The sequence below is a fragment of the Bradyrhizobium sp. USDA 4538 genome (assembly GCF_024171045.1).
Classification (GTDB): Bacteria; Pseudomonadota; Alphaproteobacteria; order Rhizobiales; family Xanthobacteraceae; genus Bradyrhizobium; species Bradyrhizobium australafricanum.
The window spans coordinates 4,631,741-4,688,866 of sequence record NZ_JALJZE010000001.1 but is presented as its reverse complement, the minus strand read 5'-3'; the positions used below and the strand labels follow the sequence as shown (position 1 = coordinate 4,688,866).

General features: G+C 65.2%; 50 protein-coding genes and 1 riboswitch (2 of these 51 only partly in view). Of the genes, 17 read left to right on the top strand and 33 right to left on the bottom strand.

Annotated elements, in window-relative coordinates; translation table 11 throughout:
- Positions 1-6, top strand: the final stretch of a protein-coding gene (locus J2R78_RS21120; RefSeq protein WP_063790104.1) for an A24 family peptidase. The gene continues 432 nt to the left of window position 1, outside the view; only the last 6 of its 438 coding nucleotides appear in the window; the start codon falls outside the window, past its left edge; its stop codon occupies positions 4-6.
- A gap of 20 nt (positions 7-26) precedes the next feature.
- On the opposite strand, the gene J2R78_RS21115 is transcribed toward J2R78_RS21120, so the two are convergent.
- From J2R78_RS21115 to J2R78_RS21070, 10 genes are read right to left on the bottom strand one after another with little or no spacing between them, the layout of a single operon-like run.
- Positions 27-671 carry a hypothetical protein gene (locus J2R78_RS21115; RefSeq protein ID WP_253636016.1) on the bottom strand — a complete coding sequence of 215 codons (645 nt, stop codon included), beginning with the start codon at positions 669-671 and terminating at the stop codon, positions 27-29.
- On the bottom strand, positions 671-1,234 hold the full coding sequence (gspM, locus tag J2R78_RS21110) for a type II secretion system protein GspM (protein WP_229160386.1): 564 nt from the start codon (positions 1,232-1,234) through the stop codon (positions 671-673). Before gspM ends, J2R78_RS21115 begins: the two co-directional genes overlap by 1 nt.
- On the bottom strand, positions 1,231-2,304 hold the full coding sequence (locus J2R78_RS21105) for a PilN domain-containing protein (protein ID WP_092080420.1): 1,074 nt from the start codon (positions 2,302-2,304) through the stop codon (positions 1,231-1,233). Before J2R78_RS21105 ends, gspM begins: the two co-directional genes overlap by 4 nt.
- On the bottom strand, positions 2,304-3,218 hold the full coding sequence (locus tag J2R78_RS21100; RefSeq protein ID WP_253606586.1) for a general secretion pathway protein GspK: 915 nt from the start codon (positions 3,216-3,218) through the stop codon (positions 2,304-2,306). The genes J2R78_RS21105 and J2R78_RS21100 overlap by 1 nt, the downstream gene beginning before the upstream one ends.
- Complete coding sequence (locus J2R78_RS21095; RefSeq protein WP_253606584.1) at positions 3,218-3,925, bottom strand: type II secretion system protein J; 708 nt, start codon at positions 3,923-3,925, stop codon at positions 3,218-3,220. The genes J2R78_RS21100 and J2R78_RS21095 overlap by 1 nt, the downstream gene beginning before the upstream one ends.
- Positions 3,922-4,341 carry a prepilin-type N-terminal cleavage/methylation domain-containing protein gene (locus tag J2R78_RS21090; protein ID WP_229160390.1) on the bottom strand — a complete coding sequence of 140 codons (420 nt, stop codon included), beginning with the start codon at positions 4,339-4,341 and terminating at the stop codon, positions 3,922-3,924. The genes J2R78_RS21095 and J2R78_RS21090 overlap by 4 nt, the downstream gene beginning before the upstream one ends.
- Positions 4,307-4,771 (bottom strand): type II secretion system protein, encoded by a 465-nt coding sequence (locus tag J2R78_RS21085; RefSeq protein WP_253606583.1) that lies wholly within the window; start codon positions 4,769-4,771, stop codon positions 4,307-4,309. Before J2R78_RS21085 ends, J2R78_RS21090 begins: the two co-directional genes overlap by 35 nt.
- A gap of 15 nt (positions 4,772-4,786) precedes the next feature.
- On the bottom strand, positions 4,787-5,302 hold the full coding sequence (gene gspG, locus J2R78_RS21080) for a type II secretion system major pseudopilin GspG (RefSeq protein WP_050386312.1): 516 nt from the start codon (positions 5,300-5,302) through the stop codon (positions 4,787-4,789).
- A 17-nt stretch (positions 5,303-5,319) separates the two neighbouring features.
- Positions 5,320-6,531, bottom strand: coding sequence for a type II secretion system F family protein (locus tag J2R78_RS21075; RefSeq protein WP_253606581.1), 1,212 nt, complete (start codon positions 6,529-6,531; stop codon positions 5,320-5,322).
- Positions 6,532-6,535: 4 nt separating this feature from the next.
- Positions 6,536-8,212, bottom strand: coding sequence for a GspE/PulE family protein (locus J2R78_RS21070; RefSeq protein WP_253606579.1), 1,677 nt, complete (start codon positions 8,210-8,212; stop codon positions 6,536-6,538).
- A 336-nt stretch (positions 8,213-8,548) separates the two neighbouring features.
- Between J2R78_RS21070 and gspD the strand changes: the two genes are divergently transcribed.
- Positions 8,549-10,936, top strand: coding sequence for a type II secretion system secretin GspD (gspD, locus tag J2R78_RS21065; protein WP_253606577.1), 2,388 nt, complete (start codon positions 8,549-8,551; stop codon positions 10,934-10,936).
- Positions 10,937-11,012: 76 nt separating this feature from the next.
- A complete protein-coding gene (locus J2R78_RS21060) occupies positions 11,013-11,486 on the top strand; it encodes a tetratricopeptide repeat protein (RefSeq protein WP_057017771.1) in 474 nt (157 codons plus the stop codon).
- Positions 11,487-11,493: 7 nt separating this feature from the next.
- On the opposite strand, the gene J2R78_RS21055 is transcribed toward J2R78_RS21060, so the two are convergent.
- The 6 genes from J2R78_RS21055 to J2R78_RS21030 all read right to left on the bottom strand — a co-directional run bounded on the left by J2R78_RS21055 (position 11,494) and on the right by J2R78_RS21030 (position 20,779).
- Positions 11,494-12,993 (bottom strand): PepSY domain-containing protein, encoded by a 1,500-nt coding sequence (locus tag J2R78_RS21055; protein WP_253606576.1) that lies wholly within the window; start codon positions 12,991-12,993, stop codon positions 11,494-11,496.
- 2 nt (positions 12,994-12,995) lie between these two features.
- A complete protein-coding gene (locus tag J2R78_RS21050) occupies positions 12,996-15,272 on the bottom strand; it encodes a TonB-dependent siderophore receptor (RefSeq protein ID WP_253606574.1) in 2,277 nt (758 codons plus the stop codon).
- 106 nt (positions 15,273-15,378) lie between these two features.
- A riboswitch (cobalamin riboswitch) is annotated at positions 15,379-15,574 on the bottom strand.
- Positions 15,575-15,802: 228 nt separating this feature from the next.
- Positions 15,803-16,732 carry a GTP-binding protein gene (locus J2R78_RS21045; RefSeq protein WP_253606572.1) on the bottom strand — a complete coding sequence of 310 codons (930 nt, stop codon included), beginning with the start codon at positions 16,730-16,732 and terminating at the stop codon, positions 15,803-15,805.
- Position 16,733: 1 nt separating this feature from the next.
- Positions 16,734-18,224 carry an amidohydrolase family protein gene (locus J2R78_RS21040; protein WP_253606570.1) on the bottom strand — a complete coding sequence of 497 codons (1,491 nt, stop codon included), beginning with the start codon at positions 18,222-18,224 and terminating at the stop codon, positions 16,734-16,736.
- 153 nt (positions 18,225-18,377) lie between these two features.
- A complete protein-coding gene (locus J2R78_RS21035) occupies positions 18,378-18,770 on the bottom strand; it encodes a hypothetical protein (RefSeq protein WP_225646584.1) in 393 nt (130 codons plus the stop codon).
- Between the two features lie 152 nt (positions 18,771-18,922).
- The gene (locus tag J2R78_RS21030; protein WP_253606568.1) at positions 18,923-20,779 is read right to left on the bottom strand and encodes an ABC transporter ATP-binding protein/permease; all 1,857 of its coding nucleotides are present in this window, start codon (positions 20,777-20,779) and stop codon (positions 18,923-18,925) included.
- 194 nt (positions 20,780-20,973) lie between these two features.
- Between J2R78_RS21030 and rpmE the strand changes: the two genes are divergently transcribed.
- Entirely contained in the window at positions 20,974-21,201 is a 228-nt protein-coding gene (rpmE, locus tag J2R78_RS21025) for a 50S ribosomal protein L31 (RefSeq protein ID WP_016845230.1), read from the top strand.
- A gap of 264 nt (positions 21,202-21,465) precedes the next feature.
- Here rpmE and J2R78_RS21020 read toward each other — a convergent pair whose 3' ends face one another.
- Complete coding sequence (locus tag J2R78_RS21020) at positions 21,466-22,905, bottom strand: DUF1254 domain-containing protein (protein WP_253606566.1); 1,440 nt, start codon at positions 22,903-22,905, stop codon at positions 21,466-21,468.
- A 410-nt stretch (positions 22,906-23,315) separates the two neighbouring features.
- Here J2R78_RS21020 and J2R78_RS21015 point away from each other — a divergent pair, with 410 nt between their 5' ends.
- Positions 23,316-24,344 (top strand): hypothetical protein, encoded by a 1,029-nt coding sequence (locus J2R78_RS21015; RefSeq protein WP_253606564.1) that lies wholly within the window; start codon positions 23,316-23,318, stop codon positions 24,342-24,344.
- A 109-nt stretch (positions 24,345-24,453) separates the two neighbouring features.
- On the opposite strand, the gene J2R78_RS21010 is transcribed toward J2R78_RS21015, so the two are convergent.
- Positions 24,454-25,893 carry an IS1182 family transposase gene (locus J2R78_RS21010; protein ID WP_253606562.1) on the bottom strand — a complete coding sequence of 480 codons (1,440 nt, stop codon included), beginning with the start codon at positions 25,891-25,893 and terminating at the stop codon, positions 24,454-24,456.
- 233 nt (positions 25,894-26,126) lie between these two features.
- Here J2R78_RS21010 and J2R78_RS21005 point away from each other — a divergent pair, with 233 nt between their 5' ends.
- Entirely contained in the window at positions 26,127-26,867 is a 741-nt protein-coding gene (locus tag J2R78_RS21005) for a phosphotransferase enzyme family protein (RefSeq protein WP_253606561.1), read from the top strand.
- Positions 26,868-27,929: 1,062 nt separating this feature from the next.
- Positions 27,930-30,518, top strand: a complete 2,589-nt coding sequence (locus tag J2R78_RS21000) for an MASE1 domain-containing protein (protein ID WP_253606559.1) — start codon at positions 27,930-27,932, stop codon at positions 30,516-30,518.
- Positions 30,519-30,597: 79 nt separating this feature from the next.
- Here J2R78_RS21000 and J2R78_RS20995 read toward each other — a convergent pair whose 3' ends face one another.
- Together J2R78_RS20995 and J2R78_RS20990 are read right to left on the bottom strand one after the other, a co-directional pair.
- Positions 30,598-31,215: a LysE family translocator gene (locus J2R78_RS20995; RefSeq protein ID WP_253606557.1), complete on the bottom strand. Its 618-nt coding sequence runs from the start codon at positions 31,213-31,215 to the stop codon at positions 30,598-30,600.
- Positions 31,216-31,229: 14 nt separating this feature from the next.
- Positions 31,230-31,856 (bottom strand): FMN-binding negative transcriptional regulator, encoded by a 627-nt coding sequence (locus J2R78_RS20990; protein WP_253606555.1) that lies wholly within the window; start codon positions 31,854-31,856, stop codon positions 31,230-31,232.
- A 108-nt stretch (positions 31,857-31,964) separates the two neighbouring features.
- Here J2R78_RS20990 and J2R78_RS20985 point away from each other — a divergent pair, with 108 nt between their 5' ends.
- On the top strand, positions 31,965-33,479 hold the full coding sequence (locus J2R78_RS20985; RefSeq protein WP_253606553.1) for a PLP-dependent aminotransferase family protein: 1,515 nt from the start codon (positions 31,965-31,967) through the stop codon (positions 33,477-33,479).
- Positions 33,480-33,495: 16 nt separating this feature from the next.
- On the opposite strand, the gene J2R78_RS20980 is transcribed toward J2R78_RS20985, so the two are convergent.
- Both J2R78_RS20980 and J2R78_RS20975 read right to left on the bottom strand, forming a co-directional pair.
- Entirely contained in the window at positions 33,496-34,008 is a 513-nt protein-coding gene (locus tag J2R78_RS20980; protein WP_028340279.1) for a DUF1465 family protein, read from the bottom strand.
- Between the two features lie 574 nt (positions 34,009-34,582).
- Positions 34,583-34,774, bottom strand: coding sequence for a DUF1192 domain-containing protein (locus tag J2R78_RS20975; protein WP_016845225.1), 192 nt, complete (start codon positions 34,772-34,774; stop codon positions 34,583-34,585).
- A gap of 273 nt (positions 34,775-35,047) precedes the next feature.
- Between J2R78_RS20975 and metG the strand changes: the two genes are divergently transcribed.
- The 3 genes from metG (at position 35,048) to J2R78_RS20960 (ending at position 40,792) form a co-directional block, all read left to right on the top strand.
- Entirely contained in the window at positions 35,048-36,727 is a 1,680-nt protein-coding gene (gene metG / locus J2R78_RS20970) for a methionine--tRNA ligase (RefSeq protein ID WP_253606551.1), read from the top strand.
- A gap of 69 nt (positions 36,728-36,796) precedes the next feature.
- Entirely contained in the window at positions 36,797-37,795 is a 999-nt protein-coding gene (locus J2R78_RS20965) for an NAD(P)H-quinone oxidoreductase (protein ID WP_057017706.1), read from the top strand.
- Positions 37,796-37,915: 120 nt separating this feature from the next.
- Complete coding sequence (locus tag J2R78_RS20960) at positions 37,916-40,792, top strand: EAL domain-containing protein (protein ID WP_076827342.1); 2,877 nt, start codon at positions 37,916-37,918, stop codon at positions 40,790-40,792.
- A gap of 113 nt (positions 40,793-40,905) precedes the next feature.
- On the opposite strand, the gene J2R78_RS20955 is transcribed toward J2R78_RS20960, so the two are convergent.
- The gene (locus tag J2R78_RS20955) at positions 40,906-41,184 is read right to left on the bottom strand and encodes a hypothetical protein (protein ID WP_057017704.1); all 279 of its coding nucleotides are present in this window, start codon (positions 41,182-41,184) and stop codon (positions 40,906-40,908) included.
- A gap of 115 nt (positions 41,185-41,299) precedes the next feature.
- On the opposite strand from J2R78_RS20955, the gene J2R78_RS20950 reads away from it, so the two are divergent.
- Entirely contained in the window at positions 41,300-42,793 is a 1,494-nt protein-coding gene (locus J2R78_RS20950; RefSeq protein ID WP_253606550.1) for a sensor domain-containing diguanylate cyclase, read from the top strand.
- 87 nt (positions 42,794-42,880) lie between these two features.
- Here J2R78_RS20950 and J2R78_RS20945 read toward each other — a convergent pair whose 3' ends face one another.
- The 5 genes from J2R78_RS20945 to J2R78_RS20925 all read right to left on the bottom strand — a co-directional run bounded on the left by J2R78_RS20945 (position 42,881) and on the right by J2R78_RS20925 (position 48,822).
- On the bottom strand, positions 42,881-44,170 hold the full coding sequence (locus J2R78_RS20945) for an IS4 family transposase (protein WP_225642830.1): 1,290 nt from the start codon (positions 44,168-44,170) through the stop codon (positions 42,881-42,883).
- 426 nt (positions 44,171-44,596) lie between these two features.
- A complete protein-coding gene (locus J2R78_RS20940) occupies positions 44,597-46,618 on the bottom strand; it encodes a DEAD/DEAH box helicase (RefSeq protein WP_253606548.1) in 2,022 nt (673 codons plus the stop codon).
- A gap of 341 nt (positions 46,619-46,959) precedes the next feature.
- Positions 46,960-47,307 carry a hypothetical protein gene (locus J2R78_RS20935; RefSeq protein WP_253606546.1) on the bottom strand — a complete coding sequence of 116 codons (348 nt, stop codon included), beginning with the start codon at positions 47,305-47,307 and terminating at the stop codon, positions 46,960-46,962.
- A gap of 178 nt (positions 47,308-47,485) precedes the next feature.
- On the bottom strand, positions 47,486-48,172 hold the full coding sequence (locus J2R78_RS20930) for a haloacid dehalogenase type II (protein ID WP_253606544.1): 687 nt from the start codon (positions 48,170-48,172) through the stop codon (positions 47,486-47,488).
- A gap of 35 nt (positions 48,173-48,207) precedes the next feature.
- Complete coding sequence (locus J2R78_RS20925) at positions 48,208-48,822, bottom strand: ABATE domain-containing protein (protein WP_253609876.1); 615 nt, start codon at positions 48,820-48,822, stop codon at positions 48,208-48,210.
- A gap of 179 nt (positions 48,823-49,001) precedes the next feature.
- Here J2R78_RS20925 and J2R78_RS20920 point away from each other — a divergent pair, with 179 nt between their 5' ends.
- The 4 genes from J2R78_RS20920 to J2R78_RS20905 all read left to right on the top strand — a co-directional run bounded on the left by J2R78_RS20920 (position 49,002) and on the right by J2R78_RS20905 (position 52,154).
- Positions 49,002-49,697: an alpha/beta fold hydrolase gene (locus J2R78_RS20920; RefSeq protein ID WP_253606542.1), complete on the top strand. Its 696-nt coding sequence runs from the start codon at positions 49,002-49,004 to the stop codon at positions 49,695-49,697.
- 33 nt (positions 49,698-49,730) lie between these two features.
- Positions 49,731-50,330 carry a TMEM175 family protein gene (locus J2R78_RS20915; RefSeq protein WP_057017697.1) on the top strand — a complete coding sequence of 200 codons (600 nt, stop codon included), beginning with the start codon at positions 49,731-49,733 and terminating at the stop codon, positions 50,328-50,330.
- A 40-nt stretch (positions 50,331-50,370) separates the two neighbouring features.
- The gene (locus J2R78_RS20910; protein WP_253606540.1) at positions 50,371-51,225 is read left to right on the top strand and encodes an alpha/beta fold hydrolase; all 855 of its coding nucleotides are present in this window, start codon (positions 50,371-50,373) and stop codon (positions 51,223-51,225) included.
- Between the two features lie 158 nt (positions 51,226-51,383).
- Entirely contained in the window at positions 51,384-52,154 is a 771-nt protein-coding gene (locus tag J2R78_RS20905; protein WP_253606539.1) for an SDR family oxidoreductase, read from the top strand.
- Between the two features lie 31 nt (positions 52,155-52,185).
- Here the strand turns inward: J2R78_RS20905 and J2R78_RS20900 are convergent, their stop codons facing one another.
- The 3 genes from J2R78_RS20900 to J2R78_RS20890 all read right to left on the bottom strand — a co-directional run bounded on the left by J2R78_RS20900 (position 52,186) and on the right by J2R78_RS20890 (position 54,451).
- Complete coding sequence (locus tag J2R78_RS20900) at positions 52,186-52,689, bottom strand: SRPBCC family protein (protein ID WP_253606537.1); 504 nt, start codon at positions 52,687-52,689, stop codon at positions 52,186-52,188.
- Positions 52,686-53,012: a helix-turn-helix transcriptional regulator gene (locus J2R78_RS20895; protein ID WP_092080338.1), complete on the bottom strand. Its 327-nt coding sequence runs from the start codon at positions 53,010-53,012 to the stop codon at positions 52,686-52,688. The genes J2R78_RS20900 and J2R78_RS20895 overlap by 4 nt, the downstream gene beginning before the upstream one ends.
- Positions 53,013-53,149: 137 nt before the next feature.
- Positions 53,150-54,451: a sorbosone dehydrogenase family protein gene (locus J2R78_RS20890; RefSeq protein WP_253606535.1), complete on the bottom strand. Its 1,302-nt coding sequence runs from the start codon at positions 54,449-54,451 to the stop codon at positions 53,150-53,152.
- Between the two features lie 460 nt (positions 54,452-54,911).
- On the opposite strand from J2R78_RS20890, the gene J2R78_RS20885 reads away from it, so the two are divergent.
- Positions 54,912-55,199 (top strand): hypothetical protein, encoded by a 288-nt coding sequence (locus J2R78_RS20885; RefSeq protein WP_075969423.1) that lies wholly within the window; start codon positions 54,912-54,914, stop codon positions 55,197-55,199.
- A gap of 110 nt (positions 55,200-55,309) precedes the next feature.
- Here J2R78_RS20885 and J2R78_RS20880 read toward each other — a convergent pair whose 3' ends face one another.
- Together J2R78_RS20880 and glf are read right to left on the bottom strand one after the other, a co-directional pair.
- Positions 55,310-56,578 (bottom strand): serine hydrolase, encoded by a 1,269-nt coding sequence (locus J2R78_RS20880; protein ID WP_253606533.1) that lies wholly within the window; start codon positions 56,576-56,578, stop codon positions 55,310-55,312.
- A 67-nt stretch (positions 56,579-56,645) separates the two neighbouring features.
- A protein-coding gene (glf, locus tag J2R78_RS20875; protein WP_253606531.1) for a UDP-galactopyranose mutase crosses the window boundary here: on the bottom strand, positions 56,646-57,126 show its 3' portion. It continues 728 nt past the right edge of the window; the window shows 481 of its 1,209 coding nt (coding positions 729-1,209); the start codon falls outside the window, past its right edge; it ends in the stop codon at positions 56,646-56,648.

The following is a 57,126-nucleotide window of genomic DNA, read 5'->3' as shown; positions in this document are numbered from 1 at the left end:
AACTAGCATCTCGGTCCGACGCGCGGTCACATCTGGCGCCGCGCTGCCAAGGGCTTCCTTTCCGTGCTGACCGGAACCAGGCGGACATCGCCGCTCTCGTCGCCGCCGGGCTGGGGCAATGTGAGCACGGCCCCCTGATCGTCCTTCTGCATCGTGACTTCGCGGCCGTTGATGGACCGCAGCTTCCATCCCTGGAAGTCATCGCCGATCTTCAGCCGCAGCGCCGTCTTGGTCGACTGATCGAGAAAGATCCCGAAGCTTTCGTCATCTCCCGCAATCGTGCCGACCAGCGACAGCGGCGGTGGCTCGATCGCGACCTTGCGCGGCGGCGGCGGCGCCGGCTTGCTGACCTCCGGTTCCGCAACGACGGCAGGCGGCGGTCGCCGCGACGGCGAGAACACCGGCCGGTCGCGCGTGTTGGACAGTGTCTTGAGCGGGATGCCCCACAACGGATTGGCGCTGAGCGGCCGGGGTGTCGGTGCCGGCGACGGGGCCACCCGGACCGATGTCACCGGTTCGGACGGCGGCGGTGAACTCAGCACCGGTCCACCGAGGCGTGTATCGTCGAGCATCCCGGCGTCCAATGCATCGCCGGACGGGGCAGGCACCGCAGCCGGCGCCGAATAGGCCGACACTGCCAACAGCACGATGGTCGCTGCGAAGCGTCGCATCATTTGGCTCCTCGCCATTGTCCGGAGACGCCGAGCAGCACGCGCAGCTTGCCGGGATCGGCGCCCTTGGCGGCCTCGTCGGCGACGGGTTGCACGACCAGTTGGTCGATGAACAAAAACGGCATGCCGGCTTCCAGATCGTAGAGCACCTGCTGTAATTGCGCCTGCTCGATCTCGCTGCTCGCGACCATGCTGATGAAGCCGGCCTTGGCCGGCGCGTTGGGAACATCGAGCTGCGTCGACAGCACGTTGCCGCCGGCCTTGATCACCGCGCCCGACACCCGTTGCAGCAAGGTGGCGCCGGCCACCGTGACGGTCGCCCCCTCGAGATAGGCCGAGCCGGTCGGCATCGCCGGCTGACCTGGCGCGGTATTCGCCTTGGATCGCCCCTCCAGTTGCTCCAGCAATCCGGCCGCTGCCGCAACATCGCTGCGCAGGCCGATGATGTCCGAGAGCGACGAGATGACGACAAAGAGCAGCAGCACGAACAGGCCGAGATAGCTCGCGGTCGCGACCATTGGCGAGGTGCTGACAGCGGTCAGCGATCGGGATGCTGCGCTCATGAGCCGGATCCAAAATAGGCAGTGATGTTGGCCTCGACGTGGAACCGCTCGGCCGATTCATTCGCCGCGCGCGTCGTCGGCGCGAAGAACGTCGCGCGGGTGAATTGCGGCGACTGTTCCAGCAGCCGGATCAGGGACGGCGCATCCTGGGTCAGCCCCACCACCTGCACCTTGTTGCCCTCGATGCGAAGTTCCGTCACATAGGTCGTGTCGGGCAGCACGCGCGAGACCGCTTCCAGGACCATGACGCTCGACGGCGTCGTCTGCTTGCGCTTGGCCAGCAGGCCGAGCCCGGACGAGTCGCCATTGGCATCGAGACGCAGCGCGGCGCGGCGCTGCGCGATCCGGTGTTGCAGGTCGTCCTGCTCGGATTGCAGCCACCCGCCGAGATAGATGTTCAGCAGCAGCGAGACCGCGGCCGCGGCCGCCGTCGAGGCCAGGCTGACGCGCAACAGGCGCGGAACCGAGGGCCCGGCAAGGCCGCGCAGCGACCTGTCGAGCAGCGTCACCTGCTGCGCGGCGCCGTCGCCGCCAACCGCCGGCGCGAACACCGCGATGGAGGCGGCGCCGAGCATCCTCGCCATCCGGATCAACGGATCGACCTTCGTCGCCGCGGTCGCGCCGAACGCGACTTCAATGCGGTCATTGGCGATCGGCTGCGGCGAACTCCAGCCAAAGACAGCATCGGCGGCGCTCCATGGTGTCAGCCGGTCGACCTGCGCGCGGATCATGCCGTCGAGGAAGTCGCTTGCCTGGCTCGGGAAATCGAGCACGCGGCTGACGATTTGATCCGATCGCAAACGCACCTCGATGCGGCTGCCGTCGAACGCGGTCTTCCACTCCGCCGGCAGCGGAGGCTGCGGCGCATCGTGATCGAGCCGGAACGAAACCGGCATCGAAGGCGAGCCATCCTTCGAGACCGCGAGGCGGGCGGTGAACGTGCCGTCGCCATTCTCGTCGAGCTCGATGCTGCGCCGGCGCATGAACCTGCCGGCGACGCCGTCGACGGTGGTCGCGACCGCGCCGATCCATTGCTCGAACCATTGCCGTGCTTCGGCAAGCATTGCCATCATCCTCTCTTGCGCAGCAGAACCGGGTTTCGCGGCTCGACGTCGTTTTGCCAGGACAAGACCCGATAAGGCTCGACCTTGTCGCCGAGTGCGATCACCGCCTCGGACGTGGTACGGTGACCGTTGCGGAAGCGGATCGAGATTGCGATCCGGTAGCACGGGCTCTGCGCCGTCGATGCCGCGCTCTGCTGGCTTGGGGCCTGCGTTCCGGCAGCGATTCCGTTCGGCGAAGCCGGGCGCGCCCCGAAGCCGTCCTGGTCCTTCCCCGACGCCTTATCGACGGCGAGAGCGACTTCCGGCGCGGCGATGGTCGGATCAACATCCGGACCGCCGTTGAACACCGTCACGAACGGCAACACGCGATCGACAAACGCTTCGGGGATGCCGGCGACCAGCGCCAGCTCGTTGATATGGGTGAACAGCCCCTGCCGCGGCGAATAGCCAAGCGCGTTGTAGCGCGCCGCCTCCACATTCTCGCTGCCCGGCGCGGGCCGGGTTCGCCAGCCGACGATCCGGTCGGCATATTCGGCGGCGGCGTCCTTGCGGGCGCCGAGCACGACGAACAGGCCGATCAGCATCTCCTTCGACGCGTAGTTCAGATCAAGGCGGCCGGCCTCCGACGTGAAGGTGATGCCGACGCTGGCATCGTCCAGCCCGAAATGAAACGCCCCGTACTGTGGTCTCGTCTTCTCGTCCGTCAGCGTCAGCTGATAGGCGGTGAGCTCGAGCCCGGCCGACACCAGCGCCTCGGTCTGCAACGACAGGTCGCTGGCCGCCAGCGCGCGCGCCGACGCGGCCAGATAGGCCGAGAAAATGATCGCCAGCGACGACAGCGCCAGCAGGATCCAGAGCACCGCAACGATGACGAAGCCGCGATTGGCCGGCGATCGGCCGACATTGCCGGACGCGCCCATCACGTCTTCCCCTGATCGGTGGCACTTCCGGAGCTCTGCTTGTCGCCGCAATTGCCGTCCGGCTTGGTGCAGTCGCTCGGAATCTGGACATGGACCGGCGCGATGGTCGAAACCGACAGGACGCGCTGGCTCGCCGCGTCGCGCACGGTCAGCCGGATCATCGCCGGCAGTCTGTCCGCGTCCTTCCACGCGCTCTTCCAGGCCCGGTCAGCACCGGCATAGGCGAACGACAGCCGATAGGGCGCGCGCAGCAGCACCACCGGGCTGCCGAGATGGACCTGCTCCGACAGCGACACCCCGTCAGCCAGCGGCGTGAACCGCGTCTGCGTGCGAACCGTGACGAACTCGCCGCGATCGCGCGTCTCGCCAAGGCGCACCACGTCGAGCCCCGGCCCGGCATTCGGCCCCACCGACGTGCGCACGAACATCACGGACAACTCCGATCCGTCGAACAGCGGCTTGTGGCTGTCGCGGTTGGCGGCAACGAACTCCGCGGCGGCAAGATCGGCGCCGATCCGCTCCAGCGCGATCCCGATCAATTCGCTGCGCTGGATCCGGTCGAGGCCCCTGTTCCAGCTCGGCAGCCACTGCGCCGTGATGCTGGCGAGCGCCGACAGCAACAGCCCCATCAGCGCCAGCGCGACGATGGTCTCGATCAGCGTGAAGCCGCGCTCGCCCGTTCGCTGGTCTGCCCATGCCCGGGTCATTCCGACGCCCTCGGCATCAGGCGCACGGTGCGAATGTCGGACAGCGCACCGCCCGGAGATTTGACGCGAATCCGCACCAGCTCCGGAGCCCAGGGCACATTGCCCTCGGGCACCTTCCAGTCGCCACCGAGCGGACTGACATCAATCGTCCAGCGGTAGCCCTCCGCCTGCCCCGTCGAGGTGCCCGACTGCAATTCCGCGCGGGGCGGGATGCCGACCGTCATCAAGGTGCGCACCGCCTGCATCAGCGCCACGTGCTGCTCCAGCGCTCGCACGCCGCGCGTCTTGACGCCCATGACGGCGCCGATCGCAACGATCGAGACAGCCACCAGCGCCAGCGCCACCAGCACCTCGATGATGGTGAACCCCGCATCAGCGCGGTCAGTTGGCGGCGACGTCGCGAGCAACGATTTCAACCCTTCCGGTAAGCCAGTTGACGCGGACCTCATATCCCGCATCGAGCCGCGTCAGCGCGATGGAGCCGCCGCAGGACCCGCCATCGGCGAAGAAGCGGATGGTCGACAGTGCGGCGCGGCGCTGACAGCTCTGCGGCAGCACGGCATCGAACCGCACGTCTTCGGGGATCCGCACCGTCATGCGCGATGCGCCGGAGTGGATCACCCGGCTCGGCGCATCGACCAGCGTCGCAACACTGGTGCTGCGCTCGATGGCGGCATTCCGATCGGCCTTCAGCAGCGTCGCGGTCTGCAATGCATAGGCCTGCAGGCGCGATCGCGAGGTCTGGTGCGGAATGAACGGAAGCAGCACGGCCGCCAGCAGCGCGATGATGGCGAGCACGCACACCATCTCGAGCAGGGTGAAACCGCGCTGCGTCGCGTCACTCATGCTTGCCATGCATCCTTACTGGTCGTTGTTGGCGGCGGTGGTCTTCTCGAGCGAGATATCGGCCGAGGTGCCGCTGCCGCCCTCCTGACCATCGGAGCCGTAGGAGACGATGTCATACGGTCCGTGCTCGCCGGGCGAGCGATAGAGATAAGGATGGTTCCAGGGATCGTTCGGCACGTTGCCGCCCTTCAGATACGGGCCGTTCCAGGCCGCGACCCCCGGCGTGCGCCGCACCAGGGCGGCAAGCCCCTCAGCCGTCGACGGGAAGCGCCCGGCGTCGAGGTAGAACAGGTCGAGCGCGCTGGAGAAGCTCTGCAACTGAATGCGCGCGGTCTTGACCTTGGATTCGCTGAGATAGTTGAGCACGCGCGGGCCGATCAGCCCCATGATCAGGCCGATGATCGCGATCACCACCAGCATCTCGACCAGCGTGAAGCCCTCCTGCCCCGAACGCCTCTGGCTTTGCGACGGCGTGCGAGCGCGTTCCGCTCGCGTGGCGAATGCCTTTATGATGATGTTGCGCGATATCATGGCCGATGACCCCTGCTCTAACCGACTAGCTGTGTGACCGAGAGCAGCGCCGTCATGACCGACACGATCAATCCGCCGACGACGGTGCTGATCGTGATGATCGCTAGCGGACCGACGATGCCGACGACCCGGTCCAGGCTGCGCTGCAATTTTGCTTCGTAGAATTCCGCGACCCGCCCGGCCAGCACCGGCAGCTGCCCGGTCTCTTCACCGAGCCGCAGCATGCGGACCGCCATCGGCGGCAGACTGTCCGCCACGGCGAGTGCTTCCGACAATTTGCCGCCATGGCGGACGCGGTCGGCGGCGGCGGTCCAGTTCGCCTCGCTTCCGGTCACTGACATGATGTCGACCAGGATGCGCAACGCGGCGGTGAGGTTGACACCGCTGCCGAGCAGGACGCCGAGATTGCGGCAGAACAGGCTGGCGCGATAGAACTGGAAAGCGCTGCTGATGCCCGGCACCCGCGAGATGGCGTTGACCAGCGCGGCGCGGACGCGCGCCTGCCGCAGCAGCCACCATGCGAGCGCAATCGTTGCCGCGCTGATCAGGCTTGCCGCGGTGGCATTGGCGCGCAGGAAATCCGATACCGCAATGAAGCTGGCGAGCGCCGTGTCCGACTTGCCGCCGAAATCGCCGAGCACGGTCGAGAATTGCGGCAGCACGAACAGCAGGAAGAACAGCATCACGCCGGACGCCGCGACCAGCACGAAGGCCGGATATTGCATGGCGTCGGTCAGCTTGCGCCGCATCTGCTCGGAACGCGCGCGCTCGGTGCCCAGCATCTCCAGCACGGAATCGAGCGTGCCGGAGATCTCTCCCACCCGGACCAGGGCGATGTACATCGGCTGGAACAGGGTTGGATGATCGGCGACCGCGTCGGCAAAGCTCTCGCCGGTGAGCAGGGCGGCGCGAATTTTCGCCACCACCGGACGCATCCGGCCCACGTCCGCGTCGCCCGACAGCAACTCCAAGGCATCGTCGAGACGCGCACCGGCCTTGAGCAGCAGTGCGAGATCACGCGTGAACGTAGTGACCTCGGCCGCGCTCGGCCCGCCGAACAGGCTGCGGCCACCGGTGCCGCCGGATGCGCGCTTGTCCTCGGTGGTTTCGATCGGCAGCAGCTTGAGATATTCGATCCGCCGCGCCACCTCGGCCGCCGTCGGGGCGGAGATCGTGCCGTTCACGATCTCGCCGGCCTGGGTCAGAGCGCGATAGCGATAATTCGGCACGGCGTCACCGCACCGTTGCGACGCGGAGGATCTCGGCGGGCGAGGTCAATCCGGCGCGGCATTTCGCGACCCCGTCGTCGAGCATCGTGGTCATGCCCGAGCGGATCGCCATCGTATCGATCTTCAGCCCGTCGGTTCGCTCCCCGATCAGTTCGCGCAGTTCATTGGACAGTTCGAGCAGTTCGAACACGCCGAGGCGGCCTCGATAGCCGGTCCCGCCGCAGCGCTCGCAGCCGCATGGCTCCTGAATGATCTCGTCGGCCTTGAAGCCGAGCGCGGCGAGCCGGGGGTCCTCGGCGAAATCGGCTGTTGCAAGCGGCCGCGCCGTCTTGCAGCGCTCGCAGAGTTGCCGGACCAGACGCTGCGCGATCACGCCGCGCAGCACCGAACGCAACAGATAGCCTTCGACCTCGAGGTCGAGCAGACGCGGCACCGCGGCAGCCGCGGTCTCGGTGTGCAGCGTCGTCAGCACCAGATGCCCGGTCAGCGCCGCATGCACCGCGACATGCGCGGTCTCGGAATCGCGGATTTCGCCGACCATGATCACATCCGGGTCCTGGCGAACGAAGGACCGCAGGGCGGTGGCGAAGGTCAGGCCGATCGCGGGCTTGATCTGGGACTGGTTGACCCCGGGAAGCTCGTATTCGACCGGATCCTCGATGGTCAGGATCTTGCGGCTGGGCTCATTGAGGATCGACAGGATCGTCGCCAGCGTCGTGGTCTTGCCGCTGCCGGTCGGCCCCGTGATCACGACCATGCCGTGCGGCAGCTTCAAGAGCCGCCGCAGCTTGGCTTCGTCAGGCTCGGAGAATCCGAGCTTTTCGACCACCAACAAGCCGCGATCCTTGGGCAGGATGCGGATGACACAGGATTCGCCGTGCTGCGTCGGCATGATCGCGACGCGGATATCGATGTCGGTGCGACCGGCCCGCAGCCGCGCCGCGCCGTCCTGCGGCAGGCGGCGCTCGGCGATATTGAGGTTGGCGATGATCTTGATGCGGGAGACCACCGCCTGGGGCAGCACGCCCGACAGCGCGGCGACCGGCCGGAGCAGACCATCGATCCGTAAGCGCACCATGAGCCCGCCGGAAAACGGCTCGATATGGATGTCGCTGGCGCGAAGCTCGACCGCCTTCTCAATGAGATCGTTGACTGCGCGCACCACCGGCGCGCCGCTGGCGAGATCGCGCAGGCTCTCGATGTCGTCTTCGCGGGGCAGCGCCGCGGCGCTATCGGCGGCCTCGGCCTCTTCAGTGCTGGACGAGTTGTTCAGCGCGATGGCGACGTCTTCCGACGAAGCCACCTTCACATGGATGCCGGCGCCAAGCACGATCTGTGCCGCCCGCAGCGTCGCCTGATCGGTCGGGTCGACGACGGCGAGCACCGTGGTCCCGTCGACCGCGCGGCACGGATAGACCATGGTCTCGCGCAGGAAGCGCGGCGAGAACGACCCGACCAGCGGTTCGGCCGACGTCATCTCCTGAAGCGTCAGCCGGCCGAGCGCAAAGAAGCGCGCGGCTTCGTCGGCGAAGTCGGTCGGCGAGAGGCTGGTAACCTCCCACAGCTTCAACTGCCTGACGTCGGCGCCCTGCCCGGTCCGCTCAGCCGGTCCATCGCTCGGCGCCAGGTGATTGTTCTGACGCAGATAATCCACGAACCGAACGGACAGGTCGTTGGCCATTCTCGATATCCCGCCACACTATCCCGGATCAGTTCGTGCCAAGTGCCACTGCGTGCCGTCGCGTTCGGCTCCCGGCAATTGTGCGGTTATCGATCCGAAGTGTGACAGCTGTGCGAAGTCACATCATTCGTCCCGCTCAAGAAACTTTGAGGGTGGCATCGCGGACACAAGCAGCGCGCCGGCAGCACGATTTCGGTGCGATGCGATGGGCAGGTCGCGAACGACAATCATGTAACCAATTTATTTCTGTCATGTTCGATCGCTAAGAGTCCCTCCGGGGTAGGACCGATCGTCGCAAGCAATCGAAATTTCAGTTAGTCAAAGCGAAGGGCCTTCATGCAACGCGTAGGCACAGTGGGCCGCTGCCCGACGATCCGTGGCGGCCTCGCAGCCATTTTTGCCTTGACGTCACTGGGGTTGTTGGCGTCCTGCAATTCCGCGACGGTCGGCGAGAGCGTGGACGCATCCCAACTCGACGTCACCGACAAGGTGCGCTCGCTGGATCTGGCGCAGCGCCAGCCGCAACCGGTGAACGCACAGGCGGCGACGGGCGGCAGCCAGAGCGGCAGCGTCCGCGCGGCGATGTATGACGGAAGCGAAGTGACGGCCGTCGCGGACGCGCGGCCGCAACCGGCGTCGAACGGCAACGGCTTCGATCTGAATTTCGAGAGCACGCCGGTGGCGACCGTCGCCAAGGTGGTGCTCGGCGACATCCTGCATGTCGGCTACACCATCGACCCGCGGGTGCAGGGCACGGTCAGCCTGGTCTCGGTCCGCCCGGTGCCGAAGTCCGACATGGTGTTCGTGCTTGAAAACGCACTCCGCCTGAGCGGCGTTGTGCTGCTCAAGGATACGGCAGGCTATCGCCTGACGCCGCTCGGCGACGCCGTCGGCGGCGGCCGCGTCGATGCCGCGGCGGCCAATCCGGAACCCGGATTCGGCATCTCGGTGGTCCCCCTGCAATATGTGTCGGCGCAGACCCTCATGAAGCTGACCGACAGTTTTGCCACCAGGGCCGGCGCGATCCGCGCCGACACGACGCGCAACCTGCTGCTGATCCAGGGCACCGGCGCCGAGCGCCGCACCGCGGTCGATACCGTGCTCAGCTTCGACGTCGACTGGATGCGCGGCCAATCCGTCGGCATCTTCCCGATCTCGAGCGGCTCGCCCGCGCCTGTTATTGCCGAGCTGGAGAAGATCGTCGATTCCGGCGAGAACGGCCTCAGCCAGAATGTCATCAAGTTCATGCCGATCGCGCGCCTGAACGCGATTTTGGTGGTGACCAAGAAGCCCGACATGCTGCACACGGCCGCGACCTGGATCAAGCGCCTCGACCGCAACGACACGGCGCGCACCTCGGTCCATGTCTACCGCGTCAAATACGGCGATGCGCGCCAGATTGCGCGGGTCCTGACCGACATGTTCCTTGGCGGATCGTCCGGCAACCTGCTCGACAGTGCCGACAGCCAGCTCGCGCCCGGCTCCGGCACCTCGTCGACCTCAAGCGTCGCCGACCGTCTGTCGCTCAACAACAACAACGGCGCGAATTCAGGCATGAGCGGCTTCGCATCCCGCGGCACGTCGGGGACGGGCGCAACCGGCCAGGGCCTTGGCCAGGGATTTGGCGCCGGCGGGCAAGCGAACAATCCCAACAATCCGGGCCAGGGCAACAATGCCGCGCTGGACGCCGGACGCGGTGCCGGCGGCGGCAACGGGCAGCCCGTCATGCAGGACGTCCGGATCACGCCCGATGTCGTGAACAACAATCTCCTGATCTATGCCGACCAGGCCAACTACCGCATCATCGAGTCGACCCTGCTGCAGATCGATGAGCCGCAGCTCCAGGTCGCGATCGACGCGACGATCGCCGAGGTCACGCTCAACAACACCTTGTCCTATGGCGTACAGACCTATCTCACCAGCCAGAACCTCGGCCTGAAGCCGAACACCGGCTCGATCCTCGGAACCCAGGCCACTTCCGCGCCCGCGACCACCACGGACGCAACCACCGGTGCGGTCTCGGTCGCGGGATCGCTCACCAATGCCTTCATCAACCAGAGCTTCCCGGGCTTCAACTTCCTGATCGGAAATGCAACGCAGCCGAGCCTGATCCTGGATGCGCTGCACGCCGTCACCAGCGTCAAGGTGCTGTCCAATCCCTCACTGGTCGTGATCAACAACCAGGTCGCGACCCTGCAGGTCGGCGACGTCGTCCCGGTCTCGACCGGCAGCGCGACGGTGCTGACCACGAGCAACACGGTGGTCAACACCATCGACTATCGCAACACCGGCATCATCCTGAAGGTCTCGCCACGCGTCAGCGTGAACGGCACCGTGCGGCTCGACGTCGAGCAGGAGATCAGCAATGTTCCCCAAAGCAGCGGCAGCACGGTCAACCTGACGCCGACCGTTTCGGAACGACGGGTCAAGAGCCAGATCTCGGTGGCCAACGGTCAGACCGTGCTGCTGGCGGGCCTGATCAGCGAGCAGCAGAGCGGCGCCCGCAATGCGCTTCCGGTGCTCGACCAGATTCCGGGCCTCGGTGACGCCTTCGGACATCAGAGCAACGGCACCCAGCGTACCGAGCTGATCATCTTCATCCGCCCGCAGATCATCCGCAATGGTTCCGACGCCCAGACCGTGGCCGAGGAGCTTCGATCGAAATTGCGCGGCAGCATCGCCACGACATCGACCAATGCACCGATCACCACCAGCTATCACTGAGCCGGACAGCAGGATGCGCCGCGTTCTCGCACAACGGACAGGCCTCTCGGTCTCGCTTGCGATCGTGCTTTGGGCGATGACCGCCTCTGTCGCGAGCGCCGACAGCGTGGCGCGCGGATCGGCCGCCTTCCATCGCGGCGACTATGTCCGGGCGGCTCGGGAGCTCGCGCCGGCCGCCGAGCGCGGCAATGCGCGCGCCCTCGGCATGCTCGGCTTCTTGTATGAGCACGGCTTCGGCGTGCCGCAGGCCTACGCAGCCGCCGCCGACTGCTACTATCGCGGCGCCGTGCAGGGCGACCCGTTCGCGCAGGCCCAGCTCGGCCTGATGTACGACAAGGGTCACGGCGTTCCGACGGATTTCGTGCTGGCCTACAAATGGCTCAATCTGGCCGCGGCCCGCTCGAACGGGCGGCAGCGCGATGCCTATCTCCGGTTCCGCGATGCGGTCGCATCCAAGCTTTCGACCTATGAGATCATTGCCGGACAGCGGTTCGCACTGGAATGGGCACCCGATCGGCCGGCGCCGGACGTGCACCTGACCGCCAAGTAATCGCGGCTTACGGGGGTGTGCGCACGAGGCTCGCCGACACGCGCCTGCCTCGTACCTTCCGCCGCCGCAACCGGCGCCAGCCGATCACGATCCCGCTGATCGAGATAATCGTACCAGCCGCCGACAGCAGCCACACCACGACGTCGCGCGCCGGCCAGATGCGCAGCAGCAGCGGGAAATCGAGGCTGTGCAGCGCGTTGAACAGCCAGCGGTAGGACCGGCGGCTGTCGTCGCTGCGGTCGAGGATCTCGCCGGTGACGGGGGAGATGTGCAGCCAGGTGTGGGCGGGATCGTCGAAGCCGATCCGCAATACGGGAAGCTCGCGCGTCTGGTGCAGCGTGTACCAGTAGGCGTCGGGTTCATCGAGCTGCCGCGCTGATGTCATCGCAGCGCCGGGCATTGCGTGTCTGGCGGCAGCGATGATCTCGTCGCGCGAGAGGGTCATCCGCGCACCGGTCACAGGATCGGCGATGCTGCGGCCGCCGTTACCGTCGTCGAGCAACATTAACCGGTGTCCGCCGATCCAGACGAAGCGGGCCTCCACCGCCGGCATCGATGGCGACGACTGGAAGCCGGCGACGATGTCGGGCGTCTCATGGCCGCTGTAGCCGATTGTAATCTCGCGGGTGATGCCGCGTGCCGAGAACGCGCCGCCGGGATTGAGCGACAGCCAGCCGCTGAACATCCAGGTCAAGACGCAGATGCCGCCGATCAGGCCGGCGATGTGATGCCAGGCCATCCAGCCGCGATAGGGCGAGACGGCGCCATCAGCGTAGCGGCGCATCAGCCGCAGGCGGAGGACGCCGATCCAGAAGCCGGTGATCGCGACGACAAGACAGACACCCGAGATCCACAGCACCACATCCCGCCACAGCGGGCCGTCCTTGCGCAACACGGTCGGATAGATCCAGTGCGGGATCGAGCCGAGCCAATTCCAGATCCGCTCGCAACGCGTGGTGTCGAGCGCGATCTCGCCGCTGCGCGAGGAAACGTAGAATTCGGTGCCATCGGCGTCCCCGAGGTCGATCAGATGGAGCGGCCGCAACGGATCGAAGCGCGCGGTCACCGACCATTGGTCGCGCGTGATCGTTTCGATCAAGCGAGGCCGCACGGCATGCGGATGATGAGCGGCAATGGCCAGCGCCTGGTCCGGCGTGATCCGGTCGATCACGCTGCCGTCGGTCGCCGAAATCGTGATCGCCCCTGCCTTCCAGCCGGTCACCCGATAGACGGGCGTGTCGTCCATCATCGAAAGCCGCAAATCACGCGGATAACGCTCGACACCTGCGATCGCCATCGCGCGATCGGGTGCGAGCTGCACCTTGCTCCAGGGAATGACAGGAAGCGCGGCGAGGCGCTCGCTGTCGGTAAGGCGCGGAAAGGCCACGTACATCATGACAAGGCCGGAGATGAACCACATCGCGAACAGGAGACACGTCGCAATGCCGATCCAGCGATGGACGATATAGAGCCACCGCCGCCCGCGCCGGATCAGAGCGTTGCGCATGGTCAGAACTTCACGCTGACGGACAATTCGACGGTACGCGGCATGCCGAGCAGCCACTGCCCGGTGCCGTTCGAGGTCACCGCGTAGGCCTTGTCGAACAGATTGTAGAGGCGGAACGCGACCGTGGTGCGGTCATCCGGCTTCCACCTGACGCCGCCATTGACCACGTTGTAGCCTGGCCGCAGCTGGGTGTTGGCAAGATCGGAGTACATCGCACCGACGATCTGCACGCCGCCATAGGCCGACCAGTTGGGCGCGAAGTCCCAGGTCAGCCAGACGTTCGAGACCTGCTGCGGCACGTTGACCGGGACATTGCCGTTGAAGCTGACGATCTTGCCGCCGGCCACCTGGCTGTTGTTGTCGTATCTGGCGCGCAGCAGTGCAAGATTGGCGTCGACGCGCCAGCCGTCGCTCAGTGCGAGCCCGATCGATCCTTCGACCCCGCGGGATGATTGCTGGCCGATCTGCAATGCCAGGCCGCCGGTGGGATTGCCGGGATCGGGAATCGTGAGCCCGGTCTTGACGATCTCGTAGGCAGCCAGCGTCCACTCGCCGCGGCCGCCCCAGAACGACTGCTTGACCCCGATCTCGGTCTGCTTGCCGGTCGCAAGCTGGAACGTCTTCTGCGTGGTCGACAGTGAGATCAGATTACTGACCGGATCGACGCCGACCGCGTACTGGCCATAGAACGCGAGGTTCTTGATCGGCTCGTAAACGAGCCCCGCGCGCCAGCTGGTGCCCGATAGCGCCGTCTCGAAACTGTTCGCCGGCGTCTTGTAGTCGGTGCGATCCACCTCGGGACGGTCATACCTGACACCGGTCACCAGCGACAACTGATCGGTCAGCAAGAGACGATCCTCGGCGAACAGCGCGTATTGATTGACGATCGCATTGAAGCCCGGCGTGGTCGCCGTCGTCGTCGCGAAGAACGATCCCGGATCGAACACGTAAGGATTGACCGACGACGCGCCGCCATAGGGCGAGTTGTTGGTGTGGGTGAAGTCGATCCGGTTGACGTCGAAGCCAGCGACGACCTGGTTCGCAAGGCCGAACACGTGACCGCTGAAGGTCGCATCCATCCGGTTGCCGAGCTGCTTCTGGTCGTGGAAGATCTCGATGTAGCTCGCGCGATCGATCAGCCGGGTCTTCGGATTCCAGGTATAGTTTTCGATGTCGCGCCAGTGCCGCTCGCTGGTCAGGTAATACAGCGTGTTGTTGACCTTGATGCCGTCGGCGACGTCCCACTCGGTCTTGAACTGGGTCCAGCTGTCCTGATAGCGGATCGCGCTGTCCAATGCGTTGTAGTTCTTGAAGCGCAGCGCATCCTGGATCGAACCGTTGATCAGCGGCGTGCCGAAATAGCGCGACGGGCTGCGGTCGCCGTAGTCCTCCGACAGCGTGAAGGCCAGATTGTCCGACGCCTGCACCCGCACGGCAGCGGAGACCACCGCGTTCGAGGTCTTGTCGCGATCGACCCAGCCGTCCGACATGTTGCCGGTGGCGTTGATGCGGTACGACACATTGGGATTGATCGGACCGGTGCTGTCCACCGAGAGCCGCCGGGTCATGTTGCTGTCGAGCGAAACTTCGGCCTCGTTGTAGGGCGTATTGAGCGGTTTCTTCGGGATCACGTTGATGACGCCGCCGATCGCGCCTTCGCCGTACAGCACCGAGGCCGGGCCGCGCAGCACTTCGATGCGCTGCGTCGACCAGGTGTCGTAGGGGAACGTCAGCGTGCCGGAGCCGATATAGAAGCGCGTGCCGTCATACAGCGTCATCACCGAGTTGCTGCCGGCAAAGCCGCGGGTGCTGAACGACAGGCCGCCATTGCCGGGTGCCGGCGTTGCGATGAAGCCAGCCGCGTCCTGGGTGACGGCATCGAGCACATTATGCTGGCCGCGTTCAGCGATGGTCTGCGCCGTGATGATCTCGACGCTGGCCGGCGTCTGCAGCGGCGTCAGATTGAGACGACTGCCGGTGCCGCCCTGCGTGGTGGCATTGAGCGTCGGCGATGCCGATCCCGGTACGCCCGACGCTGCGACGCGCGGCGCGTTGCCGGTTGTTGCGATCGTCGCGGGCCTCGGCCGCGCCGCGGCGGCCACGGCACGGCTTCGCGCCGCGGGCTTCGGCCTTGCCACAGCGGAAGGCGCGACCTCAATCGGATCGAGCCTGGTTGGTGGAGGCGTTTGTGCCGAGCCTTCGGCCGGCAACAGCAGCGATGACAGGGAGCAGAGAAGACCGAGGCGCCATTTGCGCGCAACGGGAGAGGACGGAGACATGAAAAGGACTCGCGGTAACGTGGCACGTCACCGCGAACGCGGACTGGCGCATTGCCCAAAAGGCAGTGCTCCGATCCCACCAGGACGCCCCCGCCCGATGTGCTCGCGTGTGACCACGACTGACGGCAGGTCTCCTGGCTCACGGGTCATCGCCTGTCGACGCCTTCCCGGGCCGATGGCCCAGTGGCAATTTGACGAAAGGCTCGCCGTTTACAGTTGCGGGGACAGCTGCGGCATTGGGGTTACCCTCGCACCGCATTCCCTTTTGATCCCCGAAGGGAACCGTCGGCAAAAACGATAGGTGCTGGCTGCAGGGCTGTCAATTCGATGCGATTGTCGCACACATGCTTTGCGAGATGCTGCTGCGGCGATGACACAGCGACGTCGAGGGCTGACGCCGAAAGGCAACCCGTCATCCTGAGGAGCGCGGCACGCGCGTCTCGAAGGATGCACGGCCCGGCTGGTGGCCGATTCATCCTTCGAGACGCTGCTTCGCGGCTCCTCAAGATGACGGGAAACGTAGGTTCGCGTCACTGAGCCTCGACACATCCCTGCATCACCTCATCAATCTCCGCGCGCGACAGCGCACCCATCTCGGCGATGAACACGATGCGCGTGCGCGGCACGCCGGGCGACGGCACGCCGCCCGCAGCCAGGGTCGCGCGGCCGCCGGCGAGTTGAAGCACGGTCAGCCGCCCGGGCTGCTCCACCGTCTCGAACAATCCCTTCGCCCGCGCCAGCTTCGGCGCCAGTCTGCCGATCGCCTGCTGCAAGCGCGGCAGCACGACGGGCCGCTCCGAGGTCCAGCTCAGCGTCTCGAAGCGATCGGACGCCGGCCGTCGCGGCGCGGTCTCGCGCGGAGCCGGCACATGATCGAGGTCCGTCGGGAACAGCAGCGCGGCCGGCACCTCGCCATGCAAGGCATCAACCACCACGGCCGCCGGACGCGCCGCGCGCACGGCGTCGCGGATCGCGGCGCACGCAGCGGCGTCAGTCAGATCGACCTTGCTCAGCGCCACCACATCCGCCGCCCGGAGCTGCGAGCGCAGCAGCGCATCGTTCAGCATCGCCGCAGGTTGCGTCGCGTCGACCACGCACAGCACCGTCTCCAGCGGCGCCTCCTTCCAGATCACGGGATCCATCAGGTTGCGCACGATGTCGGCGGGATCGGCGATCCCGCTGGTCTCGATCACGATGAATTCGGGACGCGGATCACGCCGCAGCAAGGTTGCGAGCGTGCGCAGCAGGTCGCCCTCCAGTGTGCAGCAGATGCAGCCATTGCTCAGGCTGACCACGCCGTCGCCGGCGCCGGCGATCAGCTCGGCGTCGATATTGATCGCACCGAAATCGTTGACCACGGCGGCGATGCGCCGCCCTTGCGCATGCGCCAGCAGATGGTTGACGACGGTGGTCTTGCCCGCCCCGAGAAAGCCCGCGACCAGCAGGATCGGGACCGGCACATTAGCCTCCGGTGACGGGCCGGCGCACCGGCCGGCCGGGACGCGCCGCGACATCGAGCACACCATCGCTGATCAGCGGCTGGCCGCTGACCACGAGATGCCGCACGCCCTCCGCCGGACGATTCATCGCGGAGAAGGTCGCGCGATCGCTCAACGTCTCGTAGTCGAACACCACGACATCGGCGTCGGCGCCGACCTGCAGCCGGCCCTTGGCCCGCATCGCCGGCGTGCTCGCCGACAGGATCTCGGCCGGGATCAGCGCGCATTTGCGGATGCCCTCGAGCAGCGACACCTTCTTGCGCTCGCGCACCCATTCGCGGATGAAGCGGGTGAAGCAGCCCGCCGAGCGCGGATGCGAGGTGGCATCGTCCGGCAGCGGCCAGGCGTCGCCGCTGTAGGGACGGCCGTCCGACAGCGTCCACGGCATCGCGTCGGAGGCGATTGCGCCGCCCGGATACAGCACCGCCATGTCGAGCAGATCGCGATGATGCGCGTTGTTCTCGATGTCGAGCACATGCCACAGTACCAAGGTCGAGGGCTCTTCGGCCTGTGCCGCCAGCAGCTCCTCGCGACTGCCGAAACGGTGACCGTCGGTCACGCGCTGCACCGAATCATAACCGAGGCCGTTGCGCTCCTCGAATTTCGGATCGCTGAAGAAGGTCGCCGCCAGCACGGTCGAGCCGGTGCCGTAGGGATAGGCCTCCACCGTGATCGGCAGGCCCTGCGCCTGCGCTTTCGCGATCAGCCCAACACAGCGTTCGATATCGGTCTTGCTCGACGAGTTGAAGTGGCAGATGTGCATATGCGCGCCGGTGGCGCCCGCGTAGCCGATCAGGCGGATATAGGCCTCGGCCGCGCTCTCGGGATCGATCCGCGACATGTAGGCGACGTGGGTAAAGGTCGGCACCGCATGATCCGCCGCGAGCTGGCACACCGCGGTCAATTCCTGCACGCCGGCGCCCGGCGCATAGGCGTTGAGAATGCCGATGCCGATGCCGCCCTCGTTCAGTCCGTTGGCGAGGCGCTCCAGGATGCCGCCGACCTCGCCTTCGGTCGCGACGTTTTCGATCCAGCGGCGATCGCGCATCGCGGCACCAAACGATTCCAGCGAGCTCTCCGAATTCGAGCCGGTCATCGCACCGATGCGCGCGAAGGCCCAGTTGGCGGCGGCGCCGTAGTTCAGCACCCTGCCCTTCTCGGCCTGGCGCTTGTACCAGGACGCGACCGGCAACACGCCGGCCTCGAGGTCGAGCGAGGTCGTCACCCCGTCGAACGCCTGCATGCGGTCGGCTGGAATGGTCTGGCCATGCGCGTGCAGGTCGATGAAGCCCGGCGCCACCACGAGCCCGGTCGCGTCGATCTGCCGTTCGGAACCGCCGAGGCCGGTGCCGACCGCGGCGATCTTGCCGTCGACGACGGCGACATCGCCGATCGCGTCCATCCCGCTGGCCGGATCCACCACCCGGCCGCCGCTGATCACCAAGCCACCCATCTCGCCACTCCCCGCATTCCGAAACCGACCGGTCTCCTGTCGAGCACAGAGAAGCGCATCGCACTGATCGCAGCAAGCCGGCCAGGGTTGTGGCGACATGCTGTGACGGAATATCCGCCGCGCCGTGATGGCGATTGCAGAGTGAGGCCCTTCCTACGTTCCGGTTGCACGCCGCGACGGCAGCCCGCGCCAGAGATCGGCGCCGGGCTTCACGCGGCTCGCCACGAGTTTCGGCGGCGTGCGGTCCCTGGCTATCGCCGCTTCGACCGCACGCTTGAGCCTGACATTGTCGATCTGCGCCAGGAACCGCCGGATGACGGCATCCTGATCCGCGCCCTGACCGGAGATCGCCGCGCACAGCTCCGCGGTCGTCCTGCGGAAGAAGTGGAAGGCGTCATCGGCCGCGCCGCCCAGCCGGTCGACCTCGCCGGCCACACCGAGCGCGTGCATCCGATCGTCGTCGTCGAGCGTCACTGCGAAGCGCAGCACGGCAAGCTGCCAGGCACGGAGCAGCTTGCTCTCCGGTTCGGTCGCATTCTCGCGCATCAGTCGAACACCCCGCGCGCCTGACTTCCTTCGGCTGTCGAGGGAGGTAGGGCGCGGCGCGAATATCCTTGCGCGGGAATAGGTTTTCGAGGGGAGCGCGCGCCCGATTGCATAGGAATCGCATAGGCGGAGCGCGCCGAGGCCCAATTCGCTCAGATCCCCTCGAACTGCAGCCGGGCCAGCCGGGCGTAGAGTCCGCCCGCGGCGACCAGTTCGGCGTGGGTGCCCTGCTCGACGATCCTGCCCTGGTCCATCACCAGGATGCGGTCGCAGGACAGAACGGTCGCCAGCCGATGCGCGATCACCAGCGTGGTGCGGTGGCGCATCAACTCCTCCAGCGCGGTCTGCACCAGCGTCTCGCTCTCGGCGTCGAGCGCCGAGGTCGCCTCGTCGAGCAGCAGCAGCGGCGCATCGCGCAGGATCGCGCGCGCGATCGCGATGCGCTGGCGCTGGCCGCCTGACAGCGTCACGCCACGCTCGCCAAGCTGGGCGTCGAAGCCTTCGGGCAGGCGGCGCAGGAATTCGCTGGCATGGGCGAGATCGGCGGCACGCTCGACCTCGGCGTCGCTCGCATCGGGCCGGCCGAACCGGATGTTCTCGCGGGCGCTGGCGGCGAACACCACGGAATCCTGCGGCACCAGCGCGATGCGCGCGCGCACCTCGGCCGGATCGACCTGCCGGATCGGCACGCCGTCGAGCGAGATGGTGCCCGATTTCGGATCGTAGAAGCGCAGCAGCAGATGGAACAGCGTGCTCTTGCCGGCGCCGGACGGGCCGACGATCGCGACCTTCTCACCTGACCGGACCGAGAGCGACACTTCATCGACCGCAAGCGCGTTGGGCCGGGTCGGATAGGCGAAGCTGACATTGTCGAAGCCGACATCGCCGCGCGCCGGCTGCGGCAGCGCGCGCGGCGACGCGGGCGCCGCGATCTGCGGCCTGACGCGCAAGATCTCGAACAGCCGCTCGGCGGCGCCCGATGCGGCCGAGACCTCGCCCCAGACCTCGCTGAGCTGGCCGAGGCCGCTCGCGGCGAACGCCGTATAGAGAATGAACTGGCCGAGCCGGCCCGGACTGATGGTTCCGACCAGCACATCGTGCGAGCCGACCCAGAGGATCACGACGACGCTGGCGAACACGATGAAGATGACGATCAGCGTCAGCACCGCGCGCGCCTTGGTCGAGCTGCGCGCGGCTTGATAGGCCTGCTCGACCTCGCCGGCAAAGCGCGTCCTGGCGAGCCGTTCGCCGGTATAGGCCTGCACGGTGCGGATCGCATTGACCAGCTCGGAGGCATAGGCACTGGCATCGGCCAGCGTATCCTGGGCGGTGCGCGACAGCCGTCGCACCCAGCGGCCGAACGCCACCAGCGGAATCACGATGATCGGGATCGCGAGCAGCACGAAGCCGGACAGCCGCGGGCTGGTGATCACCATCATCGCGGCGGCGCCGAAGAACAGCATCAGATTGCGCAGCGCGATCGACACCGACGCGCCGACCGCGGACTTGATCTGCGTGGTGTCGGCGGTGAGCCGCGACACCAATTCGCCTGATCGTGCGGAATCGAAGAACGAGGGCGACAGCGAGATCAGATGCGCGAACACGTCGCGCCGGAGATCGGCGACGATGCGTTCGCCGATCGTCATCACGAGGTAATAGCGCGAGGCGCTGGCGCAGGCGAGCACCGCGACGACCGCGATCATCACGCTGAAATAGCTGTTGATCATCGCGATGCCTTCGGGCGTGAAGCCCATGTCGATCATCCGCCGCACCGCGACCGGCACGATCAGCGTGGTGATCGCGGCGATCGTCAGCGAGATCAGCGCGAGGATCGCCCGGCCCTTGTAGCGCGCCACATAGGGCGCGAGCGCAAGCAACGGCCGCAACCGGGCACGGCTCTTCGCCGGCTCCGTGATCTGGCTCTCGATGAAGGCTTCCTCATCGAGCAACGCGTCGCGCGGGGGCTGCGGGGCGCCGCGCGGGGTCTCAAGCTGTTCGGCTACGCTCATCAATCTAGACCGGTTCTATCGCCCCCCACATAGGCCCGCCGACCCCCGGCTGGCAAATCCGGTAAAGTCCCAATCCGGTGATGGGCTTAGGCCCTTTCTTGGCTTGTTTTGGCGGGCTCCATGGGTTATAGACCCGCGCAAATCCCGTATTCCAGACATCTTGAGACGGGCGCCGGCGCGCCGAAGGAACTGTCATGAAAGCCGATATTCATCCGAATTATCATACGATTAAGGTCGTCATGACCGACGGCACCGAGTACCTGACCCGCTCGACCTGGGGCAAGGAAGGCGACACGCTGAACCTCGACATCGACCCCAAGTCGCACCCGGCCTGGACCGGCGGCACCCAGCAGCTGATGGATCGCGGCGGCCGCGTCTCGCGCTTCCAGAAGAAATTTTCGGGCTTTCTCAAGAAGGACTAAAGTCCGCTTCGGGATCGCCCCGGCGACCACACGCAAAACGCCCCCGTCTCGGGGGCGTTTTTGTTTATTGCGGTCCGCTGCGGATTGGCGGGCCGAACAGGCACTATGGGTCCCGGCCTTCGCCGAGACGACGGCGAGTTTGCGGCACGGCCAGTGAGTCACACATCCGCGCTCTCGCGACATGATCTGTCCGAGCTTTGCTGACGCACGCAGCTTCCCGCCGACCGGAGTCATTTCGTGCGCAAGGCAATCGCCTATTCGTGGCTATGGGCCAACCTTGACCACTTGCGGCACTTTCCAGCTTCCGTCGATGATCGAAGGGGCAGTGTCCTTGGGCCAGTACATTCGCAGCATCAGGACAAAATCGCCCTTGGGCGCCGGCAGCCAGTTCGACTCCTTGTCAGTACCCGGCGACTCGTTCTGGAAGTAGAGGGTCAGCGAGCCGTCCGGATTGAACTTCGGATTGTCGCGCATGCTGACGGTGAACCTGTTCAGCGGATTGGGAACGAACCACCAGCCCTGATCGATCATGTACATGGTGAACGACCAGAAGCCGTTGACGGGTGGTGTCGCATCTTTTGCAAACGTCAATGTGTATTTGTTTGCACCGCTCAGCTTCTGTCCTGTCGAGTCCTTCTCGGTATTCGGATAGACCGCATCACGCTCCTGATTTGCGGGCCAACCGAAGGCCGCCACCACTGCGCGCTTCATGTAATCCGAGGGACCGTAGGTGCCGAGACCCTTCGTGATCGACCAGCCGTCGACGATCCCACCCAGGTTGTCCTTGTTGGCCTCGATTTTTTTCAGAGCGATATTGGGGATGTCTTTCAGCGCTTCCTGTACTGCCGGATCGAGCTTGCCCATCTCGAACGGCTTGCCGGGCACGATGCCGATCTTCGCCATGCTTGCGAGCATCGGTGCATCTGCCGCGGCGGCAGGTGCCGTGGAAGCCATGAGCTTGGCCATCAGATTGAAGTACCCCTGCGTTCCCATGGCGAGAATGACCGTCTGCGGCTTGTCGGTCATGCTGAAGCCCGGATTGGGATTCACCGGGGGCGCGACCGGTGTGTATGGCTTGCCCCACGACGAAAGCGGCGTGATCTTGTATTGCGCCTGCAGCGCGTTGACGGTCTTGTAGTCAGCCTCGGTGCCGTCTGCATAGGTGCGACCGAGAATGACCATGTTGCGCGTCGCCATCGGGAAATGCTTCATATCCGCCGGCACCTCGCCCTTCCAGCCCGGGCCGGTGAAGAGGTAGTTGGCGGCCTTGCCGCCGGCCGTCCGCTTGCTCGGCGAGTGCTCGGAATCCGACATCCACAGATCGGTGATCTCAAAGAGATAGAAGCGATCGCCCATATCCGGATGACTGAATACCTGCGGCTCGGTTAGGTCGAGCCAGGCAACGGAATACAGCGTATCGGCATTGGGCGCGGAAATACCACGATAGTCCGCAGGCGGATAGCGAGGAACGTTGACGAACTGACCGGTGGGACTTGTGAAGCCCTCGACCTTGGGCACGTTGCTCATCTGCACGCGGGTTACTTCCGTCGTAATCAACGAATAACCGTAGACGTAAGCATCGACGGCGATTTGCTGGGCTTGCGTGGGCGATACGGATTGGGCGTTTGCCGGTGCGGTCGCTGTGAGGCACGTCGATATGGCGAGGGTAACGGCGAGAAGAGAACGTCGATTGATCACGTTCATGAATTCCACCTCTTTGCTTTTTGTCCGATGCGATGGTCGGCGCCGGTAATCGGCTCCGCTGAGCAGCCGAAGCAAATTCATCCAACATCGCGCAGATGAAAGCCGATTGATTCAGATCAACGACGTCCGATTTGGGTCAAAGGCGAATATCGGCAAGTTCGAATTGCTTTGGGCCATGAGCGGAGCTTGATTGGCCTTCCGCGTTCTCCGGAAAACGGAGTAGGCTACGCCTGATGCCGTCCGTGTCCGATTGTTGTGGAGGGACTGGCCATGAAACTTCGCCGCCGAAATTTTCTGCATCCCGCCGCGGCGGCCGGCCAGATTGTGCTCCCGCCGCCGCAGAAGCAGGCTCTCATTTCCGCGCGCAAAATTTCGCGTCGACGGACCGAACCAGGACAGGAGAACCAGACATGGCCGCCTTTCAAGAGGTTTTCCGCCGCTCCGGCATCGACGAGCGCCGCAGCCCGCCGGGCATGGTGGTGCCGTTCGGGGGCTCCAATATCGTGGCGCTGATCGACCCCGGAAGAAAGCTCAAAGTCGATCCTAACCCCCATGCGCTCGGGATCAGGGAGATCGATGGCGCCGACACCCTTAGACGCGTCATGCAAGCCAGAGACACCCTCTCCGAACCCGATGTCGATCCGCAGCTCAGGGCGGCGTCACTTCCCGCCACCTTCAATGGCGATGCACGGTTTTTCGAAATCAGTGGCCGGATCAAGCCGATTGGCTTTCCCGGCCTCGAGGTGGTGGCTCGGTCGGCCGGCCGGAAGATCGAAGCCAAGCTCCATGTCGCCGTGCTGCCAGAAATCAAGATCAAGGTGGCGTTCCGCAATGTCATGGTTCCAGGGAGCGGCGGCGCTCCGGCGTTTCACGCCAAGAAGCCTTGCAACGAGCAAGATGAATTGCTGACGATGAACAATATATGGAGGCCGCAGGCCAACATCCGTTTCGAGCGAGTGCCAAGCGACTGGCTGGTCATCGACGACTCGCAGGCTGCCGTCAAACAGGAGCTCGCCAGTGCCACTGGCATGAAGGATGCGAGCTTGGCGACTTTTCCCGATGTGATCGAGGTCGAAAAATTGAAGAGCTTCTTCGTCAAACACAAAGTTCAGGGCGCCCATCTAACCATTTTCTGCGTCGATAAGCTTTTGTCCAATGGCTCCTTCCCCAATGGCTCATTTGCTCGATCGTTGGACCTTGCCTTCATCTGCTCGCAACGCGGGCCTAACACGTCGGCCCATGAAGCCGGGCATTTTCTCGGCTACTACTCGAAGAGCGCGAGCAAACCTTGGGACAGCCAAGGCCACACGCTGGAGACCGATCCGAAAACCGGAAAAGAAAACAGGGCGGAAGACATCAAGATGCTGATGCGGGGCGGAGGCGCCGGGTGGAAAATTCCGTTCAATCTCGTCAAGGAGTTCCGCGACTTTCCCGGCTAGCATCCGACGATCAGACAGAAGCTGGAAATGAATCCAGGCGTTGAATGTCGCCTTTGGGTCTTGGTCGTGTAAAAACGCCAGTCCCGAGGCAGTCGGGACTGGATTGGTGTCATGCCGCGATCGCAGCCATCAGCGGCTTGATCCCGACGATGTTCATGACCCGTGTCAGATTGTAGGCCAGGACGGAGAGCGCCATTTCGGCCGCCACTTTCGGAAGCGTTTTGGTGAGGAAGTGTGTCGCTCCCATGCGGGCCTTCATGGTGCCGAACGGATGCTCGACAGTTTCGCGGCGCTGACGCATGGCGTGCGGGCTTGCATCAAGGCGCTGCTGCACAGCCTCGAGCAGATGCTCATGCTCCCATCGCGTAATCCGCCGTTCTGACCCAGGCGTGCATTGGGTCTTGAGCGAACAGCTTTGACAGGCCGTGGTCCAGTAGCGCCGCAGCACCTTGCTGTCTTCTTCATTCGTATAGCGATATGATAGCCGCTCCCCGGCCGGGCAGCGATAGACGTCCTCCTCTGGCAAATAGGCAAAGTCCTGTTTACCGAAGCGTCCGTCTGCCTTAGCGCCGGACGTTAGCGGTTTGGGCAGAGTTACCGTGATGCCCGCTTCGTGGCACGCAAGGATCTCTGGGCTGTTGAAGTAGCCGCGATCGGCTACAGCTTCGAGCGTCTCAGTCTTCAGAACAGCCTTCGCCCGCTTGGCCATATTGGCAAGTTGTGCCCGATCCGAGCCGCTGTTCGTCACCTCGTGCGTCACAATCAGATGGTGTTCGGTGTCTACGGCGACCTGTACGTTGTAGCCGACAACACCAGAGCCGCGCCCGCTCGTCGCCATCGAGCGGCTGTCGGGGTCGGTCAGGGAGATTTGCTGGTCGGGTGACGCAAGCACCTGCTTCTCGTAGACGGCAAGCTTGCCCATTTCCTCCTTCAGTTTCGTCAGCTTCTCGGTAAGCCTCGTCACCTTCGTGGCCAGGGCCTCGGTCGGCTCCTGGCGGTCGGCCGTGTCAAGTTGGCTCAGATAGCGCGCGACGCTCTCCTCCAACTGAGCACGCCGTCGCTCCATCTTCGCGCGCGTGAAGTTCCTGTCCCGGTTGTTCACGGCCTTGAACTTGCTGCCATCGATGGCGACGCTCGCCGTCGCCAGCAGACCCATCTCTCGGCAGAGTTCGACGAAGCGCGCACATACCCTGCGCAGCGCCAGGCCGTTGTCCTTGCGGAAGTCCGCAATCGTCTTGTGATCGGGAGCGAGCCGACCCAGCAGCCACATCACCTCGACGTTGCGCCCGGCCTCTCGTTCCAGCCGCCGGCTCGACTGTACCCGGTTCAGATAACCGTAAATGTAAAGCTTCAGGAGCACCGAGGGATGGTACGACGGCCGACCGGTGGCCGCCGGCTCCACACCCTCAAAGCCCATCTCAGCCAAACCGAGCGCATCGACAAATACGTCGATCACGCGAACAGGGTTGCTCTCGTCAATGAAGTCATCGAGGCATTCGGGCAACAGCGACCGCTGTCCACGATCCGCCTCTTCAACGAAGCGCCTCATCGATTCCCCCAAAGAATCACAGGAGAATCATAACAGAAGCCCAGCGTTTTCACACAGCCAGGGTCAATAGCCGCCTTGTTACTCCATCACTTCGACGCTGGCGTGACCTGCGACCACTTTCCCGAATGAACATCCGCTTCGGGTCAAACGGAGACATCATGCCGCGCCGTGTTTGGGCCAGGTGACGTCCGCTTAATGTCTTTTGCCGGCCAACGCGATGAGGAATGCCTTTGATGTCGTCAGCGGGATGGGAGGCACTCCGGCAGTGGGGTGAAGGCGTAACTCGCATCGAACCGCTCACTGGCGGAGTCGCGAACGACGTGTGGAGCGTGCGCGTCCAGGGGCACCACGCGGTCGGTCGTCTCGGTACGAGGAGCGACGCTGATCTCGCTTGGGAGACCGCGCTCCTCCAATACCTCGATCGTGAGGGTCTGACCGTGCCGGTGCCGATCCCGACGATAGACGGCCGTTTGTTCGCGGACGGTCTGGTGGTGATGACGTATGTGGAGGGCGAACCGCCCGAGACTGAGGCCGACTGGCGTCGCGCAGCCGACACGCTCCGCCGGCTGCATCGGTTGACGGCGCGCTGGCCGCAGCGTCCGGGCTGGCGATCGTCGACCGACCTCCTGCACGCCGAAACCGGGACGAAGATCGACCTCGCCGCGATGCCGCCTGAGGGCGTTGCCCGATGCCGGGCCGCGTGGGCGCGGCTCGTCGGACGTCAGACCTGCGTCGTCCACGGCGACCCCAACCCGCGCAACATCCGCGTGACCGCAGATCGGGTCGCGCTGATCGACTGGGACGAGTCGCATGTCGACGTCCCCGATCTTGACCTGGTGCTGCCCCACAACGCCGCCGGTCTCGACGGCGCCGCGCACGACATCGCCGCGCAAGCGTCGGCTGCGTGGGAGGCCGCCGTCTGCTGGGACGACGCGTACGCAATCAAGCGGCTTGCCGACATTCGAGCGGTCTAGCGCGGACGCTTCGGTCGCTTGAGTTCGGCGACCTTAAACTTCCCCGCGGCCTGCAGGCTGCTGCAAAGCCACCAGGCCCTGTTTCGGTACTCGCCCAGGAACCATTTGGTCTCGACGCAATCGACGTAGGATTTGTAGGTGAGGTTGTCTCGGCACGTCGACGAGAACGGTCCGTATGTTGGTCCGCCCCCTGACTCGCTACACCCGACCCAAGGATCCTTGCCATGCGGGAGGCTCGATTCGCAGCCACCGTTGCAATTGCTGGCGACTTTCTCCAGCGCGGCAATCCTGCCCAGCACTGAATCTGGCGACGGCGCTCGAGCGGTTGACGATGACGTTTGCGTGGTTCTCGATCTCCGGTGAGGTGCCCCCGTGGTCACCACCTGTGTCGGACGATTTGGCCTTGCCACCGGCTTCGGCGCCTCGACCGTGATGGAAGGAAGCGGCTTGGCTGGGTCTGTTTGCGACGCTGCCGGGCCGCACAGCCAGACAGTTGACAACACGGCGACGGCTGAAGGCGCGACAAGGCTCGACGGCAATCTCATGACATAGCCCTCCCAAATCCGGGACGGAAATGCCGTCCCGACGAGGGCACGGTACCATACAGCCCGAGTTTGGCTACCTAGGGTTGAAGATAAATCTCCCAGTGTCTCACGATCGACGTCGACATGGCGGCGAGAGAACGCCGACCGCTCACACCGTTCCGGCGTCTGCTCCCGGCCCAAAGCTGAGCTCGAACGGCTCTTGCCGATATTCGCCTTTTGACCCGAAGCGGTTACTTAAGCGACACCGACACGCGGTGGCATCGGATCGATTTTGCAGGCCCACGCCGTTAGGTCAGCGGTTCTGCCCCATGGTCTCTTGTTCAGAAGTTGCTGGCGCCCCCTACTCTCGATCCAGCGGCCATGCTTTGGTCAAAACTGCGTTGAGTGTTTGGCAGGGTCATCGACTTGGAGAAAATACGATCCCCCTCCTTCGGGTGACATGGGACAGGGTGCCAGGTCGTTCCCTACCGCATTCTTGAGGTGCCCACCGCAAAGGCTTGTGATGGAACGGGCAAGGTTGGATAAGGCCGGGATTTTCGCTTTTGGCGATGCTCGGAGCGCTGTGACCTACTCGGTCGAAGTTTTTATCGTCACCGCGATCTACGGGAGCCTTGCGGCCTCCGCACATTTCCTTCCCGCTATCAATCCGACCGCGACACCGCTGTGGCCGCCAACCGGGGTTGCGCTCGCGCTGATGCTGCTGCGTGGCTACCGGATCTGGCCCGCGATCCTGCTGGGCGCCGTCGCGCCTTACCTGATGACCGACCGATCGCTCCTGGAGCTTGTCGCCGCCGGGATCGGCACCCTCCTTGCTGCACTGGCCGGGACATGGCTGATCGGACGCTGGTCGAACGGTTGCCAGACGTTTGCCACACCATCCGGTGTCGCAAAGTTTGCAGGCATCTCCTTTGCGCCGACCGCGATGATCAGTTCATTCACCGCCCTGGCCGGATCCATCTTCGTCAACGAACCGAGCTTTCCCGATTCCGTCGCCGCCGGGCTGACCTGGTGGCTTGCCGACGCAGCCGCGACCCTGGTGATTGCTCCGGTCATCGTGCTCTGGGCGATGATGCCCTTACGGATTTCCTCCAGGTGGGATCTGTTGGAATCGATCGCAGTTATCGCCCTCGCTGGTCTCATTGGGATCGTGGCCTATAGCCCGCTCATCGGCAGTGACCTCGTCAGCGACGATCTCAACGTTGCGTTGCCGCATCGCAGCCTGCTGGGCTTTCTGGCTTTGCTCCCGTTGATCTGGGCTGGCCTGCGCGGCAATCGATGCACCGCGGCTACGGCTGCGCTCATTTTCACCGGAATGGCAGTCTGGGGGTTCGCGTTCGGTAATGATCCGTTTCCGAAAACGGATCCGAACGGAGCATTGTTGTCACTGCTCGTGCTTTCGATCAGCGTATCGGCGCCCTCTCTTGCCCTGGCAGCGGCAATTGCCACGCGTCAGACCACGGAAGCCCATCTGCTTTCCGTGCAGGACCAGTTGAACGGTCAACTTGAACGGAACGCCTTGGCGCTCGACAGCATCAGACGGCACTTCCAGACCCTCATCGAAGGCGTCGTCGACTATGCGATTTTTGCGCTTGATCGAGAAGGACACGTTACGAGTTGGAATAGCACCGCTCAAAAGATCATCGGCTACACCTCGGAAGAAATCATCGGCAAGCATTTTGGAATATTCTATCGGCCGGATGAACGCCGCGCGGGTTCGCCGACACACGCGCTGGAGACGGCAATCGAAAGAGGCAAGTACGACGTAGAGGGTTGGCGCATCAGAAAGAATGGTACGCCGTTCTTCATCACGGGCTCGGTCTCGTCGAGCCATGATGACTCAGGAAATCTGATCGGCTTCATCAGTATTCTGCGGGACGCAACCGAGCGACGCGACGCGGAGGAGAAGCTGGTTCAGGCACGCGAACAGCTCGCGATGTCGCAGAAAATGGAGGCAATCGGCAAGCTGACCGGCGGGATTGCACACGACTTCAACAATCTATTGATGATCATCGGAGGGAGTGCCCAGATCTTCACACGCCTGCTTGATCCAAAACTGCCCAAGGCAATTGAAGCCATACAGACCGCGGCCAAACGCGGCGAAAGCCTCACACGCCAATTGTTGACATTCTCTCGTCATCAGCATCTCAGCCCGACGGTCGTCGATCTGAATGCGTCCATCAAGAACATGCGGACCATGATCGAGAGCTCGCTGCGCGGAAACATCGTGTACAATGAGAACGTCGGCGAGGGTGTAGCGTCGGTCAAGGTGGACCTCGCCGAGCTGGAACTTGCGATCGTCAACATCGCCGTTAATGCGCGCGATGCAATGCCAAGCGGCGGCACGTTCACCTTATCCGTGCATGCGGTGACCGCGAACCAGGAAACCGGCGGCGATCGCCGCGCAAAGGCTTTCTTTGCGATCGCGCTTGGCGATAGCGGCACCGGCATTCCGCCAAACCTGCTGTCCAAGATGTTCGATCCGTTCTTCACGACCAAGGAGGTCGGCAAGGGTACCGGGCTCGGCTTGTCGCAAGTCTATGGTTTCGCGCATCAGGCCGGCGGAACGGTGACGGCGGACAGCAAGGTTGGACAGGGAACGACGATTACAATCTACCTGCCGTCCTGCGCGGACGAGCAAATCACCAGCAAAGAGCTAGCCGCTGCCAGAACAAGAGCAAGGCAGCCGCAGCGGCAGACGGTTCTCGTTGTCGACGACAGCCCCGAAGTGGCGGATGTGACTTCCTCGCTGTTCGAACATCTGGGCTATGACACGATATATCGAGATTCGGCCGAAGCGGCGCTGAAATTGCTCGAAGCCGGTACAAAGATCGATCTCGTCTTCAGCGATATCGTCATGCCCGGGACCATCGATGGCGTCGGGCTCGCGAGAGAAGTCAGGTCGCGATACCCCGGTTTGCCGATAGCCCTTACAACCGGCTACAGCGATGCCGCAAAAGCGGCTCCGCCAAGTCTAAAAATACTCCGCAAGCCATTCGATACCGACGCACTGAGAGATTTTATCCACGATCTTGCGCCGCCGCGACCAACGCGATCATCCGGCACACCCATGACTTCAAGCACGACCGAAGCCGTGCGCAGAAATTGACCGGTCGCGCCATGCAGAAGCGCCTCGTCGCGCAGCTTGACGAAGCGTTGACCATCGCCGCTGATGGACATGACTGCTGCTAGCGATCCTGGAAAGCCAGCCGCGCGCCGAGCGCGACCAGGATGCTACCGCCGATCCGCTGCATGACGCGCTGCGACCGCTTCGAGCGCTGCAGCTTCGACATCACGGCGCTGGCGAAGAACACGCAGACGATGTCGACCGCCGAGAAGGTCAGATTGACCGTTGTGCCGAGCAGAAGCAGCTGGACCCAGACCGGCAGGCCGGCCGACGCATCGACGAATTGCGGCAGGAACGCCAGGAAGAAGATTGCCGTCTTCGGATTGAGCACCTCGACGACGATGCTTTGCGCGAAGGCGCGCTCCGCGGAGAGCGGCGCAAGCGTGGGGCGCTTTGCGTTGTCGCGGTCGCGGAACAGCGAGAGCCCGAGCCAGACCAGATAGGCCGCACCGGCAAGCTTCATCGCCATAAACAGCGGCGGCACCGCGTGAAACAGCAGAGCGAGGCCGGCCGCCGCGGCGACGACATGGATATAGCCGCCGAGGTGCAGCCCGAGCGAGGCCATCAGCCCCGCGCGCCTGCCGCCCGCTAAAGTGCGGGCCGCGGCGTACAGCATAGCGGGACCCGGGATCAGCGCGAAGGTTGCGGTCGTGATCGCGAAGGCAAGGTACAATTCCATCGGGCGCGTTCGTCTCAGTTCCCAGGGATCATCGCCGCGACCTCGCGGTCGACCGGATTGTCGCTGGCGCCGAGCCCCGCCATGACGCCGGCGCGATCCTCAAGCTTGCGGTTCTGGCTCATCTTCTTCTTGGCGTCGATCCGCGTGATCGGCATCCGGAAGCCGACGATGCCGCGCAGCTGCGCCTTGATGAAATCGTCAGGCGCATCGCTGACCTGCCAGACCTCCTGGCGCGAAGTCTCGTGCAGCTCGGTCAGCCGGGTCACGACGTCGAGCAGGCGCTCGGCATCCTCAAAGAACTCGGCCGCGCCATAGGCGTGGACGGCGACGTAATTCCAGGTCGGCACCACCTTGCCGTGCTCGGCCTTGGTCGCGTACCAGGACGGCGTCACATAGGCGCTGGGCCCCATGAAGATCGCCATCGCCTCGCCGACCGCCGGCAGCCTCCACTGCGGATTGGGCCGCGCGACGTGACCGTACAGCGTGCCGTAGTCGCCCTCGTTCTCATTGAGGATCAGCGGCAGCGGCGTGCCGATCAGGCCATCGGCGGTTGCGGTGACCAGCGTCGCGAGCTTTGAGGCCCGCATCGCGGCGTGGATCGGACCGAGCTCATCGATCTTGAAATGCGGCGGCAGGTACATTGCGAACCTCTCGGCAGACCTTTGGCAGGCCTCATCAATTGCTGCTCCACCATAGCGCCGAAGTGGCCTATGGTAAGAGCCACTTTCGATCATCTTGATTGGTCCACTATGCCCCGCCTGCGCGCCACGATCAGCATCCCTTCGCTCCGGGCCGTCGACCGCGCCGCCGGACAGGCCGGGCGCCAGATCGCGCAGGCCCTGCGCGCCGCGATTGCGAGCGGCGAACTGAAGGCCGGGGATTTTCTGCCGTCGACGCGCGCGCTGTCGGCCTCGCTCGGCGTCGCGCGCGGCACGGTCACGGAAGCTTTCGAGCAGCTGCTGGCCGAGGGCTATCTGGAATCGCAGGTCGGTGCTGGCACCCGCGTCGCGCCGACGCTTGCCGAGCAGGCGCGGCCCGTCATGGTCGATCGCAAACCGAGCAAATCGGCGCCGATTCAGTTGCCGCCGCGCGCGGCGTGGCTTGCCAAGGTGGCGGCAGCCTTCATGCCGATGCCGGAAGTCCCGTTTGCAATCGCGGTCCCCGGCGGCGCGGTCGCGCCCGACGACCATTGGCGCCGCCTCGGCAACCGCGTACGCGCATCGCGCGCGGCGGCGCCTGCGAGCTATGGCGATCCGCGCGGCTTGATGGAGCTGCGGCAGGCGATCGCCGACTATGTGCGCAAATCCCGCGCGGTGCATTGCGAGCCCGAGCAGGTCGTGATCACGGCCGGCACCCAGCAAGGCCTCTATCTCGCCGGCCGCGTGCTGCTGTCGTCAGGCGATCGCGTCTGGGCCGAGGATCCCGCCTATCCCGGCATGACCGCCGTGCTCGACGATCTCGATCTCGTCACGACGCGTGTGGGCGTCGATGCGCAGGGCATCGACGTCGAAGCCGCCGTCGCCGCGTGCCCGCATGCGCGCGCGGCCTTCGTGACGCCGTCGCATCAATATCCGCTGGGCATGCCGATGAGCATGGCCCGCCGCAATGCGCTGGTAGCGTGGGCGCAGCGAAGCAATGCCTGGATCGTCGAGGACGATTACGACAGCGAGCTGCGCTATGCCGGTCATCCCTTCCCGTCGATGCAGGGCCTCGCCCCATCGCGGGTGATTTATCTCGGCACGCTGAGCAAGGTTCTGTTTCCCTCGCTGCGGCTCGGCTACGTCGTGGCGCCCCTGCCGCTGATTGACGCCTTCGCCGGCGCGCGGGCGCTGCTCGACCGGCATTCGCCGACCGCCGACCAGCATGTGCTGGCGGCCTATATGCGCGAGGGGCTGTTCGAGGCGCATATCAGGCGCATTCGCGGCGTCTACGCCGCGCGGCGTGCGACGCTGATCGCGGCGCTGACGCGCCACATGCCTGACGACGTCACGCTGCAGCCGAGCGATCAGGGCATGCATCTGCTGCTGTGGCTGCCAGAGCGCTTCGACGATGTGCAACTGGCAAAATCAGCGCTTGCCGCCGGCATCGTCGTACGGCCGATTTTGCCGATGTACCAGGCGGCACCACGCCCCGGCCTGATGCTCGGCTTCGGCGGGTTCGAACCTGAGGAGCTGGAGGCGACGGCGCTAAGGCTGCGGCGCGTGATGGATCAGCATAGGTCGCAGCGGCGGATCAAGCCACGCCGCACTGAAGCCTCACACTGATTTTGCAGCTTGGACTTTACTGCTCGAACGCGGCCTTGAGGCGGTTGAGCTGCGGCACCAGCGGGTTGCCGATCGAGGAGCGATCCGGCGCCGGCGCGTGGATCGTGGTGTCGAGGCGGCGGACGCGCGCCTGCAGATCCATCGAACGGGCGATCAACTGCTGCAATTGCTCGGGCAGCTTGGTCACCATGTCGGCCGGGCCGGGATCGGCGGCCGACAGCTTGACCTTGGTCTTTTCGCGATTGGCCTGGGTCAGCGTCATCTCGCCTTCCTTGACCGCGCGATGCAGCAGCAGCCAGGACGCGAGCTGCATCAGCCGCGTGGTCAGGCGCATGCTTTCGGTGGCATAGGTCAGGCTCACGGACCGTTCGAGCGCCTTGGCTTCGGCACGTCCGTCACCGTCGAGATAGGCGGCGGTCTGCTCGACCAGGTCCATGCCTTCCCGGAACAGCACGCCGAATGCCGCTGAATTGGTCAGCCGTTCACTGAACAGCACAAGCCCGGCTTCGCTCTGGGAACGATCGGCCATGGTTAACGCCCTCACACCATCGTAACGCCCGCTGACATCTGACGCGCCAGCTTATGATGAACAAATCATTGCGCGGGCGCGCCGAAGAGTCCAGCCGCAACCGGATTTATGGTTTCCAGCCGATAGGACGCACAAAAAAGAGCCGCCGTTTCCGGCGGCTTTGAAGTTGATAACAGGGAGGCGTCAAACAGAGTGGACAGGAGCCACTCGGTGTCCAAACGAGGACAATGCAGTCATAATCGAGAAAGCTTAACCGATCGTAAATGAACGGATTTCTTCAGGCTTTGTTTGCCATGTCGGCCATTGACCTAGTTTGGGACAGGCCTCTTCTCCTTCCCCCTGAAAGGGGGAAGGTCGGGATGGGGGTCAACCGCAGGCGACGGCGTATGTGGAGAGAGCTGATCCCCACCCGCTTTGCTCTGGCGAGCAAAGCGACCTCCCCTTTTCAAGGGGAGGTGGAGCCGCGTAGCCCGGATGGAGCGCAGCGAAATCCGGGAAACGCCCATCCGCGGATAACACTGCCCCGGATTGCGCTGCGCTTCATCCGGGCCACGACAGCAATGAGATCGCCGAGCTACGACTTGAAGAACGCGTTGGCGGCATCCTTCGACGCGCGCTTCTTCGTCATCGCCTCTTTCAGGCGATCGACTTCGGCGTTGAGCAGCGCGATGCGCTCCGTCAACTCCTCGACCGACAGCAGCGAGAGATCCTGGCCGATCTCATGGCTGATTTTCTTCCGCGGCCGGTCCTCATCCTCAATCGGCATGTGTCCTCCCCGCGATGCTGATCTGGCGCCCTGCGCCCAGCGATGATAGATATCCGTCCAGAGGAGAATTTTGCAGTGACTTTCGTGTGCGCGCAACAGCTGACGCGAATGCCCCGGCCCGACCGCAAGGAGTCTGACCGGACGGGATAGTTGCGCGCCTGCGCGCGAGGCATGAGCCGACCCCAAGCCCTTCCGATCATGCGGGAGGGCTTTTTGATTTTCCGCTTTGATTCTTGCGGGGTCGGCATCACCGAACGCGAAAGACCTTAACCCATGACCAAGATTCTCATCACCAGCGCGCTGCCCTACGTCAACGGCGTCAAGCATCTCGGCAACCTCGTCGGCTCGCTGCTGCCCGCCGACGTCCACGCCCGCTTCCGCCGGCAGACCGGCTGCGACGTGCTCTTCATCTGCGCGACCGACGAGCACGGCACACCGGCCGAGCTCGGCGCCATCGAGGCCGGACTGGATGTCCGGGCGTTCTGCGACGCACAGCACGCCGTCCAGGCCGACATCTACCGGCGCTTCGGCTTGTCCTTCGATCATTTCGGCCGCACCAGCTCGCCGTACAACCATGCGCTGACGCAGCACTTCTATCGCCGGCTCGATGACGCCGGGCTGATCGAAGCACGCACCTCGCGGCAGGTGTTCTCGCCGGCCGACCGCCGCTTCCTGCCCGACCGTTATGTGCTCGGCACCTGTCCGCATTGCGGCGACGCTGGCGCGCGCGGCGATCAATGCGACCATTGCGGCACACTGCTCGACCCGCCGGACCTCATCGATCCCCGCTCGGCACTATCAGGCGACCGCGCGCTCGAGATCCGCGACAGCCGTCATCTCTATCTGCGCCAGTCGCAACTAGTCGAGAAGATCGACGCATGGATCGACAGCCGGAGCGGATGGCCACCCTTCGTGGTGTCGACCGCGAAGGGCTGGCTCAATGCGGAGCTGCGCGACCGCTGCATCACGCGCGATCTCGCCTGGGGCATCGCGGTGCCGCGCGACGGCTTCGACGGCAAGGTGTTCTATGTCTGGTTCGACGCGCCGATCGGCTACATCGCGGCGACGCAGGAATGGGCCGACGCCGCGCCAGGCCGCGACTGGCGGCAATGGTGGTGGCAGGCCGATGACGTCAGCTACATCCAGTTTCTCGGCAAGGACAACATCCCGTTCCACACCGTGAGCTTTCCGGCGACGCTGATCGGCTCGGGTGAACCGTGGAAGACCGCCGATGTGATCAAGGGATTCCACTGGCTGAATTACGAGGGCGGCAAGTTCTCGACCAGCAGGAAGCGCGGCATCTTCACCGATGCGGCGCTGGCGGAATTGCCTGCCGATCTCTGGCGCTGGTGGCTGATCGCCAACGCGCCGGATAGCGCCGACACCGATTTTGGCGTCGCCAGATTCGTCGCCGACGTGAACAAGGATCTCGCCGATGTCTTCGGCAATCTCGCCAACCGCATCATCAGCTTCGCGCATCGCGCCTTCGACGGCCGCATCCCGGATGGTGGCGCTCCCGGCGATGCCGAGCGACAACTCGCGCTTGAACTAGAGCAGCGCATCGCAGCGCTGCACCGCCATCACACGGCGCTGGAATTTCGCGCAGCGGCGGCCACGACCCGCGCGATCTGGGACACCGCGAACGCTTATCTGCAACACGCGGCACCCTGGACAGCGATCAAGTCCGATCCGGCACGCGCGGCAGTCATCACCCGCACCGGGCTCAATCTTGTCGCGCTCAGCGCCACGCTGGCGTGGAGCATCGTGCCTCACCTCGCGGCGCGCGTGCTCGGCGCGCTCGGTCAGAGCGATGCCGTACCGCGCTGGCCCACTGGCCCACTCGTTCCGCTGCTCGATCGTGGCGCGGGCACGCCGGTCGCAAGGCTCGGCCCGCTGGTCGAGAAAATCACGCCTGAGAGAGCCAGCCAGCTCACGGCGCGGTTCGGGGCTTAATGGCGTTTCGCTTCGGTGGAAAAGGCGGTATGCCATCCGCCGATCCTCTCCACTGACCAGGGACCAGCCATGCCAAATCTGCCCGCGCAAATGACCGTCGTTGCCATCAGCAAGCCGGGTGGCCCTGAGGTGCTGGTGCCGGAGACCCGCGCGGTGCCGGTGCCGAAGGCCGGCGAGATTTTGGTCAAGGTCGCGGCCGCCGGTGTCAATCGTCCCGACGTCGCGCAGCGCTCCGGCTCCTATCCGCCGCCGCCCGGCGCCAGCGACCTGCCCGGCCTCGAAATCGCGGGCGAAGTGGTCGCGCTCGGCGAAGGCGCAAAGCACAAGATCGGCGACAAGGTGATGTCGCTGGTCGCCGGCGGCGGCTACGCGCAATATTGCATCGCGCAGGACGCGCAGGCGATGACCGTGCCGCCCTCGCTGTCGATGCAGGAAGCCGGCGCGATTCCGGAAACGCTGATGACGGTGTGGCACAATGTGTTCGAGCGCGGCGCGCTCCAGGCCGGGGAGACGCTGCTGATCCACGGCGGCTCGTCGGGCATCGGCACGATGGCGATCCAGCTTGCCAAGGCGTTCGGCGCCAAGGTGATCGTCACCGTCGGCTCGCAGGACAAGGCCGATGCCTGCCTCAAGCTCGGCGCCGATCACGCGGTCAATTACAAGACCGAGGATTTCGTCGAGGCGGTGAAGAAGGCCACCGGCGGCAACGGCGCCAATGTCATCCTCGACATGGTGGGCGGCGATTATATCGACCGGAACTATGACGCCGCCGCGGTCGAGGGCCGCATCGTCCAGATCGCGTTCCTGTCGGGAACACCGAAGGCCACGGCCAATTTCGCCAAGCTGATGGTCAAGCGGCTGCACCACACCGGCTCGACCCTGCGCCCCCGTAGTAATGCGGACAAGGCGGCGATGGTCGCCGCGATCGAGGCAAAGGTGCTGCCCTTGCTGCGCGAAGGCCGCGTCAAACCGCTGATGGACAGCACATTCCCGCTGGAAAAGGCCGCCGACGCGCACCGGCGCATGGAGACCAGCGAACATATTGGCAAAATTGTGTTGGCGGTTTAACCCTCGCGACGGAAGCAGGGGCGGAAACCCTTTGATTCCCTTCGCTTTCGTGTCATTTATCGCGCCACCGCCGGGCCGGTCGCCGGGTCCGGTCAGTTTGTCGATCGCGGAGTACTGACATTGCGTCTGATCAGGTGCCTTGCGCTGCTCGCGCTGGGCCTCATGATGTTTGCCGCCGCGCCTGCCGCGTATGCGATCGACGCGGTCAGCGTGCGCAGCGATGCGCCGGCGATCGATTTGACGGCGGTTCTCGACCATCAGCGAAGTGAAGCCGACCGCATCCAGGTCTCCACCGCACCCGGAACCGACGGCATCGTGCGCCGCATCGAGGTTCGCGCCCGCGAAGGCGGCCAGAACTGGGTGGTGTTCGCGCTCGCCAACAACACCGACGACCAGCTCGACCGCCTGATCGTTGCGCCGCACTACCGCATCGTGTCGTCCGGCCTGCTGTGGCCCGACCTCGGCCTGTCGCGCATCGCCACCATCACGCCGTCGGTCGGCGATCGTCCGGAGCGGCAGGAGAGCCCGACCGCCGACGTGTTCCGCATCACGCTCGATCCCGGCGCCGTCGTCACCTATGTCGCGGAACTGCGCACGGACAAGCTGCCGCAGCTGTATCTGTGGGAACCCGACGCCTACAAGGACAAGGTCAACTCGTTCACGCTGTACCAGGGCATCGTGATCGGCATCTCGGGCCTGCTCGCCCTCGTGCTCACGATCTTGTTTGTGGTCAAGGGAAGTATCATGTTCCCGGCCGCCGCGGCGCTGGCTTGGGCGGTGCTGGTCTATATCGGCGTCGACTTCGGCTTCTGGGGCAAGGTGCTCGACATGTCGAACAACGCCGAGCGCGTCTGGCGCGCGGCGGGCGAGGCGATCCTCGCGGCGACGCTGCTGGTGTTCCTGTTCGCATATCTCAATCTCAGTCGCTGGCACGTCCGCTACTCGCACATCACGATCGGCTGGCTGGTCTTCCTCGGCTCGCTGGTCGCGCTGGCGCTGTTCGACCCCGCGGTCGCCTCCGGCATCGCGCGCATGTCGCTGGTGATGATCGCCTTCGCCGGCTTCGCGCTGATCGTCTATCTCTCGACCCACGGCTTCGACCGCGCGGTGCTGTTGATACCGACCTGGTTCCTGCTGGTGGTCTGGGTGGTCGCGGCCGGCATGACGGTCGCAGGCTCCGTCACCAACGACATCGTCGGCCCGGCGCTGCTGGGCGGCCTGGTGCTGATCGTGATGCTGATCGGATTCACGGTGATGCAGCATGCCTTCGCCGGCGGCGGCGCCACCACCGGCGTCGTCTCCGATGTCGAGCGCCGGGCGCTGGCGCTGACCGGCTCCGGCGATCTGATCTGGGACTGGGACGTGTCCGCCGACAAGGTGTTCACCAGCCCCGAGACCGAAGCCCTGCTCGGCCTCAAGCGCGGCACGCTTGAAGGCCCGGCGGCGAAATGGCTCGAGGTGCTGCACCCGCTCGACCAGGACCGCTTCCGCGCCGCGCTCGACAGCGTGCTCGACCAGCGCCGCGGCCGCCTGGTGCAGGATTTCCGGCTGCGTACGCCCGACGGCCACTTCATGTGGTTCGCGCTGAAAGCGCGGCCGGTGGTCGGCTCCGACGGCGAGGTCTCGCGCGTGGTCGGCACCCTCACTGATGTCACCGAGTTCAAGAACTCCGAAGAGCGGATGCTGCATGACTCCGTCCATGACAACCTGACCGGCCTGCCGAACCGCCGGCTGTTCATGGACCGCCTCGGCGCGGTGGCGAATCTCGCCAAGACCATGCCGAACCTGCGGCCGACCTTGATGGTGATCGACCTCGACCGCTTCAAGCAGGTCAACGATTCCGTCGGGATCGCGGTCGGCGATTCCATTTTGCTGACGCTGGCGCGGCGGCTGACCCGCATCCTCAAGCCGCAGGACACGCTGGCCCGCATGGCCGGCGACCAGTTCGGCCTGATCCTGCTGTCGGAGCAGGACCCGGCACGGATCACCAATTTCGCCGAGACCATCCGCAAGACCATCCGCGCGCCGATCGCGTTCAACGACCGCGAGATCTTCCTGACCGCCTCGATCGGGCTTGCGCTGTCCGACCCGGCGGCACCGCTGACCGACGAGATCATCAAGGACGCCGAGCTTGCGATGTATCATTCCAAGCGGATCGGCGGCGACCGCATCGACGTCTACAAGCCGGCGATGCGGGCGCGCAAGACCGACCGCCTGACGCTGGAGAGCGACCTGCGCCGCGCCATCGAGCGGCAGGAGATCACGATCCTGTACCAGCCGATCGTGCGGCTGGAGGATCGCGCGATCGCCGGCTTCGAGGCGCTGGCGCGCTGGGATCATCCCAAGCTCGGCCGGATGTCACCGTCAGAGTTCATCAACGTCGCCGAGGAGACCGGCCTGATCGTCGATCTCGGCATGTTCGTGATGGACCAGACCGCGCGCCAGCTCGCGGTGTGGCAGCGCGCGATGCGCGCCCGCGAGCCGATCTTCGCCTCGGTCAACGTGTCGTCGCGGCAGCTGCTGCGCCACGATCTGATCCACGATATCCGCACCGTGCTGTCGCGCTCCTCGGTGGCGCGTGGCACGCTGAAGCTGGAGCTGACGGAATCGCTGGTCATGGAGAACCCGGAGCACGCCGCCCAGATGCTGGCGCGGATCCGCGAGCTCGGCACCGGGCTGTCACTCGACGATTTCGGCACTGGCCACTCCTCGCTATCCTATTTGCAGCGCTTCCCGTTCGACACCATCAAGATCGACCAATCCTTCGTCCGCACCACCAGCCGCGGCACCCGCCCGGTGATCCTGAAATCGATCATCGCGCTGGCGCACGATCTCGGGATGGAGGTGGTGGCGGAAGGCGCCGAGACGGATTCGGATGCCGTCGAGCTCTACCAGCTCGGCTGCGAATACGCCCAGGGCTTTGCCTTCGGCGAGCCGATGGACGCGGATGCGGCGACCCGGCTCCTCACCGAGGAACGGCTGGAAGCCGCGAGCTAACTCTTGTCGTCCCGGCCCCGTGCGCAATTGCGCACCGGAGCCGGGACCCATACGCCGCGGCCCATCCATGACGCGCTGGGGCCGGTTGCCTTCGTAACAACAACGCCCTGTGGTTATGGGTCCCGGCGTTCGCCGGGACGACGGTTGGGCATGCGCTTGAACCTGACGCTCTTGCCGTCGGCCTGGCGGGTGGCGATGTAGCCGGCCTCGAGGCAGGCCTCGCGCTGCGGCATCTTCTCCTGCGGGCTGCGCAACGTCTCCCACCACGACGCCCGATGCGCGGCGCGCGGCAGCGCCGCATCGATGATCGCCTCGATCTCCTCGAAGGTCAGCACAAATTCGGGCAGATGCTGCTTCTTCAGATAATCCCGCAATGCGTCGTAGTCGTTCACAACGTCCTCGATGACAAAAGTCCGGCAACCACCCGTTAACCCATTCGGCGGCCGCTGTCGCCATTTAAGGCGACAACAAGATTTCCCGTTGCATGACGGCGCATTGGAGCGGGACATGCCATTTCGACGGGGAAACGACGCAAGGCGGCGCTGGCGGCTATCGGCAAAGCTGCTGATCGCGGCGTCGGTTGCGACCGTCCTCGGCTTCTCCGCGGTCTGCGCCGGCGTGATGTTCGACATGCGCCGCGGCGAGGAGCAACTGGCCCGCCGCACCCTGGAGAATCTGGCGTCGGGCATCGAGGCCGACATCAGCCGCAACATCGAGCTCTACGACCTGTCGCTGCGCGCGGTCGCCAGCAATCTCGAGATGCCGGAGATCCGCAATATCAGCAAGGAACTGCGCCAGCTGATCCTGTTCGATCACGCCGCGACCGCAAAACATTTCGGCGCGATCCAGGTGTTCGACACCAAGGGCAATTTGACCGTCGACGCGGCGAGCCTCGATCCGCGGCCGGAGAACCGCAGCGACGAGGAGTATTTCACGGTCCAGCGCGACAATCCCGATGCCGGGCTTTACATCAGCCGGCCGATGCTGCATCGCGGCGCCTACGCCATCGTGCTGAGCCGGCGCATCGTCGACGACGAGGGCCGCTTCCTCGGCGTCGTGGTCGGCTCGATCCGCTTCAGCTATTTCCATGACCTGTTCGGGCGGCTGAACCTCATGCCGGGCGACACCATCACCGTGCTGCGCAACGACCGCACCATCATCATGCGGACGCCGTTCGATCTCGACGTGATCGGCAAGAACCTCGCGGAGCAGCTGGACTGGAAGGCCGAGAACCTGAAGATGGGCGGCGCCTTCTCCGGCAAGGGCCCGGTCGACGACATACCGCGGCTCTATGTCAGGCGCAGCAGCTCCGGGCCGCTTTACGTGGTGGTCGGCAAGCCGCTCGAAGCCGTCTTCAACCTGTGGCGCACGGAGGCCATTCGCATCGGCGCGATCATGGCGTTTCTGATCCTGTTCGTGCTCAGCGCAACGCTGGTGCTCGCCCGCGAGATCGTTCGCCGCGCCGACGCCGAGGACAAGCTCGAGGAGATGGCGACCACCGACGCCCTCACCGGCCTGAAGAACCGGCGCAAGTTCGACGGCGAGATCGAGCGCGAATGGCGCCGTGCCGGCCGCTACGGCCAGCCGGTCGCGCTATTGATGATCGATGCCGATCATTTCAAGGCCTACAACGACACCTATGGGCATCAGGCCGGCGACCAGGTGCTGGTCGGGATCGCGATCTGCATTTCGGACGCGGTGCGCCGGGCCGGCGATTGCCCGGCGCGCTTCGGCGGCGAGGAATTCGCGGTGCTGCTGCCCAACATGACCGCGCTCGAAGCCTTCAACCTGGCCGAGACCATCCGCCACAAGGTCCAGCAATGGTGCGCGGGCGAACTGATCACGACGGTCAGCATCGGCGTCGCCAGCATGCGGCCGACCGCGGGCCAGCAATGGTCCGATCTGATCGAGGCCGCCGACAAGGCGCTCTACGCCGCCAAGGCCAACGGCCGCAACCAGTCGGTGCTCGCAACCGTGCCGAAAATCGCGCTGGTGGCGTGAGGGGCCAAGCGGCTGCAAAATACCGGGCTTCACGGGCAATAGAGTTGAACGCGCGGCTCTCTCCACATCGTCGTCCCTGCGAAAGCACTAGGGCATGCACACATTTCTGAGGCTCCATCCGAGAGCGACGGCGCGGAAGTAATCGAGACCGTTTTTGAAGGTGATGGGGCCTGGTGGCTTGGAGGACGGATAGCCGTCCCATCCTCCAATGCGGCCGATAATCCAGGCCGCCCAGGCAAGACGATCGGACGGATGCGGGTTCTTCAGTCGTCTGTTCCTGGCTTCAAGCTGCTGATTGAGGGCGGTCAACGCATCGATCTCGCTGGGATTGAAGGCAACGTGAAGCGACTGCTGGCTCCCGTTGCGCGCTTGCAGGAGCTGGATGGTGATGATCGCGGCCTTGGCAGCGATGGCAACCAATTTGAGAAGCCGGCCGGCGGTGCCGATCTGGCTATCCTCGAGCTTGAAGCCCTGCGTCTTGAGGACGCGGAAGAACTGCTCGATGATCCAGCGCTGCTTGTACCAGGCGACAATGCGCCAGGCATCGTCTGAACTGGTGACCTCGTGAGAGGTGAGAAGACGCCAGTGCAACGGCTCGACGTTGGGATCGGCATTGATCTCGCGGACGTCAACGATGGCCAGATGCAGGCTTTTCGGCAAATGGCGCAGGAACTTGCTTTGCGGCCGGGCCAGCTCGATTGCGCCGAAGCGAAGTTCGAGGTCCATCGGACGTGCAGGCCGCCCCGCACGCGCAGGCAACTCGATGATGCGACGCTCTACCGCCGTCATGGCGTCGATCGCCGCATACAAACCCGTCGTGTCGGCCAGCTTGCGATCATGCATGCTGCGGGCGATCACGCGGTAGTCTTGCTCGGCTGCGCTGGCATAAAGAGCAAAGATGTCGCTCTCGCGGTCACCAAGCAGGGTCACCATTGCAGCACCGGTAAGCAGCGGCTTGGCCGCAAGGGCGGTGGCAATCCAGCGCTGCGATTCCTTGTCCGACAGGTCGCGGCTGTCATGCGAGACGCTCCGAGGGCCTTCACGCGTCCACACCTCGCCGCTCAAAAGTCCCAGGCAGGTGCCATTGTCCGCATCCACCGCCAGCATCGGGTGCAGCAGCACGCCGTGGTGATTGCCCTTGCCGATCTCCCCGAGCCCGCGCCGGCGTTGCGGCGTGGTGTTGAAGTGGATCTCGCTGGTGTCCTGGATCGCCAAAACATGGCGGCCTGTAACCGCCGCAGCCGTGCTTTCGCTCCAGCTTTCGATGATGCGCTCCTTCGTCACCTTGGAGTTACCGAGAAAGCGGTTGAACCGCACCTCCAGCGCGCGGTCTCCCTTGGAAAGCCGCCGAAGGCATACATCCTTGCCCGCGACCATGCGTCCGATGAGCGCCGCCCCCCTTTATCGAGACGACCATCCTCGAACCGGCCCAACGTCCAGTCAATCCGCGACAACATGCTGGCACCTCCGCCCAAGCCGAAGTGCCGTAATAGAAGTCACCGAGACCCCCGATTCTGGAATCCCCAATCTCTGACCCGAGTCAATCCGTCGCACCAGATGTGTGCATCCCCTAGTGCGAAAGCAGGGACCCATAACCACAGGACTTCGTCGTAGAAGCGAGCCGTGGCTCCAGCGTTATGCAGCAGCAAGCATCGGTGGTTATGGGTCCCGGGTCGCGCGGAGCCTGTCATCGGGCGGCGCTTCGCGCCGACCCGTTGGCTTGCCCGGGACGACACTGAGTTTGTTGCGGCGTCGAAACTCATACATCGGCATTCTGAACGCTGCCCCGCCGCTGCCGCCGCCTCAGCCCCACCGCTTCTTCTTCGGCTTCTTGCCGAACTTCGGCTTCGCCGACACGTCCGGCCACTGCGTGGGTCCGGCGTGGCTGGACTTGCCCGGATGCTTCTTTTTCTTTCCGAACCGGGGCTCGTCGCCGGATTTCGGCCTGAAGCCTTTTCCGTCCCGATCGGATCGGAACGAGTCCCTGGATTCCTTTTTTGACGCGTAGTCCTGACGCGAACCGCTCGCGCCTTCGCTCGAAAACGCTCTGGCTTCGCGATCCGGTTTGCCGCGCCGCTTTCCTGCCCCCTCGGCGCGCGGCGCGCTGTATCCGCCGTCGTCATCATCGCGCCAGGGCTTGCGCGCCGGCTTCTCGCGCGCCTCTCCCTGCGGCGCGCCCGCCAGCGGCTCGATGCGGATGCTGTCTTCCTTGTCCGGACGCTTGATCTTGACCGCGAAGGAATCCGCGACCCGCGCGGCGATCTCGAATTCGGTGGTCGTGTCCATGATCTTGATCGCGCCGATGTCGCGCTTGTCGATGCCGCCACGACGGCAGATCATCGGCAGCAGCCAGCGGGCTTCGGCATTCTTCCGGCGTCCGATCGCGGCCCGAAACCAGACGGTCGCCTCCTCCATGCCATGACGCGCGGAGGACTTGCCGGTCTTCGATCGCGGCCCGGCGGCACGATCATCGCGCCGCGAGGCGCGCTCGCCGCGGTCCCGGCCCCGTCCCTCGCCGGGATCGAGGATGTCTTCGGGCGCAGGCAGCCGCGCGCGGTAGAGCCGGGCGAGCGCCGCGGCAATCGCCTCGGGCGCGCGTTCGGCGAGCAAGGCCTGCGCCAGCGCCAGATCGTCTGATGTCGCCTCTTCGGAGAACACTGCATCCTGCAGCAGGCGATCATGGTCGAGCTTGCGGATCTCCTCCGCCTGCGGCGCAGAGCCCCAGACCACATCGATGCCGGCGAGATCGAGCAGCAATTCGGCGCGCCGCCGCCGTGCCGGCGGCACCAACAGGATGCTGACGCCCTTGCGGCCGGCGCGGCCGGTGCGGCCCGAGCGATGCTGCATGACCTCCGGGTCTTTCGGCAGATCTGCGTGAATGACGAGATCGAGGCTCGGCAGGTCGATGCCGCGCGCCGCGACGTCGGTCGCGACGCAAACCCGCGACCGCCCGTCGCGCAACGCCTGCAGCGCCTGGGTCCGCTCGTTCTGGGTCATTTCGCCCGACAGCGCGGCGACGGAGAACCCGCGCTCGAGCAGCGCCGCCTGCAAATGCCGGACGGCCTCACGGGTGTTGCAAAACACCAGCGCGCTCGGCGCCTCATGGAAACGCAGCACGTTGACGACGGCGTGCTCGACATCGTCGGCGGCCACCCGGATGGCGCGGTACTCGATATCGGCATGGCCGCCTTCGTCACCCGCGACCTCGATCCGGAACGCCTGCTCCTGATACTGCTTGGCAAGCGCGACGATGCCGCGCGGGAACGTCGCCGAGAACAGCAAGGTGCGGCGGGTGTCCGGCGTGGTCTCGAGGATGAATTCCATATCCTCGCGGAAACCGAGATTGAGCATCTCATCGGCCTCGTCGAGCACGACGACCTTGAGTTCCGAAATGTCGAGACGGCCGCGCCGCAAATGGTCGCACAACCGGCCGGGCGTCCCGACCACGATGTGGGCGCCCTCGGCAAGCTCGCGCTGCTCGCGGCGCGGGTCCATGCCGCCGACACAGGAGACGACGCGGCCGTCGGCGTGTTCATAAAGCCACGCAAGCTCGCGCTGGACCTGCAAGGCGAGCTCGCGGGTCGGCGCGACGATCAGGGCCAGCGGGGCGGCGGCCGGCTCGAACCGCTCGGCGCCGTCGAGCAGGTCCTTTGCCATGGCCAAGCCGTAGGCAACGGTCTTGCCCGAGCCGGTCTGGGCTGAAACCAGGAGATCGCGGTCCACAGCGTCGTCCGCGAGCACGGCGAGCTGGACCGGGGTCGGTTGATCGTAGTTGCGCTCAGCCAAGGCGCGGGCGAGCGGCGAACTTGTGGTCGGAAAGGGCACGAGATGGGAAACCTTGATTGGTCCGGGCGCAGAACGTCGAGCGGGACGACCTGGAGCTGCGTACCCGGCAAGCGGCACAGCCGCATGACGATTTGGGGTGCTTTACGCCAAGAAGCGCCAAATCGCCATGCCCCATCGCAGAAAAGCTGGCGCGCGGATCAGGCGGGCTGCCCGATCGGGGCCGTAGGGCCGGTCAGCGCGATGGCGGGTGACGGCTTCGCCTGATCCGCAAGACTGTCGGATCGGCGAGAGCCGCCGCTACTTGCCGCCTTGGCGCATTTGAGAGGTCAAGAGGGACGAGAACGGGACGAGCACCGTCGCGGGACTCCCCGGACGCGGCTTCACTTCGCCTTGAGCGCCTTCTCGTGGCTCTCGAGCGCCGCTGTCATCAGCTTCGGCAATTGCGCGGCATAGATCTCGATGAAGGTGGCATCGCCGCAGGCCTCCGGATCGCGCGCGGCCTGCTCGGCGATGCGCGCGGCCCTGGCCTCGCATTTCGCGAACATGTGCCAGAACCAGTCCGCGTTCTTGCCGAGTGCCTGCTTGTTCTTCTTGATGACGGCGGCGCCGACCGCGCTCATCGCGCTGACGACGCCTGCGCCCAGCGTGCTGATGGCGCGCGCGTTGAGGATGTCCTCGCGCCCTTGCGCGGTGGCGTTGGTCGCGGTCGCTCGTCCCTTGGCCGGCATGCTGTGAGCTCCTTCGATCCCTGCGGCGGACGCAGCATCGGCCGCGGAAGTTGAGGAAAGCTCAAGGGGCATGGTTGAAAACCGCTATGGATTTCATTCCGGTTTTATGCGCTTCCGAGCGATCGGGCCTGCAGGGGAGTTTTGCCCTCTTCTCCGCGCGGGAATCCGTCAGGCGTCGTTACCCTTTGGCGCCGTAGCGGCGGATCAGCTGATTGGCGACATCGTCGAGATCATTGCCGACGACCTGCGGCTGCGGGCCGACGCCGAGGACATCGTTGCCGGGACGCTTGATCAGCGCGGCCTCCCAGCCGGCCGCGACCGCGCCCAGCGTGTCCCAGGTGTGGCAGGCGATCAGGCAGAACTCCGAGGGCTTTGCCCCGAGCTCCTTCTCGACATAGCCATAGGCCTGCCGCGACGGCTTGTGATGCTTGACGCCGTCGGCCGAGAAGCGCCGCTCGAACAGATCGACGATGCCGCCATGGGTCAGCTGCCGGGTCTGCACCTCGAGCAGATTGTCGGTCAGCGTGAACAGGCGGAAGCCGGCCGCGCGCAGCCTGCGCAGCGCGCCGGGCACTTCGCCGTGCGGCGGCATGGTGGAGAATTTCTCGGTCAGCTCCTGCTTGTCGGCATCGTCGATCCTGATGCCGCGGGTGTCGGCCAGCATCTTCATGACCGCGGCGCCGATATCGGTGAACGGCACGTAACACCCCGCGACAGTGAGCGAGGCCGAGTACATGATGAAGTTGGCGAACCACAGCCGCATCGCGCTCTTGTCGTTGAAGATGCGCGCGAACACCGGCTCCATGGTCTCGAGGTCGAGCAGGGTTTCATTGACGTCGAACACAATCAAGGGAAGTGCCGCCATTTTGTTGGACTCCTGTCGTTTGGCTTTTGCTGGTCTCAGCCCCTGTCCTTCATCCGGCTGCGGTGCGCGGCCTGCTTGGCGCGGTTGCCGCAGATCGCCATGCTGCACCATCGGCGCGCACGCGCCCGCGTGTGGTCGGCGAACATCAGCGTGCAGGCCGGGCCTTCGCACGCCTTGATGTCGGAGAAGCTTTCCTCGCAGACGACCCTGGCCATCGCTTCCCCGATCGGCAGCAGCAATGTTTCGGCCGAACGCCAGCGCCGCGTCCGCTCCAGCGCGAAACCGTCATGGCCGCCATCGCCGTCCTTGTGGCGATGCGCCACGATCCGGCTGAACGCCTGATCGCTTTCCAGCAGCCGGTTCAGCGGCTCGATCTCCTTGAGCGCACGCGGCGCCAGCGGCCGGCCCATATGCTTGCGCACGAAGTCGCGGAACCACTCGCGCAAATCGCGGGCCTGACCGGCGACGTCGTCGAGCTCGCCAAGCGTCGCGCGCGCCTTGAGCTCGTCGAGCACCTCCGACGGCACCAGCTGCGCCTGCGCGAGCCAGCGCAACAGGCCGTCGCCATCGGCGATCCAGTCGACCGGCGTATCGACCGGGGTCGCGATCGAATTGATGAAATCGAGGCCCAGGCTGTCGGCGATGAACATCGCGGGCGGATGGGATTGCACGGTAACGCCCTCCTGGCGGTTCCTCAGTCGCAGAATAGTAACCTGATAAAATTCATTTGACAAGTTACGTGCGCTGGTTCACAAGCGCAGCGCAGTAACCTTTCAAACTGCATTTTAGAGGTTAAAGCCAGAACCGGCCTGAAACGAGGGAGCGGACAATGTCGAACAAGGATGTCAGCGTGGTGCTTGCGCATGGCGCGTGGGCCGATGGCTCGAGCTGGGCGCGGGTGATCACGGTGCTAGATGCCGAGGGCATCAGTGCGGTAGCGGCGCCGCTGCCCCTCACCTCACTCGCCGACGACGTCGCGGCGCTGAACCGCACCCTGGATCGCGTCGCGGGCCCGGTGGTGCTGGTTGGCCATGCCTATGCCGGCGCCGTGATCGCCGAGACCCGCTCGCCGCGCGTCAAGGCGCTGGTCTATGTCGCGGCGCTGGCGCCGGATGAAGGCGAGACGGTCGCCGACGTATTCTACCGCCTGCCGCCGCATCCGTTCGCGCCGAAGCTCGCGCCCGACGCCAATGGCCTGATCTGGCTCCCGGAGTCCGCTTTCGCAGCGGCCTTTGCGCAAGGCGCGCGGTCCGAGGACCTCGCGGTGCTCGCCGCCGTGCAGCGGCCGATCTCGCCGGCCTGCATCACCGTGCCGGTCGGCCGCCCCCTGTGGAAGGACGTCCCGAGCTGGTTCCTGGTTGCCGAGGACGACCGGATGATCGCGCCCGAGACCCAGCGCAGCATGGCGGCGCGGATGCAGGCGACCGTGCGCTCACACCCGGTCGACCATACCCCGATCGTCACCACGCCGAAGCTCGTCACCGACATCATCCGGGAAGCGGTCGAGAACGTTACACAGCACTGACCTCTTCCCACGATTTCGGACAGGAGAGCTGCCATGCAGGAGAAACGTCTCTCGGCCGACCGGCTCGGCGCGTTTTCCGATGCGGTGATCGCCGTCATCATCACGGTGATGGTGCTCGAGTTGAAGGCGCCGGAGGGCTCGCGGTTCGCCGACCTGCTGCCGCTATGGCCGACCGCGATCAGCTACGCGGCGAGCTATCTGTTCATCGCGGTGATCTGGGTCAATCATCACCATCTGCTGCATCTGGTGCAGCAGCCGACGCCACGGCTGATCTGGCTGAACTTCGTGCATCTGTTCGCGGTCTCGCTGCTGCCGTTTGCCACCGCATGGGTCGCGCGATCGCACATGGCCGCCGCGCCGGTGGTGGTCTATGCGGTCATCTTCCTGCTGATCGATCTCGCCTATCTCGCCTTCGAGCGCGCGGTGCTGACGCAGGCAGACCAGAGCCTGATCTCCGAGCGCGTGCGGACATGGACGCAGCGTCGCACCTTGCTCGCCGTGCTGGTGTTCGCGGCCGGCGCCGCCATCGCGCCGTTCATGCCGCTGCTGGGCTTTGCCACCGTGTGCTGCGCCCTGCTGCTCTATCTGCGTCCCGAAGCGATCAGCGGGCTCGCGAAGCAAATCAAATCCTAAGTCCCGGAACTCACCAACGCACGACCACAAGGAGCGACAGATGTCTCAGGTCAAATACCGCACCGTCGATGTCGACGGCTTTAACATCTTCTTTCGCGAAGCCGGTTCGCCCGGCGCGCCAAAGCTGCTGCTGCTGCACGGCTTCCCGAGCGCCGGCCACATGTTCCGCGATCTGATCCCGCAGCTCGCGGACAAATTCCACATCGTGGCGCCGGATCTGCCCGGCTTCGGCCAGTCGGACATGCCGCCGCGCGACAAGTTCAACTACACCTTCGACAGCATCGCCGGCGTCATCGATCGCTTTACCGAGGTGATCGGCTTCGATCGCTTCGCGGTCTATGTGTTCGATTATGGCGCGCCGACCGGCTTCCGCCTGGCGGTCAAGCACCCGGAGCGGATCACGGCGATCATCTCCCAGAACGGCAACGCCTATGAGGAAGGCCTCAGCGACGGCTGGACCCCGATCAAGGCCTATTGGCAGGATCCCTCGCCGGCGAACCGCGACGCCCTGCGTGCGTTGCTGACGCCGGACACCACGCGCTGGCAGTACACCCACGGCACTTCGGATCCGGCGGCGGTGTCGCCGGACGGCCAGAACCTCGACAACTACTACATGGCGCGGCCCGGCGCGCACGACGTGCAGCTCGATCTGTTCGGCGACTACAAGAGCAACGTTGCGCTCTACCCCACCTTCCAGACTTACTTCCGCACCCACCAGCCGCCGTTCCTCGCGGTGTGGGGCAAGAACGATCCGTTCTTCCTGCCGCCGGGCGCCGAGGCGTTCAAGCGCGACAATCCGAAGACGGTGGTCAAATTTTTCGACACCGGCCACTTTGCGCTGGAAACGCACGCCGCCGAGATTGCGCAGGCCATCCGCGAGTTCCTGAGCCGCTGAAGGTGGCGGCAGCGACAACTCCATCCGCGTCATTGCGAGCGAAGCGAAGCAATCCATAGCTCCGCACAACGGAAGGATGGATTGCTTCGTCGCTGTCGCTCCTCGCAATGACGGGCTCACATCCACTCAGTCACGCCGACCACTCCAAGGAAATGCACATGACCCAATCCGTCGCCATCGTGACCGGCGCCAGCTCCGGCATCGGACGCGCCGCCGCGCTGCGGCTCGCGCGGGATTTTTCCGCCATCGTCCTCGTCGCGCGCAGCGGCGAGAGGCTGCGCGAGGCCGCTCAGGAGATCGAAAGACGCGGCAGCACGCCGCTGGCGCTCGAGCTCGATCTCGCCGCGCCTGATGCCGCTGATGAAATCGTCAAGGCCACGCTGGATCGCTTCGGCCGCATCGACGCGCTGGTCAATGTCGCAGGCGCGGTGGCAGGGCTCGATCTGTTCGAGATGACCGATACGCAATGGGACGCCGGCCTCGCGCTCAAGTTCCACGGCGCGAGGCGGCTGACGATCCGCGCCTGGGACGCGCTGAAAGCGTCGCAAGGCGCTGTCATCTTCACGTCAGGCAATGCCGCCGTGCGGCCCCGCGCCGGCGCCGCCGCGGTGGGCACGATCAACGCCGCGATCGAGGCACTTGCAAAAGCCTTCGCCGAGCGCGGCATCGACGACGGCGTGCAGGTGAACTGCGTGTCGCCGGGCGCCGTGATGACCGGCCGACGCCTCGCGATGCTGGAGAAGATCGCAGCGGCAAGGCAGCTCGATGTCGACGCGGCCAAGGCCGGCTTCCTCAGGCAGGCCGGCATCAGGCGGTTCGGCACGCCGGAGGAGATCGCCGACCTCGTCGCCTATGCCGTGTCGCCGCCGGCGCGCTGGATGACCGGCACCGTGCTGCGCATCGATGGCGGCGAGATCGGGACTGTCTGACATCGCCGCGCTATTGCCGATCCGCGCGCGGTCATGCTTTCGGCCCCTGCGCGGCGCGTGCCGCGAACATCGCGAGCAGCCGGCCCCAATCGCCTTCGGTATCAAAGATGCGGCGCATCTCGGCGGCGCGGGCGCCGTAACGGTCGAGCTTGCGGTGCTCGAGCTCGACGCGCGTGGCGTCCTTGCCGTCGGCAATGAAGCGCACCTCGATCTCGGTCTTCAGGTTCGGATCGTACTGCCAGTCCGCGGTAATGTCCCACGACAGCACGAGGCGCGACGGGGGCTCCCAGAGCAGCACGCAGCCCCAATCGCAGGTGCTGCCGTCGTCGCCGCGTTCGTACCAGCGGCCGCCGACGCGCGGCTCCATGATTGCATCGACCGCATTGGTCTTGCCGATCTTGTAATGCGCGAGCGGCCACCACGTGCCCATCTGCTCGGTGAAGACGCGCCAAGCCACCGCCGGCGACGCCTCGACATTCATCACCTTGCGGACGCTGTAGGGATCGTAATTGTCGGAGGTCGCTTGCATCGTCATCGGGATCTCCTCTCTTTGGCGGCTTCGCGTTCGGCCGCTTGCTTGAAGGCGGTGAGTGTCTTGTCCCAGAATCCGTCGAGCCAGCCGCGCAGGCTCTCCAACCCGCGGGTGTCGATGGCATAGAGCCGCCGCGTGCCTTCGATCCGCACCACGGCAAGGCCGGCGTCCTTCAGCACCCGAAGATGCTGCGACACTGCCGGACGGCTCACCTTGAGGCCGTCCGCGATCTCCTGCACCGATCGATTGCCCTCACGCAGCCGCTTGAACACCATGCGGCGGGTCGGGTCTCCCAGCGCGTCGAGCGCGCGTTCGGCGCTGATCATGATCGTATCGTCCGTTGTCGGATTTAACGTAAGTCAACACTTACGGTAAGTCAAGACTAACGCTCGGTTCCAAATGAAACGGCGCGGCTCCGATCGAAGCCGCGCCGTTCAAGTCGTCTTGCCGCAAGTGCAGGCGCTTACGCCGCCGTCACGCGCCAGATCACGTTGCCAACGTCGTCGGCCACCAGCAGCGAGCCGTCGGGGCCGAGCGCGACGCCCACCGGGCGGCCGTACGACACCTTCTCGTCGGGCGCGAGGAAGCCCGAAAGGATGTCGCGCGGCGGCCCCGCGGGACGGCCGTCCGCGAACGGCACGAACACCACCTTGTAGCCTGACAGCGTCGAGCGATTCCACGAGCCGTGCTGGCCGATCACCATGCCGTCGGGAAAACCCGGCAGCGTGCCCTGCGGCATCCAGCACAGGCCGAGCGAGGCGGTGTGGCCGCCGAGCGCGTAGTCCGGCTGGATCGCCTTGGCGACCATCGCCGGATCCTGCGGCACGCGATCGTCGACCGTCTTACCCCAGTAGCAATAAGGCCAGCCGTAGAAGCCGCCGTCGCGTACCGAGGTCAGATAGTCCGGCGGCGTCTCGTCGCCGAGGCCGTCGCGCTCATTGACGACGGTCCACAGCACATTGGTGCTCGGCTCCCACGCGATGCCCACCGGATTGCGCAGGCCGCCGGCGAAGATGCGGCTGGTGCCACCTGCGAGATCGAGCTCGTAGATCGCGGCGCGGCCTTCCTCGACCGCAAAACCGTTCTCGGCGATGTTGCTGAGCGAGCCGACGCCGGCATAAAGCTTCTTGCCGTCGGCGCTCGGCAGCAGGCTGCGCGTCCAGTGTCCGTCGGGCTTGAAGCTGACGAGCTTGCGCCCCGGCGCGGTGATGCGATCGGCGCCCGCAATGTAGGGAAAAGCCACCACGCCGTCGGTGTTGCCGACATAGAAGGTGTCGCCGACCAGCGCCATGCCGAACGGCTGACTCAACCCCTCCATGAAGGCGCCGCGACTTTCGGCGACGCCGTCGCCGTCACGGTCGCGCAGCAGCGTGATGCGATTGGCGCTGACGCCGAGCGCCGCGGCGCGCCGCATCGTCGCCTGCATCGCGTAGTGGAAGACGCTGCGCGGCTTTCCTGCGATCTGCGTCGCCTCCGCGATCAGCACATCGCCATTGGGCAGCACATTGATCCAGCGCGGATGATCGAGCCCGGCGGCAAAGGCGTTGACCTTGAGCCCGGGCGCGGCGACCGGCTTCTGGTCGTTGTCCCAGCCTCGCGCCGTCGGCATCTTGAGCGTCGGGATCGCGCCCTGGGGTTTGGCCTGCGGGATCTCTGGCGCGCTACCCCAGGCGGGCGCGGGCTGCGCGCCCTGCATCCGCCGCCACGCCAGGGCGCCGGCCCCGATCGCCGCGACGACGCGGGCAAAAACTCCAGACGTGCTCATGAAACTTCCCCTGTAATTGCGCAGTGTTAGCGCGCCTTGTCATTCCCTTGCCGACCGGCCGCGGCCCGCAGCAGCATTCGCATAATGCCGGCTCTGATGACAGTAGTTATACGATCTTCGCAGCCGCGCACGAATCGGGGAGACTGGCTGCACGCTCCCTTGTCAGGGCGCTTTCCTCCCTGAGACCTTGCCCGCCGCAGTGGCGGGCTTCCTTTTACGAACCGCCCCGGCTTTTCGAGGCGCCGCTCGCGCATCCGCCGTTATAGCCATAGAAGCATAACGGGCCGGCGACGGATGCATCCTGCCGGGCAGAGCCCGGCAGTGCCCTCCCGGAGCACAAGTCCCCTTCACAGGATCCTGATCCCACGCTCGCGCAGATTTGCCTTTGCGAGATGCATGGCAGATCAGGAACGCCGCTCCATGGCGGTCGTTGGTCGGGACACCAGCAAGGAGAGTGTGAATGCAACGAAAGACCAAGATATTGTCCCTCGCCGCGGCGTCCCTGATCGCAACAACGGCAGGCGCGTTCGCACAAGGCTACTATCCTTACGGGAACCCTGGTCCGAGATATTACGGCGGCCCCCGCTATCAGGCCGTGCAGCCTGACGTGATGTACTCTCCAGCGGAGCCGGGCTGGTACGGTTCATTCAACGGCACCAACCACCCGACGCCGAGCTCGACCCAGGGCGACGTGGGTCCTGAAGGGAACAACAACGGTACGCTGACCGGCGTGTACAGGCGCTGGTAGGCCCGCGAATTTGAGGCCCGTCGCTCGGCTTGAGCGACGGGCCTTTTTGCTGTTCCACGTTCCACGTATGCAAACGTGGCAACGTGAGGTCCGATTTTTCTGCTGAGGCGTTACTTCACCATCGCGCCGTAGACGATGTCCTGCACATTCTCGCGATAATATTTGCGCAGCTCGCCCGGAGCTGCGGTTCCCACAACGACGACAAGGCGCTCCTTCGGATCGCAGAAAAACTGGGTGCCATAAGCGCCGTTCCAGGTAAACTCGCCGGGATTGCCCGGCACTGATGACAGCCCCTCGCTGGTCCGCACCGCGACCGACAGCCCGAAGCCGAATCCGCCGCGATGCGGTTCGACCGCCGCGACGTTGTTCTTGATCTCGGGCCCGAGATGGTTCGACGTCATGTGATGCACCGTCTTGGGGCTGAGGATGCGCTTGCCGTCGAGCTCGCCGCCATTGAGCAGCATCTGCCCGAAGCGCAGATAGTCGCCGACGGTGGCGAACGAGCAGGCGCCGCCGCAATCGAACCTGGACGGTGTATCGAGCAGCTTGATGGCTTGCGGCTTGCCCGTGAGCGGATCGTTGGGGAACGGACGCGCCAGCCGCGCGCGCTGCGCCTCGGCCGGGTGGAACGTCGCATCCTTCATGCCGAGCGGCTTCCAGACATTGGCCGCGAGATAATCGCCAAGCCGCTGGCCGGAGACCTTCTCGACCACGGCGCCCAGCACGTCGATCGAGAAGCCGTACTCGAACTCGGTGCCGGGCTGATGCACCAGAGGCAGCTGGGTGATCCGGTCGATGAAGGCCTGGGTATCGCCCTCGACCGCCGGCGCGGTGCCGTCGGGATAGAGCCGCGCCAGCGCGCTCGAACTGTCGGGCCGGCCGCCATACATCAGGCCGGAGGTGTGGCGATAGAGATCGTGGATGAAGATCGGCTGCGCCTGCGGCTCCATCTTCAGCGAGCCGTCGGCCTGCTGCACGCCGACCTTCATGTCGGCGAACGCCGGATAGAACTCGGCGACCTTGGCCTGCAGCGGCAGCTTGCCCTGCTCCATCAGCGTCAGTCCTGCAACCGCCGCCATCGGCTTGGTCATCGACGCCAGCGCGAACACCGCGTCGATCGGCATCGGCGTGCCCTTCACCGGATCGAGCTGGCCATATGCCTTGTAACGCACGAGCTTGCCGTCGCGCGCGATCGCCACCACCGCGCCGGGCACCCGCTTGGCCGCGATCTCGCGCGCGAAGAAGTCGTCGAGCCGCGCCAGCCCCTGCTCCGAAAAACCGGCCTGATGCGCCGACGTTTCCGGAAGCGGCGCGGCGTGGGCGATGCTGAAAGCAAGGCTAGTGGCGGCGGCAGCCGCGGCAATAACGGTTTTTCTCATTGTTTCCTCACCGGGGACCGCGGGCGATTTGTTATGGCGTTCGTTGCCCGCAGCTCGCAGGATTAGATCACGCCGGCAAGGGCGACAAGACTTCGCGGCGCGCGGCCGCGTCACGCGGGTGCATGCCTTGCCGGCCGAAGAACGGCTCGACCTCGAGCTCGAACGTCTTCAGCGCCGCGCCGATCGCCTGGTGCATGTCGAGATATTTGTAGGAGCCGAGCCGGCCGCCGAAAATGACATTCGGCCGCGACGCCGTCATGGCGTGATAGGAGGCGAGCATGGCGCGGTCGGCGGCGGTGTTGATCGGATAATACGGCTCGTCGCTGCGGCCCGCGAAGCGGGAATATTCGCGGTAGATCGTCGTCCGGCCTTGCGCATGCGCGCGCTCCGGATGCAGATGCCTGAACTCGTGGATCCGGGTGTACGGCACCTCCGCGTCGGCATAGTTGATGACTGCGGCGCCCTGGTAGTCGGCGACGTCGTGCACCTCGCGCGCGAAGTCGACGGTGCGCCAGCCGAGATGGCCGCAGGCATAGCCGAAGAAGCGG

What these genes read in the sequence shown, in the direction of transcription:
- J2R78_RS21115 (WP_253636016.1), bottom strand. Translation starts at nt 671, where the DNA reads ATGCGACGCTTCGCAGCGACCATCGTGCTGTTGGCAGTGTCGGCCTAT.
- gspM (WP_229160386.1), bottom strand. Translation starts at nt 1,234, where the DNA reads ATGAGCGCAGCATCCCGATCGCTGACCGCTGTCAGCACCTCGCCAATG.
- J2R78_RS21105 (WP_092080420.1), bottom strand. Translation starts at nt 2,304, where the DNA reads ATGGCAATGCTTGCCGAAGCACGGCAATGGTTCGAGCAATGGATCGGC.
- J2R78_RS21100 (WP_253606586.1), bottom strand. Translation starts at nt 3,218, where the DNA reads ATGGGCGCGTCCGGCAATGTCGGCCGATCGCCGGCCAATCGCGGCTTC.
- J2R78_RS21095 (WP_253606584.1), bottom strand. Translation starts at nt 3,925, where the DNA reads ATGACCCGGGCATGGGCAGACCAGCGAACGGGCGAGCGCGGCTTCACG.
- J2R78_RS21085 (WP_253606583.1), bottom strand. Translation starts at nt 4,771, where the DNA reads ATGAGTGACGCGACGCAGCGCGGTTTCACCCTGCTCGAGATGGTGTGC.
- gspG (WP_050386312.1), bottom strand. Translation starts at nt 5,302, where the DNA reads ATGATATCGCGCAACATCATCATAAAGGCATTCGCCACGCGAGCGGAA.
- J2R78_RS21070 (WP_253606579.1), bottom strand. Translation starts at nt 8,212, where the DNA reads ATGGCCAACGACCTGTCCGTTCGGTTCGTGGATTATCTGCGTCAGAAC.
- gspD (WP_253606577.1), top strand. Translation starts at nt 8,549, where the DNA reads ATGCAACGCGTAGGCACAGTGGGCCGCTGCCCGACGATCCGTGGCGGC.
- J2R78_RS21060 (WP_057017771.1), top strand. Translation starts at nt 11,013, where the DNA reads ATGACCGCCTCTGTCGCGAGCGCCGACAGCGTGGCGCGCGGATCGGCC.
- J2R78_RS21055 (WP_253606576.1), bottom strand. Translation starts at nt 12,993, where the DNA reads ATGCGCAACGCTCTGATCCGGCGCGGGCGGCGGTGGCTCTATATCGTC.
- J2R78_RS21050 (WP_253606574.1), bottom strand. Translation starts at nt 15,272, where the DNA reads ATGTCTCCGTCCTCTCCCGTTGCGCGCAAATGGCGCCTCGGTCTTCTC.
- J2R78_RS21040 (WP_253606570.1), bottom strand. Translation starts at nt 18,224, where the DNA reads ATGGGTGGCTTGGTGATCAGCGGCGGCCGGGTGGTGGATCCGGCCAGC.
- J2R78_RS21035 (WP_225646584.1), bottom strand. Translation starts at nt 18,770, where the DNA reads ATGCGCGAGAATGCGACCGAACCGGAGAGCAAGCTGCTCCGTGCCTGG.
- J2R78_RS21030 (WP_253606568.1), bottom strand. Translation starts at nt 20,779, where the DNA reads ATGAGCGTAGCCGAACAGCTTGAGACCCCGCGCGGCGCCCCGCAGCCC.
- rpmE (WP_016845230.1), top strand. Translation starts at nt 20,974, where the DNA reads ATGAAAGCCGATATTCATCCGAATTATCATACGATTAAGGTCGTCATG.
- J2R78_RS21020 (WP_253606566.1), bottom strand. Translation starts at nt 22,905, where the DNA reads ATGAACGTGATCAATCGACGTTCTCTTCTCGCCGTTACCCTCGCCATA.
- J2R78_RS21015 (WP_253606564.1), top strand. Translation starts at nt 23,316, where the DNA reads ATGGCCGCCTTTCAAGAGGTTTTCCGCCGCTCCGGCATCGACGAGCGC.
- J2R78_RS21010 (WP_253606562.1), bottom strand. Translation starts at nt 25,893, where the DNA reads ATGAGGCGCTTCGTTGAAGAGGCGGATCGTGGACAGCGGTCGCTGTTG.
- J2R78_RS21005 (WP_253606561.1), top strand. Translation starts at nt 26,127, where the DNA reads ATGTCGTCAGCGGGATGGGAGGCACTCCGGCAGTGGGGTGAAGGCGTA.
- J2R78_RS20995 (WP_253606557.1), bottom strand. Translation starts at nt 31,215, where the DNA reads ATGGAATTGTACCTTGCCTTCGCGATCACGACCGCAACCTTCGCGCTG.
- J2R78_RS20990 (WP_253606555.1), bottom strand. Translation starts at nt 31,856, where the DNA reads ATGTACCTGCCGCCGCATTTCAAGATCGATGAGCTCGGTCCGATCCAC.
- J2R78_RS20985 (WP_253606553.1), top strand. Translation starts at nt 31,965, where the DNA reads ATGCCCCGCCTGCGCGCCACGATCAGCATCCCTTCGCTCCGGGCCGTC.
- J2R78_RS20980 (WP_028340279.1), bottom strand. Translation starts at nt 34,008, where the DNA reads ATGGCCGATCGTTCCCAGAGCGAAGCCGGGCTTGTGCTGTTCAGTGAA.
- J2R78_RS20975 (WP_016845225.1), bottom strand. Translation starts at nt 34,774, where the DNA reads ATGCCGATTGAGGATGAGGACCGGCCGCGGAAGAAAATCAGCCATGAG.
- metG (WP_253606551.1), top strand. Translation starts at nt 35,048, where the DNA reads ATGACCAAGATTCTCATCACCAGCGCGCTGCCCTACGTCAACGGCGTC.
- J2R78_RS20965 (WP_057017706.1), top strand. Translation starts at nt 36,797, where the DNA reads ATGCCAAATCTGCCCGCGCAAATGACCGTCGTTGCCATCAGCAAGCCG.
- J2R78_RS20950 (WP_253606550.1), top strand. Translation starts at nt 41,300, where the DNA reads ATGCCATTTCGACGGGGAAACGACGCAAGGCGGCGCTGGCGGCTATCG.
- J2R78_RS20945 (WP_225642830.1), bottom strand. Translation starts at nt 44,170, where the DNA reads ATGGTCGCGGGCAAGGATGTATGCCTTCGGCGGCTTTCCAAGGGAGAC.
- J2R78_RS20935 (WP_253606546.1), bottom strand. Translation starts at nt 47,307, where the DNA reads ATGCCGGCCAAGGGACGAGCGACCGCGACCAACGCCACCGCGCAAGGG.
- J2R78_RS20930 (WP_253606544.1), bottom strand. Translation starts at nt 48,172, where the DNA reads ATGGCGGCACTTCCCTTGATTGTGTTCGACGTCAATGAAACCCTGCTC.
- J2R78_RS20925 (WP_253609876.1), bottom strand. Translation starts at nt 48,822, where the DNA reads ATGTTCATCGCCGACAGCCTGGGCCTCGATTTCATCAATTCGATCGCG.
- J2R78_RS20920 (WP_253606542.1), top strand. Translation starts at nt 49,002, where the DNA reads ATGTCGAACAAGGATGTCAGCGTGGTGCTTGCGCATGGCGCGTGGGCC.
- J2R78_RS20915 (WP_057017697.1), top strand. Translation starts at nt 49,731, where the DNA reads ATGCAGGAGAAACGTCTCTCGGCCGACCGGCTCGGCGCGTTTTCCGAT.
- J2R78_RS20910 (WP_253606540.1), top strand. Translation starts at nt 50,371, where the DNA reads ATGTCTCAGGTCAAATACCGCACCGTCGATGTCGACGGCTTTAACATC.
- J2R78_RS20905 (WP_253606539.1), top strand. Translation starts at nt 51,384, where the DNA reads ATGACCCAATCCGTCGCCATCGTGACCGGCGCCAGCTCCGGCATCGGA.
- J2R78_RS20900 (WP_253606537.1), bottom strand. Translation starts at nt 52,689, where the DNA reads ATGACGATGCAAGCGACCTCCGACAATTACGATCCCTACAGCGTCCGC.
- J2R78_RS20895 (WP_092080338.1), bottom strand. Translation starts at nt 53,012, where the DNA reads ATGATCAGCGCCGAACGCGCGCTCGACGCGCTGGGAGACCCGACCCGC.
- J2R78_RS20890 (WP_253606535.1), bottom strand. Translation starts at nt 54,451, where the DNA reads ATGAGCACGTCTGGAGTTTTTGCCCGCGTCGTCGCGGCGATCGGGGCC.
- J2R78_RS20885 (WP_075969423.1), top strand. Translation starts at nt 54,912, where the DNA reads ATGCAACGAAAGACCAAGATATTGTCCCTCGCCGCGGCGTCCCTGATC.
- J2R78_RS20880 (WP_253606533.1), bottom strand. Translation starts at nt 56,578, where the DNA reads ATGAGAAAAACCGTTATTGCCGCGGCTGCCGCCGCCACTAGCCTTGCT.